Source organism: Vibrio breoganii (genome assembly GCF_024346795.1).
In the GTDB taxonomy this organism is placed as follows: domain Bacteria; phylum Pseudomonadota; class Gammaproteobacteria; order Enterobacterales; family Vibrionaceae; genus Vibrio; species Vibrio breoganii.
This window is the reverse complement of record NZ_AP024864.1, coordinates 1786638-1844308: the sequence shown is the minus strand read 5'-3', so window position 1 is coordinate 1844308 and position 57671 is coordinate 1786638. Positions and strand designations below refer to the sequence as shown.

General features: G+C 45.9%; 51 protein-coding genes (2 of these 51 cut by a window edge). 24 read left to right on the top strand and 27 right to left on the bottom strand.

Annotation, left to right across the window (positions count from 1 at the left end):
- On the top strand, window positions 1-639 hold the 3' portion of the coding sequence (locus OCU35_RS08620; protein ID WP_198590593.1) for an LrgB family protein. Its footprint begins 48 nt before the window's first position; the window shows 639 of its 687 coding nt (coding positions 49-687); the start codon falls outside the window, past its left edge; it ends in the stop codon at window positions 637-639.
- Window positions 640-651: 12 nt separating this feature from the next.
- Here OCU35_RS08620 and OCU35_RS08615 read toward each other — a convergent pair whose 3' ends face one another.
- From OCU35_RS08615 to OCU35_RS08580, 8 genes are all read right to left on the bottom strand, one after another.
- Entirely contained in the window at window positions 652-1302 is a 651-nt protein-coding gene (locus OCU35_RS08615) for a hypothetical protein (RefSeq protein WP_017029655.1), read from the bottom strand.
- An 81-nt stretch (window positions 1303-1383) separates the two neighbouring features.
- The gene (locus tag OCU35_RS08610; protein WP_315972629.1) at window positions 1384-3108 is read right to left on the bottom strand and encodes an aspartate:alanine exchanger family transporter; all 1725 of its coding nucleotides are present in this window, start codon (window positions 3106-3108) and stop codon (window positions 1384-1386) included.
- A 228-nt stretch (window positions 3109-3336) separates the two neighbouring features.
- Complete coding sequence (locus tag OCU35_RS08605; protein WP_261825177.1) at window positions 3337-4710, bottom strand: glutamate decarboxylase; 1374 nt, start codon at window positions 4708-4710, stop codon at window positions 3337-3339.
- Window positions 4711-5115: 405 nt separating this feature from the next.
- Window positions 5116-6129: a LacI family DNA-binding transcriptional regulator gene (locus tag OCU35_RS08600; RefSeq protein WP_261825176.1), complete on the bottom strand. Its 1014-nt coding sequence runs from the start codon at window positions 6127-6129 to the stop codon at window positions 5116-5118.
- 234 nt (window positions 6130-6363) lie between these two features.
- Entirely contained in the window at window positions 6364-7326 is a 963-nt protein-coding gene (locus OCU35_RS08595) for a helix-turn-helix domain-containing protein (RefSeq protein ID WP_261825175.1), read from the bottom strand.
- Between the two features lie 115 nt (window positions 7327-7441).
- A complete protein-coding gene (locus OCU35_RS08590; protein ID WP_102322820.1) occupies window positions 7442-8473 on the bottom strand; it encodes a porin in 1032 nt (343 codons plus the stop codon).
- A 456-nt stretch (window positions 8474-8929) separates the two neighbouring features.
- Window positions 8930-10180: an L-methionine/branched-chain amino acid transporter gene (gene yjeH, locus OCU35_RS08585; RefSeq protein ID WP_261825914.1), complete on the bottom strand. Its 1251-nt coding sequence runs from the start codon at window positions 10178-10180 to the stop codon at window positions 8930-8932.
- A gap of 47 nt (window positions 10181-10227) precedes the next feature.
- Window positions 10228-10479: a hypothetical protein gene (locus tag OCU35_RS08580; protein WP_261825174.1), complete on the bottom strand. Its 252-nt coding sequence runs from the start codon at window positions 10477-10479 to the stop codon at window positions 10228-10230.
- Between the two features lie 222 nt (window positions 10480-10701).
- On the opposite strand from OCU35_RS08580, the gene OCU35_RS08575 reads away from it, so the two are divergent.
- The gene (locus OCU35_RS08575; protein WP_261825173.1) at window positions 10702-11088 is read left to right on the top strand and encodes a hypothetical protein; all 387 of its coding nucleotides are present in this window, start codon (window positions 10702-10704) and stop codon (window positions 11086-11088) included.
- Between the two features lie 87 nt (window positions 11089-11175).
- Window positions 11176-11343, top strand: a complete 168-nt coding sequence (locus OCU35_RS08570) for a hypothetical protein (RefSeq protein ID WP_261825172.1) — start codon at window positions 11176-11178, stop codon at window positions 11341-11343.
- A 322-nt stretch (window positions 11344-11665) separates the two neighbouring features.
- On the opposite strand, the gene OCU35_RS08565 is transcribed toward OCU35_RS08570, so the two are convergent.
- Genes OCU35_RS08565 through ugpB form a run of 5 tightly spaced genes read right to left on the bottom strand, consistent with a single transcriptional unit; the run spans window position 11666 to window position 16695 of the window.
- Window positions 11666-12505: an HAD-IIB family hydrolase gene (locus tag OCU35_RS08565; protein ID WP_261825171.1), complete on the bottom strand. Its 840-nt coding sequence runs from the start codon at window positions 12503-12505 to the stop codon at window positions 11666-11668.
- Window positions 12498-13604 (bottom strand): sn-glycerol-3-phosphate import ATP-binding protein UgpC, encoded by a 1107-nt coding sequence (locus OCU35_RS08560; RefSeq protein WP_261825170.1) that lies wholly within the window; start codon window positions 13602-13604, stop codon window positions 12498-12500. The genes OCU35_RS08565 and OCU35_RS08560 overlap by 8 nt, the downstream gene beginning before the upstream one ends.
- Before the next feature lie 3 nt (window positions 13605-13607).
- Window positions 13608-14456, bottom strand: coding sequence for a sn-glycerol-3-phosphate ABC transporter permease UgpE (gene ugpE / locus OCU35_RS08555; RefSeq protein ID WP_102448925.1), 849 nt, complete (start codon window positions 14454-14456; stop codon window positions 13608-13610).
- Window positions 14456-15337 (bottom strand): sn-glycerol-3-phosphate ABC transporter permease UgpA, encoded by an 882-nt coding sequence (gene ugpA, locus OCU35_RS08550; RefSeq protein WP_017030934.1) that lies wholly within the window; start codon window positions 15335-15337, stop codon window positions 14456-14458. The genes ugpE and ugpA overlap by 1 nt, the downstream gene beginning before the upstream one ends.
- 50 nt (window positions 15338-15387) lie before the next feature.
- The gene (ugpB, locus tag OCU35_RS08545) at window positions 15388-16695 is read right to left on the bottom strand and encodes a sn-glycerol-3-phosphate ABC transporter substrate-binding protein UgpB (RefSeq protein WP_017030933.1); all 1308 of its coding nucleotides are present in this window, start codon (window positions 16693-16695) and stop codon (window positions 15388-15390) included.
- Between the two features lie 218 nt (window positions 16696-16913).
- Between ugpB and OCU35_RS08540 the strand changes: the two genes are divergently transcribed.
- Together OCU35_RS08540 and OCU35_RS08535 are read left to right on the top strand one after the other, a co-directional pair.
- Window positions 16914-17651, top strand: coding sequence for a glycerophosphoryl diester phosphodiesterase (locus OCU35_RS08540; RefSeq protein ID WP_261825169.1), 738 nt, complete (start codon window positions 16914-16916; stop codon window positions 17649-17651).
- Between the two features lie 10 nt (window positions 17652-17661).
- Window positions 17662-18426, top strand: coding sequence for a DeoR/GlpR family DNA-binding transcription regulator (locus OCU35_RS08535; RefSeq protein ID WP_261825168.1), 765 nt, complete (start codon window positions 17662-17664; stop codon window positions 18424-18426).
- A 6-nt stretch (window positions 18427-18432) separates the two neighbouring features.
- On the opposite strand, the gene OCU35_RS08530 is transcribed toward OCU35_RS08535, so the two are convergent.
- Window positions 18433-19545, bottom strand: a complete 1113-nt coding sequence (locus tag OCU35_RS08530; protein ID WP_261825167.1) for an OmpP1/FadL family transporter — start codon at window positions 19543-19545, stop codon at window positions 18433-18435.
- Between the two features lie 494 nt (window positions 19546-20039).
- Here OCU35_RS08530 and OCU35_RS08525 point away from each other — a divergent pair, with 494 nt between their 5' ends.
- From OCU35_RS08525 to OCU35_RS08505, 5 genes are read left to right on the top strand one after another with little or no spacing between them, the layout of a single operon-like run.
- A complete protein-coding gene (locus OCU35_RS08525) occupies window positions 20040-21347 on the top strand; it encodes an MATE family efflux transporter (RefSeq protein WP_261825166.1) in 1308 nt (435 codons plus the stop codon).
- A gap of 56 nt (window positions 21348-21403) precedes the next feature.
- Window positions 21404-22168: an ATP-binding cassette domain-containing protein gene (locus tag OCU35_RS08520; RefSeq protein ID WP_261825165.1), complete on the top strand. Its 765-nt coding sequence runs from the start codon at window positions 21404-21406 to the stop codon at window positions 22166-22168.
- 3 nt (window positions 22169-22171) lie between these two features.
- Window positions 22172-22978: an ABC transporter ATP-binding protein gene (locus OCU35_RS08515; RefSeq protein ID WP_261825164.1), complete on the top strand. Its 807-nt coding sequence runs from the start codon at window positions 22172-22174 to the stop codon at window positions 22976-22978.
- Between the two features lie 12 nt (window positions 22979-22990).
- Complete coding sequence (locus OCU35_RS08510; RefSeq protein ID WP_261825163.1) at window positions 22991-24496, top strand: ABC transporter substrate-binding protein; 1506 nt, start codon at window positions 22991-22993, stop codon at window positions 24494-24496.
- Between the two features lie 5 nt (window positions 24497-24501).
- Window positions 24502-26238, top strand: a complete 1737-nt coding sequence (locus OCU35_RS08505) for an ABC transporter permease subunit (protein WP_261825162.1) — start codon at window positions 24502-24504, stop codon at window positions 26236-26238.
- A gap of 406 nt (window positions 26239-26644) precedes the next feature.
- Here OCU35_RS08505 and OCU35_RS08500 read toward each other — a convergent pair whose 3' ends face one another.
- Window positions 26645-27652 carry a LacI family DNA-binding transcriptional regulator gene (locus tag OCU35_RS08500; protein WP_261825161.1) on the bottom strand — a complete coding sequence of 336 codons (1008 nt, stop codon included), beginning with the start codon at window positions 27650-27652 and terminating at the stop codon, window positions 26645-26647.
- Between the two features lie 163 nt (window positions 27653-27815).
- Between OCU35_RS08500 and manD the strand changes: the two genes are divergently transcribed.
- From manD to fdhF, 4 genes are all read left to right on the top strand, one after another.
- Complete coding sequence (gene manD / locus OCU35_RS08495; protein WP_102328683.1) at window positions 27816-29033, top strand: D-mannonate dehydratase ManD; 1218 nt, start codon at window positions 27816-27818, stop codon at window positions 29031-29033.
- A 46-nt stretch (window positions 29034-29079) separates the two neighbouring features.
- The gene (locus OCU35_RS08490; RefSeq protein ID WP_102328682.1) at window positions 29080-30213 is read left to right on the top strand and encodes a Gfo/Idh/MocA family protein; all 1134 of its coding nucleotides are present in this window, start codon (window positions 29080-29082) and stop codon (window positions 30211-30213) included.
- A 190-nt stretch (window positions 30214-30403) separates the two neighbouring features.
- Window positions 30404-32686 (top strand): 5-methyltetrahydropteroyltriglutamate--homocysteine S-methyltransferase, encoded by a 2283-nt coding sequence (metE, locus tag OCU35_RS08485; protein WP_261825913.1) that lies wholly within the window; start codon window positions 30404-30406, stop codon window positions 32684-32686.
- Between the two features lie 221 nt (window positions 32687-32907).
- A complete protein-coding gene (fdhF, locus tag OCU35_RS08480) occupies window positions 32908-37107 on the top strand; it encodes a formate dehydrogenase subunit alpha (protein WP_261825160.1) in 4200 nt (1399 codons plus the stop codon).
- A gap of 76 nt (window positions 37108-37183) precedes the next feature.
- Here the strand turns inward: fdhF and OCU35_RS08475 are convergent, their stop codons facing one another.
- Window positions 37184-38467 carry a serine hydrolase domain-containing protein gene (locus tag OCU35_RS08475; RefSeq protein WP_261825159.1) on the bottom strand — a complete coding sequence of 428 codons (1284 nt, stop codon included), beginning with the start codon at window positions 38465-38467 and terminating at the stop codon, window positions 37184-37186.
- Window positions 38468-38495: 28 nt separating this feature from the next.
- Window positions 38496-38888 (bottom strand): glycine zipper family protein, encoded by a 393-nt coding sequence (locus OCU35_RS08470; RefSeq protein ID WP_065598781.1) that lies wholly within the window; start codon window positions 38886-38888, stop codon window positions 38496-38498.
- A gap of 190 nt (window positions 38889-39078) precedes the next feature.
- Between OCU35_RS08470 and OCU35_RS08465 the strand changes: the two genes are divergently transcribed.
- Complete coding sequence (locus OCU35_RS08465) at window positions 39079-40626, top strand: cryptochrome/photolyase family protein (protein WP_261825158.1); 1548 nt, start codon at window positions 39079-39081, stop codon at window positions 40624-40626.
- Between the two features lie 5 nt (window positions 40627-40631).
- Window positions 40632-40766 carry a hypothetical protein gene (locus OCU35_RS08460; protein ID WP_261825157.1) on the top strand — a complete coding sequence of 45 codons (135 nt, stop codon included), beginning with the start codon at window positions 40632-40634 and terminating at the stop codon, window positions 40764-40766.
- A gap of 213 nt (window positions 40767-40979) precedes the next feature.
- Here the strand turns inward: OCU35_RS08460 and kdgR are convergent, their stop codons facing one another.
- Entirely contained in the window at window positions 40980-41765 is a 786-nt protein-coding gene (kdgR, locus tag OCU35_RS08455) for a DNA-binding transcriptional regulator KdgR (protein WP_017029692.1), read from the bottom strand.
- A 217-nt stretch (window positions 41766-41982) separates the two neighbouring features.
- Here kdgR and OCU35_RS08450 point away from each other — a divergent pair, with 217 nt between their 5' ends.
- The gene (locus OCU35_RS08450) at window positions 41983-42510 is read left to right on the top strand and encodes a YgjV family protein (RefSeq protein ID WP_017029693.1); all 528 of its coding nucleotides are present in this window, start codon (window positions 41983-41985) and stop codon (window positions 42508-42510) included.
- A gap of 119 nt (window positions 42511-42629) precedes the next feature.
- A complete protein-coding gene (locus OCU35_RS08445) occupies window positions 42630-43307 on the top strand; it encodes a DUF3047 domain-containing protein (protein ID WP_261825156.1) in 678 nt (225 codons plus the stop codon).
- Here OCU35_RS08445 and OCU35_RS08440 read toward each other — a convergent pair.
- Window positions 43299-44123: an FTR1 family iron permease gene (locus OCU35_RS08440; protein ID WP_261825155.1), complete on the bottom strand. Its 825-nt coding sequence runs from the start codon at window positions 44121-44123 to the stop codon at window positions 43299-43301. The two genes, OCU35_RS08445 and OCU35_RS08440, sit on opposite strands and share 9 nt — an antisense overlap.
- 318 nt (window positions 44124-44441) lie before the next feature.
- Between OCU35_RS08440 and OCU35_RS08435 the strand changes: the two genes are divergently transcribed.
- The 4 genes from OCU35_RS08435 to OCU35_RS08420 all read left to right on the top strand — a co-directional run bounded on the left by OCU35_RS08435 (window position 44442) and on the right by OCU35_RS08420 (window position 47470).
- Window positions 44442-44597, top strand: coding sequence for a hypothetical protein (locus OCU35_RS08435; protein ID WP_017029696.1), 156 nt, complete (start codon window positions 44442-44444; stop codon window positions 44595-44597).
- 235 nt (window positions 44598-44832) lie between these two features.
- The gene (locus OCU35_RS08430; RefSeq protein ID WP_261825912.1) at window positions 44833-45714 is read left to right on the top strand and encodes a LysR substrate-binding domain-containing protein; all 882 of its coding nucleotides are present in this window, start codon (window positions 44833-44835) and stop codon (window positions 45712-45714) included.
- A gap of 137 nt (window positions 45715-45851) precedes the next feature.
- Window positions 45852-46745, top strand: a complete 894-nt coding sequence (locus tag OCU35_RS08425; protein WP_017029698.1) for an acyltransferase — start codon at window positions 45852-45854, stop codon at window positions 46743-46745.
- A gap of 167 nt (window positions 46746-46912) precedes the next feature.
- Window positions 46913-47470: a sugar O-acetyltransferase gene (locus OCU35_RS08420; RefSeq protein WP_102429578.1), complete on the top strand. Its 558-nt coding sequence runs from the start codon at window positions 46913-46915 to the stop codon at window positions 47468-47470.
- Window positions 47471-47530: 60 nt separating this feature from the next.
- On the opposite strand, the gene OCU35_RS08415 is transcribed toward OCU35_RS08420, so the two are convergent.
- From OCU35_RS08415 to OCU35_RS08395, 5 genes are all read right to left on the bottom strand, one after another.
- A complete protein-coding gene (locus OCU35_RS08415) occupies window positions 47531-48712 on the bottom strand; it encodes a multidrug effflux MFS transporter (RefSeq protein ID WP_261825154.1) in 1182 nt (393 codons plus the stop codon).
- A gap of 111 nt (window positions 48713-48823) precedes the next feature.
- Window positions 48824-50212, bottom strand: coding sequence for a HAMP domain-containing sensor histidine kinase (locus OCU35_RS08410; protein ID WP_261825153.1), 1389 nt, complete (start codon window positions 50210-50212; stop codon window positions 48824-48826).
- Window positions 50209-50895, bottom strand: coding sequence for a response regulator transcription factor (locus OCU35_RS08405; protein ID WP_017029702.1), 687 nt, complete (start codon window positions 50893-50895; stop codon window positions 50209-50211). The genes OCU35_RS08410 and OCU35_RS08405 overlap by 4 nt, the downstream gene beginning before the upstream one ends.
- An 11-nt stretch (window positions 50896-50906) precedes the next feature.
- Window positions 50907-51482 carry a PepSY domain-containing protein gene (locus OCU35_RS08400; RefSeq protein ID WP_102538864.1) on the bottom strand — a complete coding sequence of 192 codons (576 nt, stop codon included), beginning with the start codon at window positions 51480-51482 and terminating at the stop codon, window positions 50907-50909.
- A 238-nt stretch (window positions 51483-51720) separates the two neighbouring features.
- Entirely contained in the window at window positions 51721-52623 is a 903-nt protein-coding gene (locus OCU35_RS08395) for a 1,4-dihydroxy-2-naphthoyl-CoA synthase (protein ID WP_017029704.1), read from the bottom strand.
- Window positions 52624-52844: 221 nt separating this feature from the next.
- On the opposite strand from OCU35_RS08395, the gene OCU35_RS08390 reads away from it, so the two are divergent.
- Window positions 52845-54281: a M48 family metalloprotease gene (locus tag OCU35_RS08390; RefSeq protein WP_261825152.1), complete on the top strand. Its 1437-nt coding sequence runs from the start codon at window positions 52845-52847 to the stop codon at window positions 54279-54281.
- A gap of 334 nt (window positions 54282-54615) precedes the next feature.
- Here the strand turns inward: OCU35_RS08390 and OCU35_RS08385 are convergent, their stop codons facing one another.
- Window positions 54616-55548: a CorA family divalent cation transporter gene (locus OCU35_RS08385; RefSeq protein ID WP_017029706.1), complete on the bottom strand. Its 933-nt coding sequence runs from the start codon at window positions 55546-55548 to the stop codon at window positions 54616-54618.
- A gap of 116 nt (window positions 55549-55664) precedes the next feature.
- Between OCU35_RS08385 and OCU35_RS08380 the strand changes: the two genes are divergently transcribed.
- Complete coding sequence (locus tag OCU35_RS08380; RefSeq protein ID WP_017029707.1) at window positions 55665-56060, top strand: DUF2391 family protein; 396 nt, start codon at window positions 55665-55667, stop codon at window positions 56058-56060.
- Between the two features lie 22 nt (window positions 56061-56082).
- Here OCU35_RS08380 and OCU35_RS08375 read toward each other — a convergent pair whose 3' ends face one another.
- Window positions 56083-56841: an iron ABC transporter ATP-binding protein gene (locus tag OCU35_RS08375; protein ID WP_017030906.1), complete on the bottom strand. Its 759-nt coding sequence runs from the start codon at window positions 56839-56841 to the stop codon at window positions 56083-56085.
- 2 nt (window positions 56842-56843) lie between these two features.
- Window positions 56844-57671: the 3' portion of an iron chelate uptake ABC transporter family permease subunit gene (locus OCU35_RS08370; protein WP_065599191.1), read on the bottom strand. Its footprint extends 123 nt past the window's final position; only the last 828 of its 951 coding nucleotides appear in the window; its start codon lies off the right edge, out of view; it ends in the stop codon at window positions 56844-56846.

Genomic DNA, 57671 nt, shown 5'->3' with positions numbered 1-57671 from the left:
GGTTATTACTTCACTAAGTCACTGCATGGTCGATTTAACAAGACTTGGTTGATACCACTGGTTTCGGTGCCGGTGTTGATTGTGGCTGCACTACTACTGCTGGGCATTAGCTATGACGACTATATTCAAGAATCCCACTGGTTGGTGTGGATGCTAGGGCCAGCCACTGTCGCATTTGCTATCCCTGTGTATGAAAACAGACGATTGATTAAAAACCATTGGCTGTCGATCTCGCTAGGGGTAGTGGTTGCCGTGATTACCGCCCTAGTGAGTACGATATTATTGAGTAAAGGTATGCATCTTTCTGAGTTGCTGCAAAAAAGCTTGGCGGTTCGCTCTATTACCACCCCTTTTGCCGTAGTGGCTTCCAAAGCCATTGGTGGTCAGCCCGATCTCACCGCAATATTTGTCGTTATGACGGGTATCGTCGGCATTGTCGTTGGTGAGACTATGCTGAGCTTATTCAGAATCCGCTCTCGTCACGGCAAAGGCGCAGGCCTTGGTGCATGTGCTCATGGATCAGGCACGGCAATCGCCTATGGCATTCATTCCAAAGCGGGAACTATCGCAAGTTTAATCATGCTGTTTTCAGGGGTCGCGACGGTTTTGCTCTCACCAGTAATTGCTTTGATGGTGTAATTTGTATCGCTGTTACCACAGTAAAGGCTGAAAGATTTCATAGAAGTAACCTTTGACGAAAAAAGGTTGTTGCTGGGTTTCTACGGTTTCAATGATCAAGGTTTGATGATTTAACCAGAATACAAGCAGTAACAATTTGATGTAGGCGAGAGTGAGCAGCGAGTTACTCAGTTTGGAAAATGGTGAACGAATAAGAGTCACCAATGGACCAATGTAGATTGCGGAAAACCATGCAATAGCACCTAGACCTGTGATGGCAAGGTGCAGGCTAAGAAATTGTTGGTCATGCATGTGGATTTTCTCAGCAGCAAGCACAAAGGTTTGATTGAGTGGAGAGAAAAAGCCCGTCACCGCATTAGCAACGCCTAGATACATTAAGATATCACCAGCGATAAACGACCAGTGGTCGCAAAAACCGACCTCATCCAAAGTGGAAGAACTGATATACGCGACAAGAGCTAGTAAAGAAAAAGCTAATGACATTAGTAAAGATAAATCGGCTCGGAAGTGCACAGCATGGGAAAACCCAGGGATAGATACCCCCCCGCTCATGCTGAATAACTCCGATACCTGTAAAGCCACTATAGCAATATTGAAGCCAACGACAGTTAACCTGGCTCGCATAACATTGATTGCAATATGGACTTTGTTCGAGGTTGGCATGACCTATTTCCTACCAATTTTTCACAGGTTAAAAAAGCCCTAGCAGGTTTCACTAGGGCTGAATGTAGTTGTGTCAGACGACTATGAGAACACCATGGCGATGTAGCCAAGTATTAGAACAATGGCAGACGTTAGGGCGTACGGCACGGGGTAAGCAATTGCCGAAATACCACTTTGAGATAACTCTTGAATACCATTGAGAGCTGGGGTGCTGTTTCTACCGCCAGCGCATGCTCCGGCAAGAATGACGGGGTTCATCTTCCTGATGTAGTACCCGTATAGCCATGCCAAAAATGGTGGTACAAGAGCGCCGAGCACTCCTAGTACTGATATCCAAATAACGACAGTACCTTGGAATGAAGATAAGATCTTTGGACCAACACTTGCGGCCAATACCGCAACAAATAGGCTTAGGCCAATATCATTCAGGAATGCACGCGCACCTTCACTTGTTGGGCCGCCGAAGTCTGGATTTCTAGTACGAAGCCAAGAGACTAGGATGCCTGTCAACATACAGCCTGCTGACGTGCCTAAGGCAAATGGAATGCCACTAATTTCGACACTTGCATGACCAATGACAAAGCCAATGAATAGAGCAAACGACATAAAGGATACTTCGGTATAAGCACTTTCTACCACAGGAACCGCTTTTAATGATTTAGCTGCTTGGTTCACACACCAAGTTGGGCCAGCTAATCGAAGAACATCGCCTTTTTCGACAACCGTTTTAGGTAGATGAGGAATGGCTAAACCCGAGCGGAACATTGCCTTTAAATGAACACCGTAACCAATCTCAAGCCCGAGTTCCTGCAGCGTTTTTCCTGCATATTCCGTTTTACCGACATGTATATCTGCAACCTCAATATCCACCATGCGAGCACGAGGATCTGCAACTTCTCGCCCTAAGGCATCAGAGCCTTTTAGAAGTAGGTTGTAATCACCCATGATTCCGACAACATCACCCATTTTGAGTTTTGGATTGCTGTCTGCGTCAATCACTTCGTCACCGCGTACGATCTTTAGAATCGCAGCGTGAGGGTTAAGTCGAAATAGTTCATTCACTGATTTTCCGACGAGTTCTTTATGTTCTACCACGTAAGAGCGAATTTGCTTATCGGTGAATCCAAGGATTGATGCTCCTGCGGTGCCGGGTAGGGCTCCACTTTGGTCGTCACTACCAAACTCTTGTTCCGCTTTCTGGGCTTCAAGTACTGCGTCTCGACCAAACATTTTAGGCAGATATTTGATGAGTAAAATAATGAATATCGAAGACAGAACGTAGCTGATGGCATAACCTGCAGCCATGTTCGCCCCGACCATATCCGCTGTGACGCCCTCTGGTAACGCAAATGCACCACTATTAACTGCCGATTGAGCAACACCCATTACTGCGGTAACCGTGTAGCTACCGGAGATAATGCCTGCTGCATAGCCAGGACCAAGGTCCAATAGTTTTACGCCTAGGAACACGATCAGAAAGTTTGAGAAAACCACTATTAAGCCGATGACTAAGAAATCGACGCCCCCTCTCGCTAACCCAGAGAAAAACTGAGGGCCCACTCGCATGCCGAGAGCATACATAAACAGCATTAAGAAAATGTCTTCAACAAGACCCGGAATATCGTAGGTAATTCCGTATAGGGCGCTGGATGCTAGGGCAATTAATATACCGGTAACAAGTGTGCCTGCTGTTGCGCCTAGGCTTATGCCGCCAATGGTGATACGCCCTATTGGGTAGCCGATAGCAAGAGTCAAAAAGAGATACGCGAATGGATTTTGAGCTAAGTAACTCAGTGCCCATGCAATACCGCTGTAGGTTTCAGGCTCCACAGAGGCAGCATAAGCACTCCCAAAGAAAAGTGAAGCGAGAATAAATAGGCCTAAAATTAGGCTAATAATGTGCCTCGGGGGATTGGTCATATATCCCGATAATTTAGTGTGTGTGTTCATAATATTTGTTTTCTAGAATAGTTATATGAAGAAGAAGTAATAAATTACTTCTTCTCGATGATATAAATTATTGCTTATTTATGATTAGCATTTACCCGAAGATACTTTGTGTAGGTCATGTAACTTAGGTGGAGTTGCATTTCCTCCATGCTCTTCTAAGAATTCACATGCTCTTTCAATATCACCAACTAATATCTCTGCAGCATCTCTATTTAAATGAGGTCTTACAACAATGCGAAGACTATTTACTTGCTGTGCATTGGCAGGCATTGAATAAGCCGATAGTATCCAACCATGTTCGCGAACTTTGTTAGAAATATCAAACTCATTGTAGTTAGTTACTGACTCATTCAACGTTAAAGCAACAACTGGAATACGTTGAGTTTCGTTCATGATCTTAAAGTTTCCGGTAGCAACTAAGCGATCACGAATATATTCTGCATTTTCTACAGTTTGCTTCATTATTCGAGTGTAGCCTTCACGTCCAAGACGGATGAAGTTGTAGTATTGTGCTAGAACCGTAGCTGAACTCTTACTGAAATTAAGAGTGGCAGTAGCGGCTTCGCCACCTAGATAGTTAACGTAAAACACTAGGTCTTCATTAAATACTTCCCTTTCACGGAAGATTATCCAGCCTAGACCAGGGGGAACAAGCCCAAACTTATGTCCTGAGGCATTGATGGATTTTACGCGAGGTAAACGGAAGTCCCACTCGTATTCAGGGTACAAAAACGGGTTCACAAATCCACCTGAAGCTGCATCAATGTGCATTGGAATTGAAATACCGGTTTGCTCTTCGTAAGCATCTAGCCAATCATGGATTGCTTGAAAGTCATCATCCTCGCCAGTGAATGTTTGCCCTGCAATTCCTACAACACAAATGGTATTTTCATCAACGTATTCATCGAGTTGCTCAGCAGTTAGTGTGTACTGACCAGGTTTAAGAGGAACAATTCTTGGCTCAACGTCAAAGTATTTTAGGAACTTTTTCCAAACGATTTGTACGTTACCGCCTGTTACCATGTTTGGTTTTGAGGCATCTTTTCCAGCTTTTTCACGTGCCTGACGCCAGTTCCATTTGTGTGCGAGACCTGCAAGCATGCATGCTTCAGATGAGCCAATGGTTGCTGCGCCGTAGGGTTCTACATCCTTAGGACCATTCCAAAGTTCGTGCAACCATCTTACGCACTTTTCTTCTGTTGCCTTGGTATGTGGGTACATATCAGGATCGGCAAAGTTTCTGAATGAACCATCTTTAAAGATCTCGGCGGCTTCTGGTTCCATAAATGTAGTTACAAAAGAGGATAGGTTTAGATTAGGATTGGCATCAGTCCAACATTCACTTCTTACCAAGGCTTCAGCCGCTCTTGCTGCCATTCCTTCTTCTGGGAAAGCATCAGGTAATTGAATATTAAATTGCTCGTATGGATTTAAATCAGAGTGTTTTTCGTGGGACATAATGTAATCCTATTAATGATAAATAATACTTATTAACTACAACAACATTTATCGCCTATGTTGTTTTGAATATAAGGAGAAAATACTTCGCCTAACCATTAAGTAGTAGATTAACCCTCTTTTCGGGGGTTAATTAATCACATATGAATGACCCAACCCATCAAACTCTCATTGCGATACCTTTTTCACATGGTGCGGTTGATTTTTGTGCGGTTTTTGTGTGCTTTTTGCTCTTTAGTGTGGATCTTTTTACAGATTAGAACAAGATGCGGAAGATAATATCGAAATATTTATTGGGGAATATTAATTTTAAATGAGAAAGGCTACAAAATATGAAGTGTAAACAATCGAAAGAGGTGTATTGAACATTGGGTTTATTATGAAGGTGTTAATATAGATAGACTATCAAACTACTACTCTAGATTTTATTGAACAAGTAGATCTGCGTTCAATTAGTATTCCTGACAAAATGATAGATTTATCAGAGTGCAGTTTATTGCACTTATTGATTATTAGCTTTGTGGCTTCTTTGGCCATAGTTTTTATTGGCTCATCGATAGAAGTGAGCTCTGGTACAGCATGTGCGCCAATATCGGTGTTTCCAATACCTACTACTGAGACTTGTTTAGGAACAACTATGCCATATTCGGTCAATGCTTTTTGTGCACCAATCGCCATTAGATCGTTAAAACAAATAATGGCAGTGAATTTGACTCTTAGCTCGAGCAATTGCATACATGCTTGATAGCCACCATTGAGTTGATAGTCGCTGGTGGCGATGAGTAATGGATTGAAGCCTAGGTCAGCCTTATAAAGTGCTTCGATGTAGCCCTTCATTCGAGCTTGACCACTGGGGTTATCAGTAGGGCCGGTAATGCAGGCGATGTGGCGGTGTCCCTTGGCAACGAGGTGTTCCATTGCCATCTTGGTCAATTGTGACTGATCTATCGACACTGTTGGATACGTTAATGTGTCAGAGGCGCGGTTCATCACTACCAAAGGAATGGTGAGTTCTTTGTGCAGTTTTTGAATGTGCTTGTCTGATAGAACTCGGCTATACAGTAGTACCGCATCGCACTGGCCTTGAAGTTGCACAATGGTTTCATACTCACTGGTTGCATCACTTGAGGTGCACACCAGATTAAGGCTCATTTGATGTTGTTGCAGCTCTTTTGCGATGACGGGTAACAGTACTCCCCATTTTGACCTATTGGACTCAGGAAATACAACAGCTACAGTGTTGGTTTTATTGGTCGCTAGGGCTTGGGCAGTCTTACTTGGCCGAAAGTTAAGTGTGGCTATTGCATCGAGAACCCTTTCTCGGTTTTGTTCCCCAACATTGCCATTGCCATTAATAACACGAGATACCGTCGCTTTAGATACTCCAGCGAGCTTGCTGACTTCAAGAATGTTACTCATAGCGCTTCCCTAGAAGATGTAATGTCATAAGTTGCGAGGAAACAGCGCCACCCGACTGGGAGTAACTCGGGAGCGCTATTTGTCGAAAAGGCAGTTTGTTGACAAGACTGACCTAGGAGGCGTTATCTCCTAGTGACCATATTAAAGTTAAGTGTATTGACGATATAGGTCATTTGGGGACTTTTAGGTGATCGGCTTAATCGGCGGTGAAACCTTATACAAGTTTCGTTTTTGCTAGCGTTCTTTTCTGATCTGAGCAGGTGTTTTATTGGATAGGCGTTTGATTGCGCGATTAAAATTGGACACATCGCTGTATCCCATTCGAAAGGCAATGTCGCTGATACTTTCATTAGATTCCGCTAAAAGCTGCTCGGCTTTGCTTAAGATCGCTTGTTTCTTTATTTCTTTGAAGGTGGTGTGGTTGTCTTTAAGGTAGCGATAAAGGGTCTTTCTTGTTACTCCAAACAGCGACGCCAACCAGTCTATCGTGAAGCTAGGAAGGTGGCAGTATGTTTCAGTCAACAGTCTGATTTCTTGGATATCGCGAGCGTGTAATGAGCGACTAGCTAACGCCTCAAAGCTTTGCAGCGGAGGCAATTCGATAGTCAAATGCGGTTGATTGTATGCGACTGCAGTATCAGTGAATAAATAACCTTCATACAGGTAGCCTTGGTGCAAGGCTGTCATCATATTTACCTTTGACGGAGACCACTCGTTACCTAACCAATGACGACATAAATTGATTAGTAGTGAAACACGAAACCACTCAACTGCGGCGTATCCTGGATAGGAAGGAGCAAGGTTTCCTCTATTACACAAACACCACTGTTCATTTAACTTTTGTAGCCAGTAGGTATTTTGTCGGGTTAACGTATGAGAGTGCGTTATTAGTGCCGTGAGTGCCTGTTGGAAGGTATCGTTAGGTCGGAAAAAACGTCGCCTGTCTTGTAATAGACTCTTTGCAGCCTCTTTTCCCACAATAATAGGCATGTCTGGAGCGCACAATGGGGTGATGGCTTCTATAAATAATGAATAGTTCTTTACGGGAATCCACTTCTCATTGTTTGAGTATTTGGTCGGAAGATCGACACTCTTTGCTATGGATTTCCAATCAATCTTGTGTCGCTCTAGGTAGGGAATAAAAAATAGCATAGAGTCAGAAGCGGTAAGTAGCAGCGAACGAGAGCCTTTACGCATAGGAGCTCTTTTGAGGATACTTTTTTGGGGCTGATTTCAATAGAGAGATACTTTTTAAACTGAGAACGAATAGAGCTCAGTACACTAACGCGACTGAGCTCTTTGTTTTAGTAGTTTAGAAGCTGTAACGCATACCCAGCATTACTTCATCTTGGTCGTTGTCACCGATACCACCTTGACCTTCGTCAAGCAGGTTGATCTTGTAGCTGCCGAAGAAGGCTACATCACCCATGTAGCGAGCGTATTCGATACCAACGAAGTTGATATCAAGATCTCGGGTATCTTCGGCATGGAAGTAGCTGTAAGTTAGGTTCACGTTGTTTTGGCCAAACGCGTAACCTAAGTAGGCATCCGCGGCGTTGTAGTTTGAACCCTTAACATATTGACCGCCTTCAAGAGCAGTAGAGATAGTACCGCCTTGGTATAACGCGGCTAGCCATAGGCCGTTTTCATGGGTGTATTTTGCTGCTGCCATAAATGCGTCAGTGGTATCAGTCTCATTGCCGTTACCGTAAGTCTCATCACTCGCGGCATAACCCACACCAATGTCTAGACCGAAAGGCAGAGCGTATGCCACAACGGCGCCGTAGCCGTTACTTTGTGCAGATTCGCTGTCTGAATTAAAGTTGCCGTCAACTTGTACCGTCAAGCCTGAGTTAGTCGTCCACTCATAGCGCAACACGTTTTTAGCTCTATCTGCGGTAGCAACTGTGTATTCGTTGATGTAACCACTGTAGGTTTCTGCAGCATCGGTCCAGTCGGTCAAGTATGTCACAGCGTTGTTTTGGTGACCGTAGTAGAAGTTACCAATGTTTGTTTCTACACCTGCGTACAAGAAACGAGTGTTAACGGCAACGTCATCCTTTGCACCGTCTTCGTTCTCGGTTAATTCAAACTCGTACTTACCAAAGAATGCGACTTCATCATTAAGTTTTTGAGTGCCATCTACGCTCAATCGAACGCGAGAAGCGTCAGAGTAGGTGTGATCGTTGCTGTCTGTTTTGTTTGCATCCGAGAAGTTGCCGCGTACTTCCGCGCGACCGCCAAAGTTTAGGATGGTATCTTCATTTTGATAAACGGTTGCTGCTGAAGCTAAAGTGGAGGCGAAGATACTAGATACTGCAATAACTGATAGTTTCAATTTCATTGTAAAACCTAAATTTCCTTTTAGTAAAAAATTCCCAATAAATATTTGCGGGAATAATTGATTATTATTATTTAATTAATCGCTGGCTAATGGTGCTTTTAAAATGCATAGATAATAAAAGAACGAAGTGGATTTTTTAATAATATGAAAGAGTTGTACAATCGTGTTTGATGGATCAGGTCCTCACAAGGAAAGCTGAGAAGGTATTGAGGTGATGGGACTGGCGCTGTTGGCAATGATTGTGGCTATTTATCTGAATATGTTAAGGAAACTCGATGACGCCTTTCTAGGGATTGAGGGTGTTTGATTCTAGTATGGAGGTGAATTGCTACATTGTTTACGATCTATTATGTTCAAATCAAAGCGGTAGCGCTCTCTTCTTATTATAAATGAAGGTGATTAACAATAATAAGTGATGCTTATATGTACAGTTTTTATTGAGATAAACAAATGTGGTCATATTGGTTTGGTATTATTAAATCTAGGAATTAAAACCCAGATTACGGCCAATAATATAACGGCATAAGTCATAGCTAACCCAATTGAGAATAGTACTAGAACACATAAGATTGTCGAAAATATCGCAAGAGCCTTTCCTTTACCACTGAGTAGCTTAACGGCACTTAACATTGCAAACAGGTAGATCACCACGAAGATCCCGTTGGCTAGGGTCAGAAACACTTCGATATCGATATTTGAAAGCTCTCCAAATACACAGGATAACGCCAAAGTAATGCCAACAATCACTGTGGCTACAGATGGCACTCCCTTGATTGATATTCGTGCTACCGAGCTTGAGGGTTTGTACTCTCTTGCCAGTGACCAAATCATTCGCGCTAAGCTTTGTGTGTATAGGTTGATAGTGGCAAAGCATGCCAAGAATCCGGTTAAGCTGATGAGCCATGTTAGCCCAGAGCCAAACAGAAGATTGGAAAGATAAGGCACTGAGGTGGTATTTAACTCCTGCGTTCCAAAGGCGTGATGCTTTAGTACAACTAAAGAAAAGAGATAGTAAACAGTGCCAGCGATAAGGCAGCCCACCAAGATAGCGATAGGGTAATCTCGCTCAGGTCGCTTAAACTCTTCACCCATATGCGCAAACGCCTCAATGCCAACAAAGCACCAAAACATCACAGCTACAGCACTGCCAATGGCAGGAAGGTTATTGGCAGGTAAAGTAGCGGGAATACTGTCGGAAACCGAAATGTCACCAAACCACACAAAAAGCCCAACGAGTACCAATATTCCAATGGCAATGCCGGTTTGGAACTGACTGGATATTTTGCTACCTGAAAAGTTTACGACCATTAAAAGAACAACCACAAGCAACTGGGCAGTCAATGGCTGTGCCAGAAAGCTAGGTAAAAACTGCTGAGCAAATCCACCGGCGATAGCAATGGCCGCCGGAACACCTACAGGGATAACACTGATAAATAAAAGAGCGATGGCTTTTTCAAGGCGAGATCCAAAGGCCTGCTTTACAAAGTAAGAGGCTCCCCCTGCATTGGGGTAACGTTTACCAAGGGCTGCAAAGGTGGAGGCAATGGGGCACACGGCAAAGATAAGCAACCACCATGCCCACAGCATATCTTGTCCGGCAATGCTGGCTGCGATAGCAGGCACCATGAAAAGCCCAGTTCCAAGCAGGGTGGTGGACATCTGGCCTATGCCACCAATCAATGTGATCTCTCGCTTTAACCCTGACATCATCTTCCTTGAATATGCGTTTTTAGATTTGGATTTAATACTGAACGTTAGATTATGGCGTCAGCACGCTCTATGAGGTCGCTTTGCGTATAGTCTTCTGCCACTTTACCTTCAGCAATCAAATCAAGCACTTGATAATCAGCCAGATTCGAGAACTCTTTATTCAAATAGTCTCGAAAAGCCTGCTCGTTCGGCCACTTACCACGAACGATATAGCCATCATCCTTATCAAAATCTTCGGTCTCAAAAAACGAAAAATCCGTCATACCAATGTTGTGGCAATACAGTACTAGATACACGATGAACCCTTGAGAAAAGCTTGTTAGGGCATGTATTTAAAGGGAATAGATTGTGATTTGCAAGGCCTTATAATTTTATCTGGTTCTGTATTGTCCGCCTTATGTCCCCACTCGAATAAATCCTAAACAGAACTGTAAGATTACCGTAAATTCTCTTTCTCATTAACAACTTACACATTTTACCGTTTTACTATCCGTGCAAATTGTTGCAGTGGAAGTAATATGAAAAAGTTAGTCAGCCTTTTGGCGGCAGTGGGCCTGTGTGTATCCTTGAGTGCCAAGGCGGAAACGGGAATTGGTATTTCGGTAGGTAAGCCGTTTTGGGGGCTGGATGTGGCCCACAATGGCTTTCGAATGAATGTGAGTTTGGATGACCAATTTGGCATTGGAGCGAACAAAACCTTTGCGGTGTCGGGTACGCCCATGTATTTCTTTATTGGTGGTCAATATGTGGATAGAAACCATCACTACATCGCGCTGACTCCGGGCATTGGCGCGGAGTTTCGGGTTAAGCCTGTGGGGTTTTATATCGACCTTACACCTGCGATTTATCTTGATGAACTGGATGTTGAACTGGAAGCAAGAGCCGGGATTAAGGTGTATTTCTAGCTAAGTGTGATTTCATTCATGAACTAATTTGAACTTAAGTATCGGGCTAACGTAGGAATGGTCATTGTCGCTGTGAGGGAAATGACCATGAGAACGCTTCTTTTATCCGCTTTGATCTGCCTTTCTTTTGTTTCAACATCGTTTGCTGGCACAACACCTTGGCTGCCTTGCTACGTCAATGGTGAATATGTTGGCAACATTATGATTACTGAGTGTCGTAAACAAAACGGCAAGATCTATAAAAACGAAAAGTAGTCGGCTGTTACGAACTGGTAGTTGAGAACCGACAATTAAGCACCTAGAAATAAAAGCCTAGAGCATCCGTCGTTCTAGGCTTTTTTGCTTATTACACCGATGTATATCAGATGTCAGTGCAAGTCATTGGTCTTAAGTGGATTCCTACGGCATCCTCTGCTCTCACTCATTATTTAGGAAAGCGTGTCCTTGAGCTTACTCGTTGTCGCAGTACTACTATTGCTTTGGTCGCCAACTCGAAACTTTCTTATTGGTTTCTTTTCGCCCTTCATCTTTTTCATCGTGCTGTGTCTAGCGGGCATCGCTTTTGGCTAACAGGCTTTTAAGCGGAGCGGCACAGTTGACCAGTAAGACAATCCTGTTTTGCTTCAATAATATGGCGAGCCAGTTGCGCGAAACCAAACCCTCCGTCTTCATTTAAAAGCACGCTTGGCTTGTGCGTCAACTGAGGCAACACATTTTGAATGTTACGCACACCAAACGTGGTGGGTAACCATGCGAACATGGCCTCATCATTTTGCGAGTCACCGATATAAATCACTTTGTCTAAGTCGATGTCACTAAAAGGAGAGTGTGCCTTAAGATAGGCTTCACTTGTTACGCGCTTACTGTGTTCGCCAATCCAAACATTAAGATGAATCGAGCTAAGAGACGCGTTGACAGTATTGCCATCGATAACCAAAGCCCTCGCTTTCGTCAGCAACTCCTTCGCTACTTGTTCACAGACGGGTTCTCTGTCTTGACTAAGATTAATGGCGACATCGCAAAAACGAAATGGCTGATCTGCTGCGAAACGAATGCCCTCGTAATCTTCCAATATTTCAGCAAGCGCGGATTTAAGCGCTGCTTGCTCAAGATGCATCTGAGATAGAGGGATTTTAGATTCGGTTGCAAAGCCGGATTCGTTTTGGCTCATCCAAAATGCGCCATTTTCTCCGACAGCCCCATGAACGGGCCAAACCTTAGCGATCTGATCGCACCAACCTGCGCACGCCCCTGTAACGGCCACCACCTTGATGCCCACTTCTTGCAGATCGTAGAGGGCTTTTAGGGTGATATCAGGAAGCTGGCCCTCCCAGGTCAAGGTATCATCTACGTCAGTAAGCAACCATTCGATGTTCGCCAGTTGCTGGCGCTCAATTGAGGGTAGTGACTTAAGCATTCACCACCTCTTTTACACACTCTTGGTGAGAGGAAAACTCGATGCGTTTTTCGCTTGTCGAATCAAATAGGTGCAAGTGTTGGTGGTTAAAAGTCAGGCCTAGCACATCGCCGGACTTAATGTTTTCATGCCCATCCACGCGCACTACCAGCCTTTGTTCACTGCTATCTAAGGTCTGGCAGTAAAGCAAGAGATCTGCGCCCAATGCCTCTATGAGCTCGACTTTGACGGAGAACTTTGGTGCATTTTGCTCAACGAATAGATGCTCAGGACGAAGGCCAACCTTGATTTGGCCTAGGGCTAAGTCTTGAGTCGCGATAGTGGTGAGTGAATCGGCAACGTGCATGCCAAGCTCGCTGATCTGTCCATCTAGGATGTTCATGGCAGGTGAGCCCATAAAGGTCGCCACAAATAAAGAAGCCGGCGCATCGTAGATCTCTAATGGAGAGCCTACCTGTTCAATATCGCCCTTGTTTAACACCACCAGTTTATCAGCCAGCGTCATAGCTTCTACCTGGTCATGGGTAACGTAGACAGAGGTTGTATTAAGACTCTTCTGCAAGCGTTTGATCTCAAGGCGCATTTGAACACGCAGCTTAGCATCTAGGTTGGATAAAGGTTCATCAAACAGGAACACCTTAGGCTTGCGAACAATGGCGCGGCCCATTGCGACGCGTTGTCGCTGGCCGCCAGAGAGCTGCTTAGGTTTACGGTCTAATAGTTGGCTAAGCTCAAGCATTTCTGCCGCTTGCGTGACCAACTCATGAATTTCCTTCTTAGGTGTTTTTCGGTTTCGCAGTCCATAGGCCATGTTGTCGTAGACAGACATATGTGGATACAGGGCGTAGTTTTGAAAAACCATAGCGATATCACGCTCGCCGGGTTCTCTATCATTCACCACCTTGTCATCAATGCTGAGTTCGCCACTTGAGATTTCTTCAAGACCGGCGAGCATGCGAAGCAGGGTTGATTTACCACAGCCACTTGGACCAACGAGTACAACCATTTCGCCGTCATCAATAGAAAGGTTAAGGCTATGGATAGCTTGATATCCGTTCGGGTAGCACTTTGCGATATTTGAAAGAGTTAGGGTAGACATAATTTATTTCTCCGAGTCCACAAGGCCTTTAACAAAGGCTTTTTGCATCGCAATAACAACGATAACAGGGGGTAGCATGGCAATAATGGTGGTGGCCATGATCTTGTTCCATTCAATCACGCCATCGACGACGCCAAGCATCTGCTTGATGCCCATAACAATGGTGTAATAACTGGCGTCAGTAGTGATGAGCAATGGCCATAGGTACTGGTTCCATCCATAGATGAAGGTAATGACAAACAGCGCGGCGATGTTGGTTCGTGATAGTGGCAGCAAGATATCAAAAAAGAATTTGATAGGGCCTGCGCCATCAATGCGAGCGGCTTCGACTAATTCCTTTGGCACGGTCAGGAAAAACTGTCTAAACAAAAACGTCGCGGTGGCACTGGCAATCAATGGAATGGTGAGTCCGTAGTATGAATTCAACATGTTGAGATTGGTCACCACCTCAAAGGTGGGCATGATTCTTACTTCCACAGGCAGCATTAGGGTGAAGAAGATCATCCAGAAGGCGAGCATTCTTCCCGGAAAGCGAAAGAACACCACTGCGTAGGCAGACAAAATAGAGATAGTCAGCTTGCCTATGGTAATGCACATGGCCATCACGAATGAGTTCAGCAGCATTTGAGGGATAGGCAGGGTGCTGTTGTTGTATGCCTCGCTACCTGAAAGTAGGTCTCTGAATACACTGAATCCAAGGTCGCCAAACCACAGTGGCGTGCCAGTGGCAAACTCAGTGTTGTTATGAGTAGTTGCCACCAGAGCAATCCATACCGGCAGGGCGATGGAAACGATGCCTATGATCAAGACCAGGTGACAAAAGAGTTTAAATAGCGGTCGTCTTTCTACCATTAGTAAGCCACCTTCTTTTCTACATATTTAAATTGAATTACAGTCAGTGAGGCAACCAGTGCCATCAATATCACGGATTGCGCTGCTGATGAGCCTAGATCTAGGCCAATAAAGCCATCGTTATAGACCTTGTAAACCAGCGTTGAGGTGCTGTTGCTTGGCCCGCCTTGCGTCATGGCATGAATGACCGCAAAGGTGTCGAAGAAGGCGTATACAAAATTCACCACTAACAAGAAAAAGCTGGTTGGTGAGATAAGAGGAAAGCTGATGCTCATGAAGCGCTTGATTGGCCCACTGCCATCAATAGCGGCCGCTTCGTGCAGAGACTTAGGCACAGATTGCAACGCAGCTAAGAAGAACAGAAAGTTATAGCTGATCTGTTTCCACGTAGACGTAATAACCACCATCCACATGGCATGGTCGCCATTTAAAGTAGGATTCCAGTTCACTCCGAAGGCCTCTAATATTTCAGTGATGACACCAATGGTTGGGTCAAAGAGAAATAGCCATAGGGAACCGGCGACAACGGGAGCGACCGCGTATGGCCAGATAAGAAACGTTCTATAGAAGGTCGCACCACGCAGAATCTGCTCTGCAAATGCTGCCAATACTAGCGCTGAGACTAAGGCCAGCACTGCCACGCACACACTAAACATCATGGTGGTGGAAAAAGAGGCCCAATACAGTGGATCATTGAATAGTCTAATGAAGTTTTCCAACCCCACAAATTCGCGACTGATGCCAAAGGCATCTTCGAGTTGAGTGGATTGGAAAACCGCCTGCCCAGCAGGCCAGATAAAAAACACTAAGGTGATGATCAGTTGGGGCGCTATCAAGGCTACAGGTAGCCACTTGTGCTTAAACACAACTTGAGATGACATAATGGTAAGTCCAAAAGGCGCCACCCAAATATGGGTGGCGCAGTACTAAGTTACTTTTGCGTGCGCTCGAAGCGGCGCAGTTGCTGATCGCCACGCTCAACAGCGGTGTTCAAAGCGGTTTTTGCTGATTTATTGCCAGCCCAAACTGCTTCTAACTCTTCGTTGATGATGTCGCGCGTTTGTAGGAAGTTACCAAAGCGAATGCCCTTAGAGTTTACCGTTGGCTCGCTTGAGGTCATCTGCAATACAGCGGTATCCGTGCCAGGGTTTTTGCTGTAGAACCCTTGCTCTTTCGTTAGCTCGTATGCTTCTTTAGTGATGGGTAGGTAGCCCGTAAACTGGTGCCAGTCAGCCTGAACTTCTGGGCTAGATAGGTAGCTGAAGAACTTAGCGACGCCTTTGTATTCAGCATCGGAGTGACCGCGCATTACCCAAAGAGATGCACCGCCAATGATGGTGTTTTGTGGCTTGGAAACCAGCGTGTCATCGTAAGGAAGTTCAGCTACACCAATATTCGTGTCCTGCATATTCTCTTGGATTCCAGCAAGGCCAGCTGAAGAGCCCATCGTCATGGCACATTCGCCAGTGTAAAACAGTGGCATGCCGTCTGATTGGCGACCGCCATATTTGAAGATCCCTTCTTCAGACCATTTTCCTAGCTGTTCAATGTGCTTAACAAAAGGTTCAGAGTTAAAGCTATAGTCAGTGTCAAAGCCATCGAAGCCGTTGTTATTCGTCGCTACAGGGATGTTGTTGCGTGCACCAAAGTTTTCGATCTGTACCCAAGACTGCCATGAAGTCGTGAAACCACACTTTTCACCGGAAGCGATTAACTTGCGAGAGACGGCTTCCATCTCTTTCCATGTTTTTGGCGCTTCCTTGATGCCTGCTTTTTCAAACATATCTTGGTTGTAATACATCACAGGTGTAGAGCTGTTAAACGGCATTGAGAGCATCTTGCCATCGTTAGAGGTGTAGTAACCTGTTACAGACGGTAGGTAGTCATCAGCGTCAAAAGGTTCTTTTGTGTCTTCCATTAACTGATAAACAGGGTAAATAGCTTGCTGTGCGCCCATCATAGTGGCAGTGCCGACCTCAAAAACCTGCACGATTGCCGGTTGCTCTTTTGCACGAAACGCTGCTATCGCACCCGTCATAGTTTCTGCATAGCTGCCTTTGAAAACAGGCTTAATTTCATACTCTGATTGGCTAGCGTTAAAGTCAGCGGCAATCTCGTTTACCTTTTGACCTAAAGCGCCACCCATGGCATGCCACCATTCAACTTCTGTTTTAGCTTGAGCGTGAGCACTGAATAGTGCAGTTGCGAGTAAAGCGCCGGTTAGGTGCTTGATAGACATAACGTTTCCCTTTTTCGTTGGCTGAAAGAAAGCGAATGTTCAATTTTGTTCATATTCGCTTTTTTGTGTTCAAGTGAAAGTTAAACGAGATAAATGACGCTTGGGTTACAGAAAAATGAACTTATTTGAAACGAAATAACTTAAAAAAACTGACATATTTCAGTCATAAAGCGCTGACACTCTGCAAGTGAATCAATATGAAAATAGAGTGAACTCAGATGAAAAAGGAACGTAAAACGACAGCTCATCGCGGTGTCTCAAGCCTAGCGCCTGAGAATACAATGGCGGCTTTTAAACTGGTTAAGGAGCATGGCAGTCAGTGGATTGAGATCGATGTGCAATTGTCGGCAGATGGGGTACCTATGGTTATCCATGATCGCACGGTCAACCGCTGCACCAACGGGCGTGGTAGCGTGAGAGAGATGAGCGTGTCGCAACTAAAGATGTTGGATGCAGGAGGGTGGTTTGACGATAGGTATGTGGGTGAACGTATCCCAACCCTAGAAGAGACGCTTTTGTATGTGAAGGAGGCTGGGCTGCATCTCAACATCGAGCTTAAGATGTACCCTGAAGATAACGTCATCGCTTTGTGCGATAAAGTGAAAGAAGTTGTTGAAAAGTCAGAAATACCCCTGCCACAGGTATTGTTTTCGAGCTTTGATAATGAGGCGCTCTATCAGATGATGCTAACATTGCCTTTGATAAGAAGAGGCCAGCTATGGCAACAAATCCCGGATGAGGCTCTTTCTTTACTGCGTGAAATTCAGGCATATAGCGTTCATTGTGATTACCGTTTTTTGCTAAAGCAAGAGGCCGAATTAATAAAAGAAGCAGGTTATCAGCTGTATTGTTACACCGCTAATTTCCCTGAACTGGTTGAAAAACACTGGCAATGGGGCGTAGATATGATGATAACGGACGACCCTAAAGCCTATGCTTTAACTCTGGAAACTTGATATTACCAATATGCAAAACCTGAGCTTACGACAACAGCAAATGCTAGAGATGATCTCCTCCCAAGAGTACTGCAGTGTGGAGGCGCTCTCGGAGCATTTTTCTGTCACTACTCAAACCATCCGCCGAGATATCAATGAGCTATGCACCTTAGGATATGCGCAGCGCCACCATGGTGGGGTAGGTTTACCTGTGACGCTTGCAAATCGCAGCTACATTTCTAGGGTCAGCACCAACCAAGATGAAAAACGTGCGATAGCCCGTGAGGTAGTCCAGAGGATCCCTGATGGCAGTACTGTTTTCCTTGGAATAGGCACAACCATTGCAGCTATTGCTGAGCAGCTCTTTAATCATACCCAGTTGCGCGTAGTGACCAACAATTTCCAGGCTGCTCATATCCTCTCTCAGTACGATCATATTGAAACCTGGATGCCCGGAGGACGGTTACGCAGTACCGATGGCGATATTGTTGGTGAGGAAGTCAGCCGATTCTTTGTACAGTTCGTCGCCGATATTGGCATAGTAAGCTGTGCATCAGTATCTCAAGTGAGAGCGGTATCCTCTCACTTGTCTGATTCAAATCCGATGAATGAAATGGAGATCGCTATGGAGCATGAGCTTCGTGAGGCTCAGGTCAGCCAAGCGATTCTGGCTAATTCTCAGCAGAAGTGGCTGGTAGCGAACAGCAGTAAATGGCACAGAAAGGCCAATGCTCGCGTAGCCGAACTTGATTATTTTGACCGTGTGTTTGGCGATAGAACCAAGAGTCTACCTTAGCCATGCTTAAAAGGTATAGGTCACACCCAAACCAGCTGCAAATCCTTCATTTTGCACTGCAACAAGAGAGTCACCGGAATTCGTGTTGTATTCTTTTCGGGCGTAATCTTCGAAGACAAAGGCGATGTCTGTACGCCAGTTTGTATTGAATCGGTAGCCTGCTCCCACTCTATATCGGATATCATTGCCACCAAAGGCGTCAATAGCTTCATCTAGGCTTAGCCCGACTCTTAAATCCCAACTCGCTATGTGATAGTTCAAAGATGTTGCAAATCTTTGACTGTCCGATGCACCCACTAAGAGGCCAATCACATCACTGTAGTCAGTATATCGAATGCCTTTGTTTTTCCATTGGGTATAGCTGTAAGTGGTATGCCAGTCGAGGTTTTTAAGAGGGGACCATGTTGCATAGAGTGATGTAATATCTGGCAAGTCAAACTCGATATTTGCATCAGAGTATTGGCTCGCAAGTCTATGCGTCGCGGCAAATGAAAGGGCCTGGGAAACTTGCCAAGTCGCGCTTATAGCACCACTCCAACCAGATGTTGTTCCTTCAATTTTGCTGTCCTGACAGAGTACTAAGCAAACTTCTTGTTCCAAAAGATATTGAGATTGTAGTGATTCAACCGTTAATCCAATGCTCACATCATTCCAGAGGTACGCAACAGTCGGTGCAATAGATACCGTAATCGGCCTTACTCTTGTTTCGGGCACCAGCGTTATCTGGGGAACACTAATATCAGCTGCAGTCCGACTGTATATGGCGAGTCCCAGATACCAGTTGTCACTAACGGGCATGGAAAAGAAACCTGCAGGTATTGGGTCTGCTTGTTCATAGTCTGTTTCCGCACCAAATAGATAGTAGTCTGTAGAGACCCGGTAATAGGTCACATTAGCCGTAACAGTAGGACTATCTAGTTGAGTAATGCTTGATGGTGCGAGTGCCAGTACTGATGCATCTGATGCTTTAGCGCCATTTGCTGAAGCAAGTGCGGAATTAATTGATGAAGATTCCCAAAAGTTCAAGCCGGTAGCTTGGACCGACAAAGATATTGCTAATAGCAAAGGGGGTAAAGCAAATGGAATGACTTTGTTTGAGAACGGCTTAAATTTGTGCATCTGCAAATTCGTTGTTTAGCAAAAGTTAGAACACCGATTCTAATGAGAGCAATAACTGATTGATAGAGAAAGGTGTAACGGCAAGATAGTACAATGTAACAAATTACTAATATTCAGTAGTTTGCTGAACTATAACGCTGCTTTTATCCTTTTTTTGACAATGAAGGTTACACATCTTTTTGCCACAAATATTAAGACACATTTGCCAGATCTTCTGCTTAGATTCACTGTTCAAGCATTTGACCTGTGATGCACACAAATGGCCGTCCAATATCAATCTTTCAATATGCTCAGCACTTATCTCTACTTGCACTGTGTTTTGATTCCAGTCCATAATACGCGCTCAATTTTCATTAATGATAATCATTCTCAAATACTATCATGGTAATCGAGAACAAAAAACCATCGATTTATTAATGATAAGAGAATGCGCATGCATAGCGCTTATTACTATTTACTGCCTAAGGCAGTCATGTTTCGCGGATTTTAGCTAGATGAACCTGTCCCACAAAGATTATTTAAAGATTGCTTTTCCTTTCATTGTTTCAACGGTTACCCAACCTCTGCTAGGCGCTGTAGATACAGCGGTAGTTGGGCAGATAGGCGTTACAGAACTCATTGGTGGTGTCGCCATCGGCGCCGTGATTATGAATACCTTGTATTGGCTATTTGGGTTCTTCAGGGTCAGTACCACAGGTCAGAGTGCGATTGCGCTAGGCAAGAACGATGACCGAGAGTTGGCGAGCAGTTTGCTTCGCCCATTTACCCTTGCATTGCTCGTTGGTTTGACCTTTATTTTGCTCCAACCCTTGATATGGAGCGGAGCAATGTGGGTGATCTCGCCTGATGCAGAAGTCGCGATGCACGCCAAAACCTATTTTAGCATCATGATCTTTGGCGCCCCTTTTGTACTGCTTAACTATGTAATTATTGGCTGGTTGATGGGACAAGCGAAGGCTAAGGCAACCTTGTTTACGCAGGTATTTGGTAACGTATTGAACATTATTTTGGACATAGTGTTCGTCTACTACTGTGACCTTGGTGTCGCTGGAGTGGCGTACGCCAGTTTAATTGCACAAGTTACCACCTTCGCTATTGGCGCCTATCTAGTGCTGGCCACCTCAAAGGTGTCTCTATTAAGTCACCTATCTTTAGTCAAAATGTCACGCGCTGATCTTAGGGTGATAGTGAGCGCTAACATGGACCTGCTGCTGCGTACCGTGTGCATTTTGATTTTCTTCAACATGATGGCACGTGTAGGCTCACAGTTGGGTACAGATGAGTTGGCTGCCAATGCAATTATGATGCAGGTGACTTTCCTTGTGAGCTACATGTTCGATGGCGTAGCCAATGCCTCTAGTGTATTTGCTGGCAAAGCGGTGGGGCGAAAGGACACCCGATTGCTAGACGATGTCTTGAAACTGAATATGCAATGGACCACAGGCTTCATTGTTGTACTGACCCTGCTGACCTTAGTATTCAAGTATAACCTTGTGATGCTATTTACTGACATCCCTAATGTGGTGAGCATCTATCAAGATATGTCGGTTTGGTTGATTATTTTCCCTCTAGTGGCTGGCTATGGTTTAACCCTCTACGGGATCTTCACTGGCACAGGTACAACAAGGCCTGTCCGAAATTCTAGCTTTATTACTCTGCTGGTGTTCTTAGTGGTTCAGTTCATTGCGGTGAAGCTGTGGGGCAATCACGGGCTGTGGCTGGCATTCACCTTATTCTATGTTGGCCGATTTGTATTTTTGTACCCTTACATCGGGCAAATTAGAGTTAGATGTTTCAAATGATATGTTATATCATCCGCGCATATTTCGAGACCTGATTACGCGCTAGCTAAAATATAATGAACAACAACTTGCCTCTACTTGAGGTTTCTAATCTCACGATCAGTGACTCAAGAAGAACCATCTTTAAAGATTTGAGCTTTGCCATTAACCCTGGACAGACCTTAGCGGTAATGGGGCCATCTGGTATAGGCAAGTCTATGTTGTCCAAGGCCATAGCGGGCTTTACCCCTGCTGATATTGTGGTGGCGGGTAGCATAAAAATTGCGGGTGTAGAGGTGGCTCAATTGCCACTTCTGGCACGAAAGGCGAGCCAAAGGCCTGCGGTTATTTTTCAAGACGCACTGCAGGCGCTTAACCCATTGGCCAAAGTCGGTACTCAACTGAGCCTAGCGCTGAGTTCAACGAGCACGAAAGCGAGCACGCAACAGCTTCAACACATCACTGAGCTTTTGCAGAGCCTAGGTTTTGATTATCCCAAAGAAACATTGGCCAGTTATCCGAGCCAGCTTTCTGGTGGCCAAAGGCAAAGGATCTGTATTGCTATCGCGCTATTAGGTGATGCCAGCGTTCTCATCGCAGATGAACCGACCAGTGCCCTTGACCCTGTCTCTGAAAATGAAATTCTACGCTTATATCGTCAGGCTATTAAGCAAGACCAATTGGCTGGTTTCTTGATTACCCATGATCTTCAAGCGGCGCTTGCTTGCGACAAGCTCTTAGTCATTGATGATGGCAAGATGATTGATTACGGCCAGCCCTATCAAGCATTACATGAAAGTGAGCACAGGTTCTGTTCTCAAGTACGAGAGTTGATGGCATAACCTATGACACACCAACATGATCTATCGGCACAAATCCAGTTTGATGGGGTTTGCGTTCATTACACCGCTTTCAAATGGTTTAAGAAAGCGCCTTTTCGTGCGCTTCACCGCTTAGATTTGACGATCGGCACAGAAAATCTGGCGGTAGTAGGGCCTTCCGGGGCAGGGAAGTCCACCCTGATTGAGCTGTTGTTTGGGCTTAGATTGCCAACCTATGGCGAGGTGACTATTTGTGGCTTGCCACTTTCAACGTCGTCTAAAAAACAGAGAATGGAGTTGTGTAAGCACATTCAGCTCATATCTCAAGAGCCTCACACTAGCCTGAATCCTTATTATTCCGTTCGCAAGATCTTACTCGAGCCTATGAAAAATGTAGGGATCATTGATAAGCACGAACAGCGAATGGCAGAAGCATTGACGGCCGTGGGCTTAGAAATTAAACACCTGGACTATTTGCCAAAACAGCTGTCGACAGGGCAAGCCCAGCGAGTGGCAATTGCTCGCGCATTGGTGGTTGAACCCTGTGTGCTGGTGGCGGATGAGCCGACAAGCAGCCTAGACCCTATTAGCCGAAAGCAGGTGCTTGATTTGTTAAAGCATCTACAGAAGACCCGCCATATGCGACTTATTCTAGTGACCCATGACTTACAGGCAGCCAAGGCACTGTGCAGTCATGTATTGGTATTAAGCAAGGGTAGGGTGGCTGAATATGGTGATCTTGATAGGGTGCTTAGCGCCCCTCAACACACCACGACACAAGCCCTTATTCAGGCACAATACGTTTCTACTTTTACACCATCATTTAAATAAAAGAGTATTTCCATGCGCTTATCTATGAGTAAAATTGCGGCATCAATCGCTTTGATTCTTCCCCTTTCAGGATGCTTTGATTCAGGTTCAGAACAAGCAGTAGCCACTGAGTCTAACGCTGAAGCTACTGAACTCCATGTGGCGATGATGCAGCCCCCAAGAACGGGTCTTTCTCCACTATCGGATGACGCATTTAAGCTTTCTCGTTGGAGCACAGCTGAAACCTTGATCAACCTCAGCGATCAATCTATTGCAGAGCCAATGCTTGCAACAAGTTGGGAGCAAGTAGACCCAATGACGTGGCACTTTACTCTGCGTAAGGGCGTGAAGTTTCATGATGGCTCGGAACTGAATGCGGATATGGTGGTGAACTCTCTAGAGCGTGCCCTTCAGGCTGCCCCTAAACCTCGCATCCTAGATAGCATTGATTGGCAAGTGAGTAAACTGGCCGAGGATAAGATTGAGATAAAAACAAACTTCAACGATCCACTACTGCCAAGCCGTCTTTCGAGCCCTCAGTTGTCAATCCTTTCCACTGCCGCTTACTTGGATAATGGCCGTGTAGACCCAACTCGCGCGGGCTCTGGGCCTTTCGTGCTGACCAATATCAATGGCACAACCAGCGCAGATCTAGAACGCTTCGATAATTATTGGGGTGAGAAGGCGAAGGTAGAGAAGGTATACGCTGAATACGTTCCAGACGGTTTTGCACGAGCTGCAGCGCTGCGTACGGGCAAAGCAGACATTGTTGAAGCAGTGCCTGTTTCTCAAATCGCAATGATCGACTCAGAGCTTCTTCATGAAGTGGCAATGCCACGCACCAACACCCTTTACTTAAACAGTAAGTCTGCGGTATTCAAAGACATTGAGATGCGTAAGATTGCCTCGGGTGCCGTTGATCGCGACCAAATCATCAACATGGTTTATGAGAACCATGCCGATAAGGCGCAGGGTCTGCTTGGGCCTGCACTCGCGTGGGCTGCGCCAATTCGAGGTGAGGCTGTGCCAATCGACAGCACGACGAAGGCCAATGGCGAGACCATCACTATCGGTACCTTTACCGATCGCGCAGAGCTTCCTGAGGTTGCAGCATTATTAAAGCAACAACTTGAAGCCGCTGGATTTAAGGTTGAACTTGATATCCGCGAGTACGCGCAAATTGAGAATGATGCCTTAGCGGGTAAATTTGATGCCTTCTTGCTATCGCGCGCAACAGTGCTGGACTCTGGTGACCCAGTTGCTTATATGCAAAGCGACTTTAGCTGTGACGGTTCGTTTAACCTTGGCCTGTTCTGCTCAGAAGCGGTTGACCAAGCGATTGAACATGCCGATCTTCAGCAACTTGGAGAGCCTCGTCAGCAAGCGATTATTGAAGCAGAGAAGCAGATCCTAGCGGAATATGCGGCGATTCCTCTGCTGCACGAGCGCGTCATTCAAGGTGAGAGCACTCGAGTAAAACACGCACAGCGTGACCCTCGCGAGCGTCGTCTAGTAGACCAACAAACAGAGGTTAAGTAATTACCATGCTGTCGGCTGTAGCGAGGCGAATAAGCCTAGATCAAGCGATGCCTTGGGTATCTCGTCTCTTCTTTTTGGCTTTTGTGGTGGTATTGGTGGGGTTGATGCCAGAGTTTGCTGGCATCGATCCAAGTCAATCTATCCTTCGCGCTCGTTCGGGTCATCAGCAGTTACTGACTGCTGAGGCCTTGCAATCGATTCGTGATGAATTGCAGTTAGATCGTTCTACTGGCGAGCGTCTGTGGGACTGGTTATCCAGTGCAATGCAAGGGGATCTCGGAACCTCGTGGGTTGATGGTTCGCCAGTTATCGATGGAATACAGCACACAGCGTCCACCTCGTTTACATTAATGGCAAGCGCCTTAGCGCTTACTGTCATTTTTTGTTCAATTGCATTTATATACACCATGGTAAGTTGGCATCGCGGTCGATTGGCATCCTCACATAATAGCCTGAGCTCTGTATTGGTCGCTCTACCTGAGTATGTGATTGCTGCAATGCTGATACTGGTGTTTGCCATTTGGCTTCAGTGGTTACCCCCTTATGGTTGGGTTGAGTGGAAGAACCTTTGGCTACCAAGCCTTGCTCTTGCCTTACCGGCCAGTGGCCTTCTTAGTCGTCTGCTTAGTGACAGCCTTAAGCGTGTCCTTAGTGAACCTTGGGTGATCACTTGGCTGAGTGCGAATATCTCTATTTATCAGATCACCTTGTTTGCTCTGAAGAGAGCGATGAGCAATCTGATCCCGCAGTTCTCCATGGTCATTATTGGCCTGACGGGTGGGGCGGTTGCCGTTGAGGTGATCTTTTCCATTCCGGGCATTGGTCGAATGCTGCTAGGGGCGGCGAAATCCCAAGACCTTCCTATTCTGCAGGGAGGGCTACTCGTGTTATTGGTCTTCTCAATTACGATTAGCTGTATAGGAATATTGCTGCAGAAAATCATACTCGGTAAGGCTCTGTCTAGCGGCAAGCTTATTGGCTCGCAATCATCGTTTAGTTTTACTAAAAATAAGTGGAAGCGACTGAGTAGTTTTTCTATTTTTGTGGTTCTTTTTGTCTTTGTGGGAATCGCAACCCTCAATGACCCATATACCAGTCAGTTTGGGCGTTTGGTCTCGCCAAGCCTTGATATTCCTCTTGGTTCAGACGCAATCGGTCGAGATCTCTTTGCTCGCGTCGGAACGGGGATGTTATCAACACTGCAGGGTGGCATTCTAGCGACAGTGCTAAGTCTGTTTGTTGGTATCGCGCTGGGTTTGTGTACTCGATATAGCCAGGGTCTCATAGAGATCACCAAGGGCTTGCCTTATATTATTGTGGGTCTTCTGGTGGCAGGTTTAACGGGCATGAGCCCTTATAGTGCTTTGATTGCGATCGTGGTGACCTCATGGGCACCGCTGGCCGCGCACTGTTCAAGCTTGTTGCTAGAGGCAAAGGCTCAGCCTTATGTGCATCTCGCCCCAACGTGGGGAGTCAGGTCTTGGGACATGTATAGGCATTACTTGCTTCCCTATGTATTACCGCCTTTACTTCGACACGCGTTACTTCGACTGCCGGTAATCACGCTTAGCCTAACGTCACTGAGCTTTATTGGCTTAGGTGTGAAACCACCAGAGCCGGAGTGGGGGATATTGATAGCTGAAAACCTTCCCTATATTGAGCGGTCGCCCTTTGGCGTTGTTGCGCCTATTCTTGGGTTGGTGTTGTTGGGGATTGCGGTAAATTTGATGTTTGATGTTTGATGTTTGATGTTTGATGATTGATTTCAGCTGTCAGCTGCAAGCTATCAGCTGTCAGATTGATATGACACAACCAATCCCATATAGGTCATTGCCGAGGTCTCTTATCGGCAATCTAGAGTGTGCGTAGTTAGATCCCCGATAGGAGCATTCGGGGATGACGAGTTTAGAGGTAATTGGGGGGAGGGATCTCTATCTTAATCTAGCGTACGGCCATCTTAGCCAAACGCACAACCATCTTAGCCAAACGAACAATCATCCGAGTTAAACGAATAACCATCCGAGTCAAAGCACCTTCATCCCTGCCAAAGCATAGTCATCCCAATTAGAGTGCCGTCATCCCAGTTGAACCCTCGTCATCCCTGACTTGATCTGGGATCTTAGGGAGCACGATGCCGACTAGAACGCACTAAACTCGACGTACAGAGTCTCTTTTAACCTGGGTTGAAGGGACAATCACCCGCTGAAACTCCTTATGTTTGCCCATAATGGACTCAATAGAAAGCTTGGCAGACTCGACGCCAATCTGGTAGGCGTCCTGACGAACCACAGAGACTGGAACTTTAAACAGTTCCACCATAGGGATTTCATCAAAGCCTAGCACAGAGGCTTGCTCTGGCACTTGAATGTTGGCGGTATTAAATGCTTGCAAAAGCTCTGCGGTAATCGCTAAGTGTTGGGTGAAGAAAGCGCTGGGTGTCGCGCTCTTTTTTAGCAATTCAATTGGGTCTTTCTCGAACCCTTGCTCTCTATCCCAATAGAGAATGGCATCAGGATCCTTCTCAATCCCGTGCTTTTCAAGGGCCTCGACATATCCTTGATAGCGAGCTTGACGTGATTGGCTTTGTGAAAACTCTTGGGCGACAAAACAGATGTTGCGATGACCCATTTCAATCAAGTGCTCGGTGGCTTCAAAGGCGGCTTGTTGATAATCGGAAAGCACCAAGTGGCTGTGACAATCGGGATACTCCAGTTGGAATTGCACTATAGGCATGCCACCGGTAATAAACTGATTGATGAGCTCAGAGTTTTGCCCCGATGAGGTGATGATGATGCCATCGACGCACATCTGCTGCAGTGATAACAGTGCGCGCTTCTCGGCCTCTACATCAAAGTCACTGTTATAGATCATCACATTGTAATTGTGTTTTTTGCAGTAATCGTCGATACCGCGCATAACGCGACTGGTGTTGAAGCCTGCGATATCACGCACCACTACGCCAATGGTTTTGGTTTTCTCTACCTTGAGGCTGCGTGCGATAGGGTTTGGGACGTAATTAAGCTCTTTGATCGCCGATTCAATCTTTAGCTTAGTTTGTGGCGACATATGACCAAAGCGACCATTAAGATACTGGGAGACCGTACTCTTAGACACACCGGCCTGTGTCGCTACATCGACAATTCTTACTTTCTTCATATTCGCTTTTAAACTGTTAACCACATCAAACTAGAGAGTTGACATTCTATTCGGAGATCTAGATGATAGCAAGTAAATCGGTTTACCAAACCGTTTTAGTAAACCGATTTACTTAAATTTAAAACCAAATCAAAATCAAATTAAAATTGAATGAGAGATTAAGATGATAATCCAAGATGTAAAAGTATTTGTCACCAACCCAGGAAGAAACTTCGTCACCGTTAAGGTGGTTACCGATGAGGGGGTGTTTGGCCTAGGTGATGCAACGGTCAATGGTCGCGAGATGGCTGTTGCCGCTTACCTAGAAGAGCATGTGAAGCCATGCCTAATCGGTCGCGACCCGCACATGATTGAAGATATTTGGCAATACCTCTACATGGGGGTGTACTGGCGACGTGGTCCAATTACGATGGCTGCAATTGCTGCTATTGATATGGCGCTTTGGGACATTAAGGGCAAAGTCGCAGGCTTGCCTGTCTATCAATTGCTCGGTGGCAAATGCCGTAACGGCGTAAGGCTGTACGCTCATGCCAATGGTGAGACCATCGAAGATACCTTGGACAAGGCTGAGGAATGTATAGAGCAGGGCTTCAAGGCTGTACGTCTGCAGTCGGCTATCCCTGGATTGTCGGAAACTTATGGGGTTCTTGGCGACAAGAAAGATTACTTTGAATTGCAAGGCAACCGCCCATTACCGCCAGAGCAGGATTGGTCTACTAGTAAGTACTTTAAATTGGTACCTGAGCTATTTGAAAAAGCCAAGGAGCGCTTTGGTGATCAAGCTGAATTTCTGCATGATACACACAGCCGCTTAACGCCCATTGAATCGGCAAAACTGGGCAAGATGCTAGAACCGTACAACCTGTTGTTTTTAGAAGACGCATCCATTGCTGAAAACCAAGAAAACTATAAGTTGATTCGTCATCACACCACAACGCCTCTTGCCTTGGGTGAAACCTACAACACCATTTGGGACTGTAAAGACCTGATTCAAAACCAATGGATTGACTACATCCGCACGGCAGCAACGCATGCGGGTGGGATTACCGGGATGAAGAAGATCTCAGATTTTGCCGCTGTGTACAACGTAAGAACCGCTCCCCATGGCGCGCCAGATCTATCGCCAATCTGTTTTGCCGCGCACATGCACCTCAATATCTCTACTCATAACTTTGGTATTCAAGAATTTGTTGGCTTTGGCAACGAGGCGTGTCAGTCCATCTTTAAGCACGAGATGAAGCTAGATAACGGCATGATCTTAGTCAGCGATGCGCCAGGACTGGGCGTGGAATTTGATGAAGAAGAAGCCGCGAAATACGAATATAAGCGCTCATACCTGCCAGTAAGCCGACTAGAAGATGGCACGCTTTGGCACTGGTAAGTCTCATACAAGCTAGCGTTAACTAAACAGAAATTTTGGAGAAGAAATGAATCAGAAAGTATTAGTGTTCGGTACAGGGTTTGCGGGCCAAGGGCATGCCAAGGCATTTAGAGATGCGGGCGCGGAGGTTGTCGGTATTGTTGGGCGCACCGAGCATGTTGTGACTCAGGTAGCCAAGGATCTTGATATTCCATATTCAGGAACCAACTGGGCATTGGCATTAGAGATGTGCAAGCCGGATATTGTGTCTATTGCGACGCCAGGTGGAGCGCACGTAGAGGCGATCAAAGAAGCGATTTCGTTTGGTTGTCATATTTTCTGCGACAAACCGCTCACTGAAAGTGGCGAAACAGCGCTAGAAATCTATCGTCTGGCTAAAGAAAAAGGCGTTAAGACGGCATTTGCATCAAGCTTTCGCTACATGCCTGAGATCATGCATGCGAAGCAACTGGTGGCCGCAGGGGCGATTGGTGAGCCCACTGAAGTTGAGTGTATTTCTCACTTCAATCTAGATAGAAATATCCCATTTGGTTGGTCGCACCGCACTGAGGCGGGTGGCGGTCGCTTGAACAACAACTTTACGCACTTGCTGTCGATTGTAACCTCAGTGGTGGGTGAAAAGCTCCTTTCCATCAGCGGTGAGGTGCGTAACGATATGCCAAAAGCGCCAGTGGTTGAGGGCGTGCATAACTTTACTGAGCGTCGAAACTTTATCCCTAAAGACATCAATGATCCGAACCTTGAATGGCGCGCTTGCGATGTAGAGTGGTCTTACACAGTCATGGCCCAAATAGAGAGCCGTATTCCAGCGGCTAATCCTGTATCGGTATTGTTTAAGCATGGCGGATTAACTCCACGCTTTAACGAAGACCATATCGTGTTCCATGGCAGTCAGGGCTCTATTTATATCAAAGGGCACTATGGCGATGGACCTCTGTATTTGTGGAAAGAAGGACAGTGGCAAGAGGTTGCGCTGCCTAGCGAAATCACCGAGCAGCTTCCGGCGATAGAGTGCGAAACACAGCGCAGCTGGACCCATCTTGCTACGCAGTTGGTAAAGGATGTGAGTGGCATTGAAGTGGAGCCTTACCAGACGTTTGAAGACGGCTGCAGATATCAGCTGATCATCGACTTGATTCGTAAGAACGATCGCTGGGTGGATGTTACCGATCTACTGTAATTGATTGTTTAATCGAAACTATTGAAAACGCAGAGCAGGCTATCGCTCTGCGTTTTTTCATTCCACGTTACGTCAAATTGCACGATTCCTATACTGAAATTCCTTCATAATCCATATGAATCATTCGATGTTGTTTCCTGTCGTCACCTAAGAGATATTTTAGACGTCCAGACATCTTACAAGGAACGGCATCATGACAACGACACACATTCTTGGTTATCCACGAGTTGGCGAAAAACGCGAGCTTAAATTTGCACTAGAACAATACTGGAATGGAGAATCCGACGTTAAAGCACTGCAAGACGTCGCCTCGGATATTCGCAAAAACAACTGGGCCCTTCAGCAAGACAACCAACTGTCATTTGCTACTGCGGGTGATTTTGCATGGTACGACCATGTATTGGGTACCAGCCTGTTGCTAGGGCATGTGCCAAAGCGTCATAAAAATGGCTTTCCAGATCTTGATACCCTATTTCGCATTGGCCGAGGTCAATCTCAAGCAAGTTGTGGCTGCTCTGGGGAAGCGGCGTCAGACATGACCAAATGGTTCAACACTAACTATCACTATATTGTTCCTGAGTTCTCAGCTGACGATAAGTTTGAGCTAAGCTGGACTCAGCTGTTTGATGAAATCAATGAGGCGCAAAAGCAGGGTCATAAGGTTAAACCCGTTTTATTGGGACCGCTTAGCTACCTTTACCTCGGCAAGGAGGTAGAAGAGGGGTTCGATCGCCTTACGCTTCTGCCAAGACTGCTCGCTGCCTATCAGGGGATCTTCGCCAAGCTAGAAAAACTGAATGTTGAATGGGTTCAAATAGACGAGCCAATCCTATCTCTAGAGCTGGATGCAAAATGGCTGAGTAGCTTTAAGTTGGCATACCAAGTAATAAGAAGTGACGTTAAAGTGCTTCTGACCACCTATTTTGATTCAGTGGTAGACGCCCTGCCGACGATTACTGAGCTTGCCGTTGACGGCCTGCATGTGGATTTGGCCAGCGCTCCTGAGCAACTGTCAGAGGTAGTGAAAGCTCTGCCTGAAAACTGGGTGCTATCGGCGGGGGCAATCAATGGTCGAAACGTATGGCGCGCCAATCTTGTAGAAAAACTACAAAGCCTAACAGCAGCAAAAGAAAAGTTAGGTGAGCGCTTGTGGGTTGCTACCTCTTGCTCACTACTGCACAGCCCTGTTGATCTAGAGCTAGAAACGGGATTGTCCGAAGAAACTCAATCATGGTTCGCGTTTGCTAAGCAAAAGGTAGCAGAGGTGAACTGGCTTGCTAAGGCGTTAGAGGGCGACAAGCAAGCTATTGAGTATTGCGAGCAATACAGTCAGCCTATCATCAAGCGTCAGCAATCAACCTTAGTTAACAAGGCAAGTGTTCAAACAAGACTGGCTAATCTAACATCGGCAGATGCCGAGCGCAGCGCCAAATATGCTGAGCGCTCTCATCACCAAAAAGAAGTGATTAAGCTTCCATTACTGCCAACGACCACCATCGGATCGTTTCCACAGACAAGTGAAGTGAGAAAAACCCGAGCCGCCTTTAAGCGAGGAGAACTGACACAAGGGCAATACCGCGAAATCATTCAGGGCTTTATCAAAGATACGGTTGAGCGTCAGCAGGCCATTGGTTTGGACGTACTGGTGCATGGTGAAGCCGAGCGCAACGACATGGTCGAGTACTTTGCTGAAAACCTTGCAGGCTTTCAAACCACACAATTTGGCTGGGTACAAAGCTATGGCTCTCGCTGCGTGAAGCCTGCCATCGTGGTGGCGGATATTGAGCGAGAACAAGCGATCACCGTCGATTGGACTCAATACGCGCAATCCCTTACAGACAAACCGATGAAGGGCATGCTTACAGGGCCTGTGACCATTCTTTGTTGGACCTTTCCTCGTGAGGATATTACCCGAGAGGCGATCACTAATCAGCTGGCCTTTGCACTGCAAGATGAGGTTGCTGATCTCCAATCTGCAGGCATCAATATTATACAGATTGATGAGCCTGCAATACGCGAAGGCTTGCCACTGAAGAGTAGGGATCATCAAGAGTATCTCAATTGGGCTGTGAATGCGTTTAAGGTCTCTGCAGCAAGCGCCAAACCTGAGACTCAGATCCATACCCACATGTGTTATAGCGAATTTAACGAGATCATTGACTCGGTCGCAGCCCTAGATGCGGATGTGATTACCATAGAGACCTCACGCTCAAACATGGAACTGCTGAACGCATTTGAAGAGTTCAATTACCCTAATGAGATTGGTCCAGGTGTTTATGATATCCACTCACCCAACGTACCAAGCGTTGAATGGATAGAGCAGTTAATTGAAAAGGCGGCTACACGTATCCCTGTCGAGCGCTTATGGGTAAATCCAGACTGCGGCCTTAAGACCCGCAACTGGCAAGAAACAGAACAATCCCTTAAAAACTTGGTTGAAGCAACTCAGCGTCTGAGGGTAAAACTCGCATAGGCAATCTTTGCAAATGTTGTACACCTAGGGTTAGCTTCGGTTAACCCTTTTGTTGTTACACGTTAAATCCTCCTACCAGTCACATTATTTGTATGACAAATAGCCAAGAGGCTTATTTCCATAGTAGTATTGTGGAATTAAATAACCTTGCCTAACGCGCGGTTATTCTTATTCAAATAATAAAATTCCCGCACGACGGGGTGAGTGATTAGGAGTTGGCTATGGTTCAGATTGTCATTGATGGAAAGTATCGTGTAGTAGAGCAGGGCATGACTCTGCTTGAGGCTGCCAATGTGTGTGGTGTGGAGATACCCTCACTGTGTGGTGCTAACAAAAGTGGCGAGAAGGTGCCGTGCGACTTATGTGTGGTAGAGGTTGAAAGTGGCGGAGTGCAGCGCTCTTGTGAACTTGAGGTGCACAATGGGCTGAACGTTGTCACTCAATCTGAACACCTGAGTGAACATCGTCGTCAAGCCCTGAACCGCATCATGACCGACCACTACGCCGACTGCGAAGCGCCGTGCAAAACGGCTTGCCCTGCGGGTGTTGATATCCAATCTTATCTGTATCACATCGCTCAAAATGATCATCAAAAAGCCATCGAAGTGATCAAGCGTACCTTGCCTATGCCCCTCTCTATTGGGCGCGTTTGTCCTGCTTTTTGTGAAACTGAGTGCCGCCGTGGATTAGTGGATGACTCCATTGCGATCCGCCAATTGAAGCGTCATGCGGCCGATGCTGATCTAGAGGCTCAAGAAGCCTACATTCCACCAAAGAAAGACGATAAGAATAAGCGTATTGCCGTTGTGGGCAGTGGGCCTGGCGGTTTGACGGCGGGATATTATCTGTCCAATGAAGGCTATGAAGTGACGGTATTTGAGTCTATGCCTCATGCGGGCGGATGGCTTCGTTACGGTATCCCTGAGTATCGACTGCCTAAAGATATCCTAGACAAAGAAATTGAATTGATGTGCCGTAATGGCATGTCAGTGGAGTGTGGCAAGAAGCTTGGTGAAGACTTTACGCTTTCCTCATTAAGCGAGGAATACGATGCGGTCTGCCTTGCGGTGGGCGCGTCTAAAGCGGTTGAGATGCATTATGCAGGCAGTGAGTTGGCTGGCTGTTATCTAGGTGTCGACTACCTAAAAGACTATGTTACTGAGCAAAACTACACCACAGGCAAAAAGGTTGCCGTCATTGGTGGTGGTAACACGGCGATTGATTGTGCCAGAACCGCTGTACGTGATGGTGCAGACACCACCTTGATCTATCGCCGTACTCGAGCGGAAATGCCAGCGGAAGACTACGAGATAGAAGAAGCAGAACACGAAGGGGTGAAGTTTCACTTCTTGACTAACCCAGCAGAAAACATTGCGGATGAAAATGGTCGAGTAACCGCCATTCGCCTTGAAAAAATGGAGTTGGGTCCCGCCGATGCATCGGGCCGTCGCAGTCCAAAAGCGACGGGTGAATTCTTTACTGAAGAATTTGATACCGTGATTGCAGCTGTTTCGCAAAAGCCAGACTTAAGCTTTATGGACGATGAGCAACTAGAGATCCCTCTGACTCGCTGGAACACCGCCGATGTGAACCCTGAGACCCTGCATACGGGTACGGGAAACATCTTCAGTATTGGTGACTTTCGCCGTGGCCCTGCTACAGCAGTAGAAGCTGTGGCCGATGGTCGCATTGTTGCTCAAGCCATAGATCGCTTCTTTGAAGGGGATATGGATAACGTTCCTGCGATGCCATTTAATTCTCGTAAGGGGAAAACCGTCAAACAGGTTGATCCTCTGCACTTCCAAAACATTCAGAAAGTTGCACGCAGCATTATGCCTGAGCTGACTAGCGCTCAACGTGAACAGAGTTTCTCTGAGGTAGAGTTAGGCTTTGATAATGCCGAGGCGATGGCAGAAGCCGCTCGCTGTCTTGAATGTGGCTGTCAGGCAAATACCGACTGTGACCTTCGTGATTACTCCACTGAATATGGAGCAAAACAGTCATTCAAGGGCATCGTAGAGATTAAGTCTGATGCTGACTGGCAGGCAATGCGCAGCAGTGATAGTCGCAGTAAGTTCTGTGTTGATAATAGCTCTGAGTTTATCGTGTTTGATGCCAACCGCTGTATCAGTTGTGGTCAGTGTGTACAGGCGTGTCGCGAGCAGTCTGTGCACGGTGTGCTTAGCTTTATGACCAATCAAGATGGTCGCCCTGCGGCGCGCCCTGAGTGCCGCCCAAACTTCGGGCCAAATCAAACCCTGATGGGCGATTCTGCCTGCGTTCAATGTGGCGCGTGCATTCAGGTGTGCCCAACGGGCGCAATGATGGATGGTCGTGACCGAGCGCAAGGTCGTATTGAAAACCTTAAGGTGGTGGATACTATCTGTACCTATTGCGGCGTGGGTTGTAAGGTCAGCATGCATGTGGATGAAGAGGCCAATACCATTCGTTATGTGAAGGGCGGGGATTCACCCGTAAACGAAGGCATGCTTTGTGTGAAAGGCCGCTTTGGCTTTGACTTTGTTGGCAGTGATGCACGCTTAACAACGCCACTGATACGCAAAGATGGTTGGTTGCAGCCTGCATCATGGGAAGAGGCCATTGAACTGGTTGCCAGCAAGTTTGGCTCTATTAAGCAGACCTTTGGTGGCAATGCATTAGCGGGCTTTTCTTCGGCAAAAACCACCAACGAAGACAACTATGCCTTCCAAAAACTAATTCGTCGCGAGTTTGGCACTAACAACGTTGATCACTGTGCTCGTCTATGTCACGCCTCAACAGTAACAGGCCTAGAGGCCTCGTTGGGCAGTGGCGCCATGACCAATGACATCCCAAGTATTAAGCACTCCGATGTTATCTTTGTTATTGGCTCAGATACGACAGCCGCGCACCCAATCATTGCCTCGCATATTAAGCAGGCGATTCGACATAATGGTGCCCGCTTGATTGTCGCTGACCCTAAACGCATTGGACTCGCTGACCATGCAGAGCTCTACTTAGCGCAAAGACCAGGTACCGATGTGATGCTTCTTAATGGTGTGATGCAACAGATCATCAAGAACGGTTGGTACGATATGGATTATATCGAAGACCGCGTTGATGGCTTTGATACACTGCTACAAGAGGTGATGTCTCCAAACTACGCCTTAGACAAGGTGGAGTTGGTGACCGGCATTAAGGCCGAAGATGTGTATGCTATGGCTCGCACTATTGGTACGGCAAAACGTACCGCTGTTTATTACGCTATGGGCATTACCCAGCACACCACAGGCCACGAAAACGTACGCTCTATTGCTAACCTGCAGCTACTATGCGGCAACATTGGCATAGAGGGTGGCGGTATTAACCCGTTACGCGGACAGTCAAATGTTCAGGGGGCTTGTGATATGGGGGCTTTACCCAACAACTATCCGGGCTACCAGAAGGTATACAACCCGCTTGTACATCAGAAATTCGCCATTGAGTGGAATGCGCCGAATCTGCCTACTGAAGCAGGCTTGACCCTAACGGAGATCATTGATGCGGCGTGTAAGCGTGAGGTTCGAGGCTTGTATGTTATGGGTGAAAACCCAGTACTTAGCGATCCCGATCAGGCGCATGTGCTTGAAGGATTAGAGGCGCTGGATTTTTTGGTGGTACAAGATATCTTTCTCACTGAGACTGCAGAATATGCTGATGTAGTGTTGCCATCGTGCTCGTTTGCTGAAAAATCGGGTCACTTTACCAACACTGAGCGCCGAGTTCAGCGCTTGAATCCTGTGGTGAATCCACCGGGTGAAGCGCTTGAAGACTGGGTGATCATCCAAGATATTGCCAATGCTATGGGTGGCGCTTGGGACTATAAGCATGTGAGTGATATCACCTATGAGATCACCCGCGTGACGCCGCAATACGCAGGGCTAGGTTGGGACTCCATTCCTGCTGTGGGTAAGCACTGGCCAAGTAACAAGAACAACCCTCAGGGCACGCGTATCATGCATAAGGAGCAGTTTACGCGTGGCAGAGGGCAGATGGAGGCGATTCCATTTAGGTATGCCGCTGAGCTTCCCGATGAGAAGTATCCACTTATTCTGACAACGGGTCGTATTCTAGAGCAGTTCCACACCGGAACCATGACGCGCAAGACGAAGGGATTGGATAATCTCGCGGGCCCAAGAGCGATGATCAGCGTGGCAGATGCCGAAGAGATGGGGATTGGCAACGGTGAGATGCTGAGCGTTTCTACTCGTCGTGGCACCATTGATATTGCAGCCTTTGTGACCAAGCGTATTCAAAAGGGCGTGGTATTTATCCCATTCCACTTTGTCGAGTCACCGGTAAATCGCTTAACTAATACGGCGAAAGACCCACACTCAAAGATCCCAGAGTTCAAGGTGGCTGCGGTTAAAGTGACTAAGAAGTGTGAAGAAGCGGTAAGCTAATCATAGGCTCCAGAAAGGCCAGAGTACTGGCTTTTCTGGAGAGTTGTCAGCAATTAGCGTTAAGCTGACAGCTATTTTAGTTAAAAGACTTCGCTATCTGACGAGCATAGCTCTCTTCTTGGTTATTCCCGTCACCGCTTGAGAAGAAGGCGATAACGAGATCTTTACTTGGTGAGATATACAAACCTTGACCGCCGACACCAGATTTAAAAAGGTCTCCGTCTTCAAATATGGCATCGAATTGGAATGCGTTTCGTAGTCCCGTATCATCATAGAACGAGTGCGCAAATTTTTGTCCCGCAAAGCCCTTGTGATAGCCGCTTGGGTTTCCTGAAGTTTGGATGAGTTCTATCACGTCACTTCCAACACCTTTATGGCCTGCCAGTTTTGGTGCTGATGGGGTTAGCATCATGCCGTATTTGGCCATATCTTCTAAAGTAGAGTTCATAGAGAAGAACTGTAGCGGGTAGCCACCGTGAGGAGAAACCGCTACAAAGGCATCATTGTTTGCGCCCATGTATTGCCACATATGTTGCGATACAATTTCATTCATTGGCTTATTGATGACGTTCTCTACAATACGGCTTATAACGAAGGTATTGATAGAATTGTATTCAAACTTTTCCCCGCCAGGTCCTCTGCGATGCATTTCAGCTACGGTTTCCAATGGCATTTGCTGGCCTTCACCTTCAAATAGACCTATTGATACGGCCCACTTAAACCATGGCTGTTCGGGATTAGTTCGTGAGTCATGATTTGGCTCATCGTGCTCGGTAGCGTTTAAGCCGGTTGCCATATTTGCAGTATCGTAGACCGTAACGCTATCCCAGTCGCTACCTTTTAGCTCTGAAATGTATTGAGAAACAGGAGCTTGCGGATTGACCTTTCCTTCAATTACAAGCTTGGCTAGCTCGATACCAGAGGTGATCTTAGCGTTAGAGAACCAGTTATGCTTGTCCGTTTTGCGCATAGTGTTATAGCGCTCAAATACAATCTCTCCTTTCTTCACAACCAAAAAACCATCTACAGGGAAGCTATCCAGATGCTCGTTTAGCGTTTTGGCTTCGCCATGCACTTTGGCTGTTATCATACCAATGTCTTTATTTAAAGCGTACGGGAGTTCATACACCTGACCGTCACGAGTGATCTGTGCTGTCGGAAAAAATCGGCTCATGTTCTGCCATGCGTATTGTGACTGCGGTTCAGGAAACTGAATCTTCACCTTATTGCCTTTCTCCAGAAAAAAATCATGGATCTGCTGGATTTCTTGAGGAGTTGCGGTCTCATTGATACTCGGCTGCGCCATTACGGCTCCTGTACTTAGCGTTGCTGCAAGAGATAGTGCTATATTTTTTTGCATGGGATTACGACCTGTATGATCAATTGAACTAGTTAAGAACCGTATACCCACGACCCACCATGCAATTTCGCATGATGTCGCGCTCGGCAATTTCGTGTTGTTCTTCGTTATATTTCTTTTCTGCGCCATGAGACAAGGCGCCACCTATGATGCCAATGCCTGCACCAACCTTCGCACCCTTAGATCCACTCCCACCAGAGATCGCACCACCGGCAGCTCCTAGTGCCGCACCCTTGGCAGTGGAACCCACCAGGTCATGGCCCAGGGAATCAGTTTGTTTCTGCTCTGCTTGCTCGCTATAGGCTTGGCACTCGTAGAGATCGGCATGGTATTTTTCTTGGTCGACCCCTTTTGTATCGACGATGATGTTTGCGTAGCTTGCTAGTGGCAGGAGCGCTAGGAGCGTCGCTGCTTTTGTCATTCGTTTCACGTTACTGTCTCGATTGAAGATGATGTGGACAGGTTAAGTGCTGACCAAAACATATATAAATCGTCGTTGATGGACTTAATCATGCAAATCTAGGCTTTGAGGTGCTAGGTTTACAGTGATCATTTAGAGACGCTGGTGAGTATCTAAATGGATAGGGACATAATTAGATAAGGGAAAATGAATGAAATACGCCTGCGTGCGCCTGGTTCTTGGTGATCAATTGAATATCCAGCACTCCTGGTATGAACAAGTTAGCGACGACATTTTGTATGTGATTGCCGAGCATCATCAAGAGGCGACGTACGTGAACCACCATATTCAAAAGGTCTGTGCCTTTTTTGCAGCAATGTCTGGCTTTGCTAAGGAATTGCGCGACGAGGGCCATCATGTTTTGCACCTGACTCTGGATGACACTCAGGCGTTCTCAACATTCAGTGAGCTGCTTACTCATCACGTCAACGAGGTGCAGGCGTCGCGTTTTGAATTTCAAAGGCCGGATGAATACCGACTCCTTACACAACTACTCGCACTAAAGTTCCCCAACTGCGTTAGCAAGATGGTGGAAAGCGAGCACTTCCTATTGCCGTTTGACGACATTGCTCAGCAGTTTCCCGAAGGTAAGCATGTGCTGATGGAGCACTTCTACCGCCGTATGCGCAAGCGCTTTGATATCTTGATAGAAGAGGAAAAACCGCTAGGGGGGCAGTGGAACTTTGATAAAGAGAATCGTAAAAAGCTGACAGTAAAAGACGTCGCTTTGGTGCCTGAGCCCTTGATGTTTGCAACCGATGTTCAAGATATCGTACTGCGATTAGAAAGGCATAAGGTCGCAACTATTGGTAGTTTACAAGGTGAGTTGCTGTGGCCTGTTTCTCGGGAGCAGAGCCTGCAGTTACTGGCTTATTTTTGCCAATGTTGTTTACCTAACTTTGGCCGCTTTCAAGACGCAATGACTGAAAAAACACAGTATTCATGGAGCCTCTATCATTCTCGCCTCTCTTTTTCTCTCAATAGTAAATTGCTTTCACCCTCTGAGGTAGTTAGTGCATCGGTAGACGCGTTTTTACATTCTGAGGGAGAGATAGATATCGCTCAGGTAGAAGGCTTTGTGCGCCAAATACTAGGATGGCGAGAGTATATTCGCGGAGTGTACTGGGGCAATATGCCTAGCTATGCTAAGAAGAACGCCTTGAGCGCAAACAACACACTGCCAGATTATTTTTGGACTGGGAAAACCCAGATGTCTTGTCTTCGAGCCAGCATATCGCAATCGCTGGATTACGCTTACGCACACCATATTCAGCGCTTAATGGTGACAGGGAACTTTTGCCTGATCACCGAGATAGACCCAGACCAAGTAGACCAGTGGTACTTGGGTATATACGTCGATGCCATTGAGTGGGTAGAAATGCCGAATACCCGAGGAATGGCACTATTCGCCGATGGTGGGGTAGTGGCCACCAAACCGTACGCTGCCAGTGGCGCTTACATTAATAAGATGAGCGACCACTGTAAGGGTTGCCATTATGACGTAAAGAACAAAGTGGGAGAGCGAGCCTGTCCGCTGAACAGTTTGTACTGGCGCTTCATGAATAAACACAGAGAAAAATTGTCGAAAAACCCGCGTACGCGCATGATTTTTAGTGCTTGGGAGCGGATGGATGATGAGCTAAAACAGCAAACCCTGCAGCAGGCTGAAATCTACCTTAATCAACTTGAGGACCTGTAAATTTGATGAGCGCTCCTATGCCAATCTCGCAGGTATTCTCTCAACTTGAGGCGCATTATGGACGCTTTATATGGTGGCCAGAACCCGATCCCTTTAGAATCATGGTGGGTGCCATCTTGGTGCAAAATACCAATTGGTGAAATGCGCAAAAGGCGTTAGATAACCTTGGTGATGACCTAGCGCCGGCAACGATTCCAACGCGTCATTGCCGAGGTCTTTTATCGGCAATCTCTTCGTTGTGAAGATCCCCGATAAGAGCACTCGGGGATGTCGGGATTAGAAGCGCTCGCGTATGACCTAAGACAGAAGACAGAGGTACTTGACTCGACTTGTGCTCAAATGTCAGCTATCGACTAGGCGACAGGGTAGTCGTGGTAACCGAGCTGTTCTGAGATTCGCTTACCTGCGTGTTGTAGCATTTTTACGTACTCAGGCTTACGGTCAATATCAAAACGAATAGTCGGGAAAGAAACCGATACTGAGGCAATAATGTTGCCAAAACGATCATAGATAGGTGAGGCTATACAGCGTAGCCCTGGTTCTTGCTCTTCGTTGTCTTCACCAAAGTGTTGTTTAGCAACGAGCTCAACTTCACCCATCAACTGGTCTGCATTTTCGTGGGTTTTGTCGGTATGCTTGATGAACTCTACAGGCTCTAAGATACTTAGGGCTTCGTCATGACTTTTGCCTGCCAACAACACCTTGCCTATTGCAGTGCTGTAAAGAGGATTACGTCGACCTACACGAGAGTGCATACGTAGGTTGTAGCTAGAGTCTATTTTATGAAGGTAGATGATTGCGCCTTCATCCAGAGCACCAAGGTGAACTGTCTCGTTGGTTTGATTGGATATCTCACGCATCTCTTTGTCAGCAATATCGATCAGATCAACGTACTCTAAGGCTTTAGCGCCCAGCTCAAATAACTTAAGCGTGAGTGCGTATTTATCGGCTTCTCCTTCCTGGGAGACAAAACCAAGCATCTTCATGGTTTGCAAGAATCGATAGGTGGTTGCCTTTGACATCATTAAGCGCTGTGAAAGCTCAGATACACCAATCTCTTTTTGCTCAGCGAGAGCTTGTAAAATATTGAACACCTTTAGTACCGATGAAACGGCTTCAGGCTGTGTGGATTTTTCCATCCTAGTCCTTGTTTTTTATTACTGCATTTTTTCGGAAAGTATACAGACAAAAAGCCATTGAGTCAGTTATTTCAAAAATGCTTTTCATTATTTTGAAACCGAACAGATTTGTTGAGGATATATTCAGTACTTCTAATAATAAATAGATGAAACGACGTTTTAAAATGTATACTGTGTAAATCATTAGAAATTAGTAATCGTGCCGGTGAGAGAGTAGATGTCAGATCTTCATTTTTGGGGACAAGTATTAGGGTTTGTGGGTTACGCCATTGGTGTGTCTACGTTTTATCAAAAAGATGATAGGCGTTTAAAGATCATGATGATGGTATTCAACATTAATCATGTGTTCCACTACCTGTTGCTGGGATCAATGATGTCTGCGTTGAGCGCTCTACTTTCCGCGATGAGAACGACGACATCAATTTTCACGTCTTCTAAGTTAGTTGCATATATCTTTATTCTCGCATCTGGTTTGCTGGGATATACCCTTGCGGAAAGCTGGGCGGATATCTGGCCAATTTTAGGAACCGCCATTGGTACCTATTCGGTATTTGTCTTAAAGGGGATCCCTATGCGTATAGGTTTCTTATTAGGTGCATGCTGTTGGTTGGTCAACAATATTATCGTCGGTTCAATCGGTGGAACGTTATTAGAAATGACCCTGATTGGCGCTAATCTGTTTACTATGTTTCGCCTGCACAAAGAGGCACAGGTAACGAGTGTCACAGCGGAAGAAATACAATAGAGTTCTGAGTATCCTTGAATACAAAGCGTCATTCTGACGCAGGTCAGGGTCTTCGAGTGCACATAGTTGTAAGATCCTAGTTACTTATAGACATGAAACTTAGTGGCTTAGGAATCGCAATGAAAGATAATAGCCTGCTCGCAATGATGCTCTTGGGTTGCATGTTAATGAGTCCCGCTGCATTCGCACAGGTAAACATTACCGATATTGCTCATGGCGGAATGGAGGCATGGAAAACCAAGGATATTACCACCCCAACTCGTTACAATGTCACCGACTATAAAAACCGGCCTGCGATACAGGCACGTAGCGATAATGCCGCTTCGGGTCTTGTCCTCAACAAGCGCATCGACCTCCTCGATACTCCTTACATGAATTGGTCATGGCTGGTAAAACAGTCTCTCCCTGCGCTTCAAGAAACCACCAAGCAAGGGGATGATTTTGCCGCGCGGGTATACGTGGTCATTGATGGAGGGATGAAGTTCTGGAACACAAAATCCATAAGCTATGTTTGGTCAAGTGCTCCGGCAGATGGTGAGGTTTGGGATAACCCCTTTGCAGGGGCTAATGTAAAAATGCTCGCCACCCGAGGTAGCGAGTCAAATTCTAAGCAGTGGTACGACGAAAAACGCAATATCTATCAAGACCTAATCCACTACTTTGGTGACAAGGGCAGTGATAAAGCCAATCAACAAAGCTATCGCTATATCGATATGGTGGCGATTATGACCGATACCGATAATAGCGGAAGCCATGCAGAGTCTTATTATGGCGATATTATCTTTTCTTCACGATGAGTGTGCAGCCGCATTCAGCTTACTGTTGACCCTTTTACTCAGAGCAAAAATCACAACTAAGGTTGAGGTATAGACGATCAGCTGCATTAGGCTTGGCTTCTCTGTGTAGCCGAACACAACATGCATTACTAGCGCTAGCCAGTTTGTATGGTGGTCAAAATAAGGGGTGGTATTCCAAACCTGTGGAATGAGTGATGGAACAAGCCCTATCGAAGAGAGTTTTGCCACCGCGTTGGCTGCCATGCCTGCAGACAAGAAGGTCATGATCACAGCAAAAACATCAAACACCTTGCCAATATTGACGCGAATAAGACCAAAGTACATGAGCACGCCTATCACTATGGCTTCAAGCGCCCCAAATACACTGCCTAGTATTATAGAGTGAACCGATACGCCAGATTGGCTCATCAGCCCCAGCAAAAATAGTACGACCTCGCTGCCTTCTCGCACCACAGTTAGGAATGCCACAATAGAGAGTGAAAGCAGAGGTGAAGCAGCATCGGAGACATCAATATTAGAGATCTTTTGACCTATCTTTTTGCCCTCTGATTTCATCCAAATGACAGTCCAAGCAATAAGTAGGCTAGCAAGGATGAGGATGATAGCCCCGGTTAGTTTCGCTTTAAGTAGCGAAGCTATATAGGCGTTAGACAATGCCAAGCTAGCCAGTAAAATTGATACACAAAGACCAGCGATACCGCCTAAAAGTATCCATTTATTTGCCCCCTTAACCTGATGTGTTGCCGCCAGTAGCAGGGTGATGATCAGCACCATCTCAAACCCTTCCCTAGAGACAATGGCCATACTTGCAAACATAACAACTCCGTTTATAAATGAAATGAGTTCTCATTATCAATAGAATGAGCGCCATGTTACAGATGGAAAAAGTGGAACTAAGATGCCGAATTTGGGATTACTGGTATAAAGGAAGTTCAGCCTCTCTTGGACTGGACTGATAGTAAAAAAGTATGATTCTGCGTGCTATTCGATAGCTGCTATCAATGGGTTTTCTGCCTTGATTGAAAATAACATAAGTCGGTTCCTTAAAGGTGATTTGTGTCGCTGTGATTGAGCTATTGTTAATGTATTGTGATTCGTAATGTTCAGGACTATTACGGATAAAGAGGATGTACCATGGTAGTGACAAAAGAGAACTTCAAGAAGGAAGTGGATAAGCGACACCAATCAGTATCAGACATGAAAGACAAAACGTTGCCAAAGTTTTTGGTGTTTTTTGCCTTGTTAGCGGGTTGGTGTTCCTTAGTGGTTTATTCGACGCTGACGAGTTAGTAGCAAATTGTTAACAAAAAAGGAGCAAAGGCTCCTTTTTTTGATCTCGTGCATAGCACTCATTATCTAGTTAATTATTTGTCTTTCAATACCTTAGTCTCTTTGTCTATCCTTCAGCCCGTTTTTGATATTCACGGTGTGACTGATTCGTGAGAATTAAGCTTTAGCCATCTAGACGTTTACACTTCACTGTAAGGTGGGTATGTTAATAGGGTAGGGATCACTAGGATGGATGATGTTAGAACTAAAACACTTACGGACAATGCAAGGACTGGCCAAATTTGGTTCTATCGCTAGCTGTGCCGAGAACTTGCATATTACGCAATCGGCGATCTCTCATCAGCTCAAAGAACTTGAGGTAAGAGTTGGTGGGCAATTGTTCTATCGCAAGACCAAGCCGATACGTTTTACCTCTCAAGGGCAGATTATCATTGAGCTTGCGAATCGGGTTTTGCCGCAGGTCTTGGCCACCGAACAGCAACTAAGCCAACCACAAGAAAATACCCGCTTTACCTTAGCCATTGATTGCCATTCTTGTTTTCAGTGGCTGCTACCAACAATCAAGCGCTTCCAAAGCCAATACGCAGAACTGGATGTAGACCTTGAGTCGGGTTTTCATCAGCACCCTCAAGAGCGCCTGCTAGCGGGTGAGATAGATCTAATGATTACCTCTGATATCGAAACTCGCGGAGATATCCATTTTCTGCCATTGTTCGGCTATGACCTGCAACTGGTGATGAGTAGCGATCACCCTTTGAATGGTAAACCTTTCATTGAACCCACTGACCTTGCCGCAGAGATATTGCTCACATACCCAGTAGATAAGCGCCGTATGGACGTTTATAACCTATTCCTTAAGCCAGAGCAGTGTGAGCCTCTTAAATGGAAGAAGGTAGACAATACATCAACGCTATTGCAGATGGTTTCAGGTGGCTTTGGGGTTGCGGCTTTGCCCGATTGGGCTGTGCGCACGTTTGAAAGCCAAGACCTTATCTCTACAAAGCCATTGGGCGGCGGAATACGACGCCATTTATATGCAGGTGTACGCGTGGCAGACAGCAAGTTGGAGCATATACAGGCATTTACCGAATTAACACAGACTCATCACGCCAACTAGAGCTCATCGGACGTGTTTCTGTTTTTCCTGCGTTTATGTGCGATGTTTGGTATTGATTAAAGAAAATGTGTTTTTGAGATTAATATGCGGTTAATTCTGATATATGATGACGCCTTCACATGCTACGGACTCAGCAAATGCTTAAAAATCTTCAGATGATCATGAATGTTTTCTTGGTCATGTTTAATACTGCTTACACCTCGTTTGTCGTCAGTATTCTGGCAATTATCAAAATAGTCTTGCCATTCGCCGGCGTCAAAGTCTCAATGAGCAAACTGGCCAACAAGCAGATGTGGCTTTGGGCAACGATTAATCTGTGGCTACTCAATGTCAATAACAAGATTGATTGGCAGATTGAGGGGGGAGAAAACCTTTCCACTGAGCAGTGGTATTTACTGATCTCCAATCACCTTAGCTGGGCTGATATCGTCATCTTATCTTCGGTGATGAAAGATAAGATCCCTATGGGTAAGTTCTTGCTTAAGCATAGCCTTTTATACGTTCCTTTTGTTGGCTTAGCATGCTGGGGTCTCGACATGCCGTTTATGCGTCGCCACTCCCATGAGTTTTTGGTGCGTAACCCTGAGCGTCGTAATGATGACTTTGATGCGATTAACAAGGCATGTGAGAAGTTTCGACGTGTACCTACGACCATGATCAGTTTTGCTGAAGGCACTCGTGCCAATCCAGAGAAAATGGCGACGGCGAAGACCCCTTATCAACACCTGTTGAAGCCAAAAACTGGTGGCGTTGCATTTACCCTTAACGCTATGAACGAGTTATTGGACGGGGTAGTGGATGTCACTCTTGCTTACCCTGAGAACCGCGAAGACCCATTTAACGACTTATTGAAGGGACGTCTAACTAAGGTTGTGGTGAATATTCGAGTGTTTGATATTGATGAGAATCTGCGTGGCGATTACTTTAATGACAAAGTGTTTAAGCGCGGTTTCCACCGATGGCTCAATACTGTGTGGCAAGAAAAAGATGAATATTTAAAGGGTGTTTACTCACCAAATAAAGACCAGTAAGAAAGAGGCAGCAGTAGCTGCCTTTTTTACGTCCCCTCCCCATAACTCTAGCCTCACATTTCATAACTACAGAGCGTGACCATGTTCGATATTCTGAAATTCAAGTCTCGCCTTTAGAACCCTCTTTTTGCATATTGCTGATTCGATCTATTTCATCGGTAGTAGTAATGAAAACTGAAAAAGAAAAGATGCTGGCTGGAGAGGCGTATGAAGCATGGGATGAGGAACTTCTCGCAGAAAGAACACACTGTCGTAAGGCGGTAAAAAAATTTAATGAGACCTTACCTGGAACACCGAACTGGCGTTCTACTTTAGAAAATCTGATCCCAGGAAGTGGTGATGCTTATATTGAGCCACCGTTTCGCTGTGACTACGGCTCTAACATCAAGCTGGGCAAAAATTTCTATGCCAATTTCAATTGCGTCATCTTAGATGTGAATACGGTAGAGATTGGCGACAATGTGATGTTTGCTCCCAACGTGCAAATATACACAGCTGGCCACCCGATTGATCCTGTACAGCGTATTGAAGTAGGCATTGAATTTGGTTTGCCTATTAAGATTGGCAACAATGTTTGGCTTGGTGGTGGCGTGATTGTCTGCCCTGGGGTGACCATTGGTGAAAACGCGGTTATTGGCGCGGGCAGTGTGGTTGTGAAAGATATTCCGGCTAACGTCGTAGCTGCAGGCAATCCCTGTAAAGTGATTCGTACTATTGACGTTTAGATTTAGGATGAGTCATAGCTGAATTTAAAAGGCGCTTCTTTAAGCGCCTTTTTTGATCCATTATCCGTTTGGCACTTCACTCTTGAAGCCTCGGTAGATATTGCCGTAGGTAATAATTGAAAACAGTGCAATGACACAACCAAGTTGCCATGCTTGGGTGAGCCCAAGGGCCATCAATCCCATACTAACAATCGAAGATATAATCATTTGTCCGCCGCCCGACATTGCCGCAGCAACGCCAGCTTTACGCCCGTATGGCTGCATTATCATGGCCTGTGCACAGGGCAGAGCTAAACCATTACCCAGCACCATAAACAGTTGCCCGATCATCAACCATAGAGGCTCTAACGGGCAGAATATCAGCCAAATAGCGCCAATCATTTGCAGAAACGGGGTGATTCGTAGCGTTTTATGGATGCCAATGGCTGGCCTGAGTCGGTTACTCAAAGAGGTACCAATCAGCATTCCTGCCGTTGGGATCAATGCCCACAAAGCGTATTGATCTGAGGTCATGCCAATTTGGTCTTGCATGATGAAGGGCATCAAGGAAACCGTGGTCACCACTAGGCTAAAGTTGAGCCATGAGATACTAGAAAAGCTAATGAAGTAGCGCGAACCCAGCAATTCTTTATATTGGCCTATCATGGAACCCACAGAAGGAATCTTGCGCTGGTCTAACATCGTCTCCTTAAAGTTCATCATGAGCACTAGCCAAGCGACTGCCACATAACAAAGCAAAGAGATAAACACCATGCCCCAGCCAAAGTAGTGGTTAATAAAACCACCGATGACGGGAGCGACTAATGGAGTGAGCGAGGCGACCATGGCGATGTAAGAGAGTGCCGTAGGCAATTGTGAACCTGTGTAGCTATCGCGGGTTGATGCTCTTGCCAGAACGGCGCAACACCCTGTACCTAATCCTTGTAGGAAGCGACCCAATACCATGGCGTGGAATGAGTCGGAATACAGGATAATGGCGCCCAACCCTAGCATGGCAATCAACAATCCACTCAAAAGCACTTTTTTACGGCCAAGGGCATCAGAAATGGGGCCATAGATGAATTGCGAAGGTCCAAATCCAAGTAAGTAAATACCTACTAGCAATTGAGCCTGATCCAATGTGATAGAGAAATCTTTGGCAATCCAAGGAAGAGAGGGGAAAACAAGACCCATACTCAACTGACCAATACTGATGATCAAACAGGCGAGAAAAATAGGCTTTTTACGAAATAGCTGAGTCATGGGTGTCCGGCTTGGTATACGCGATGAGCATTAGAAGGAGAATCATCGTGCTAAATTAGAAATTGAACCGAGGGTTCATCTAGCAGTATACCAAGCTTGTATGACTTTTTCTTAGCCTTTTGTGTTAGGAATGTGAAAGACGATCTTAAGGCCAGTTTCTTGTATTGAATCGCTAAAACCAACATCGATATCCATCTCATGCAGTTTTGCTACTACCGCCACTAATGCGAGTCCAAGTCCATGCCCTGGGGTGTTTCGAGATTTGTCCGCACGGTATAAGCGCTGCATGATTTTCTGCTGTTGATCCTTAGGCACGCCAGGGCCATTGTCTTGGATAATGAGAGCGTCTTGGGATAGCTGTATACTGACATGTGCCTGATTGGGACAATACTTATAGGCATTATCGAGCAGGTTGTAGATCAAGCGAAACAGCAAGGATGGCTCACCTTTCATGGCCACAGGAGAGAGGTCTATAGAGAGTGTTTGCTGTTTTTCTTCTAGTTGCGCCTCGGCAAGTTCAGCTGCATCTTGAATGATGCGAGACAGGTCTAACTCCACAAACTGGCTTTTATCGCCGATATTCTCCAGCTTACTGAGTTCAAGCATGGCATTGAAGGTTTGCAGTAGGTCATCAAACTCTTGTTGGATCTGGGTCATTTGTTCATCAGTTTGTTGTCTGTGTTCAGCACCGCTTTCTAAGATGGATAGGCGGTTTTTGATACGAGTAAGGGGCGTTCTCAGATCGTGAGCAATAGCGTCTGTCACCCCTTGGATCTGCGTAATTGATGACTCGATTTCATCCAACATAGCATTGATGTAGTGCGCGATGTTATCCCACTCATCATGAGAGTTATTGGTTTGAATTCTGCCCCCAAAACGCCCTTTCTCTATCTGAGAAACCACAGAGTGTATGCCGGATAATTGTGACTTCATCTTGCGGCGTATTATCCAGCTTGGGATTAGTGCGATGAAAAAGGCACAAATGAGCACCACGATAGCGGCATTTTCAAAGTTTTCACGTACCTGCCATAGGTATTCGCTATCGGTGGCAACCAGAACAGAATAACCGTCCATTTCAAACTGGCAGCCTTCCAATAAAGAGAGGTTGCCACTGTTGCCACGGACAACAGGAAAGGGCTTTAGTGTTGGACATGAGGGCAGCGTGCTTGGAAAATGATTGAGGGACCCATAGATCTCGCCTGTGTCACTTCGCAATACTGTAATAATGCCTTGTGGGTCGTAAAGGGTGTCATCAAGAAGGTCGGGCAGGGCGCTAGGCGCATTAGTTTCGCTGGCGCTTAGCAACTGCTGTGCGTGTTGTAGCAGGATTTGCTGACGTGACTGTATCAGTGGCTGTATGCTTAGTTGGTAGATGGTGAATAGTGCGACTGCTACGGCAAGCCAAAGCATGATTGCTATAGACAAAGAGAGTCGCCACAGAGAGTGACGACGCCAGGTGTTGTTCACCAATGCCTTGCCTTGAGCGAGCAGGTTATTCATGTCGCTTTTACCATCCGATAACCAGCGCCGCGTACCGTTTCAATAAGGTTAGGTTGCCCTTCAATTTCTAGCTTCTTTCTCAGGCGCGCAATGTGTACGTCTATGACATTGGTTTGAGGGTCAAAATTGTAATCCCATACCGCTTCAAACAATAGCGAGCGCGTCACTACTTGCCCGGCGTGTTCTACCAAGTAGCGCAGTAGCTTAAACTCTTTGGCTTGCAGGTTAACCTTTTGCGAAGCAACAAAGACCTCTTGTGACAACAGGTCTAACTGAATATGACCATTGCGAAGCTGGCTCTGAATCGATGGGGCGGATGACGACACTGCTCTGCTTGCTAGGATCTCTACACGGGCTATTAGTTCTGCTAACGCGAAGGGCTTGGTTAAGTAGTCATCTCCCCCCTGTTTCAGCCCTTTTACTCGTTCATCTACACTATCTAGTGCGCTAAGGATAAGTACTCGAGCAGTGGTATTTGCTGCTCGTAAAGTGGAAAGTACGGTGAGGCCGTCAATAGAGGGCAACATGCGATCGAGCACGATCACTTGATACTCTCCTTCAAGGGCAAGGAATAAACCATCCTGCCCATTATCTGCACTATCTACTTCATAGCCTTGTTGCTTGAGTGATTGACAAAGATACTCTCGAGTATCCTTATCATCTTCGATCACCAATACCTTCACTTAGACTGTCCTTATTTATGCTTCTTGTTCTTCATTACTGGGATTTCTTCACCAGTGGCAACATTAATCAGAAGCTTTTGTTTGCCTTGTTCAGTGCTTGCTAGCTCGACCTCATAAAAGACGATGCCTTTTTTACTTTCAAGCTCCACTTCTAAAGCCTTAGCAGAGTATTTCTCTTCGAGCTCGGTCAGCTTTTTCAGAATATCAAATTCGGCCTTTTGCACTTGTTCAATAGCGTAGCGCTCATCGTCATCTAAGTCACTGAAACCAAACGTGGTTAGGCTTTCAGACTTGTGTCTAAGTAGTGCGCCATCTTGCACTGAGTAGCTCATCTTATGTTTAAAGCCTTCGTTCAGGTCAATAACCTTAAATTCGTATGCGAACATAGTATCTTTGTAGTCGTCCAGCTCTACCTCAGTAACCACTCCCGTTGAGATAGAGCGAACCTCTGGCGCTAGATTCACTAGGGTGGCAGAGCCAGAGTTGATCGCCATTAGGCTTAGTGCGGCTTCTTGTTGGTCGTCTGCATGAACGAATGGCACAACAGAAAGAAGGCTGGCAAATAGTCCGGTTTTAAGTAGTTTCATGTTTGTTTTCCTCGGCTAGGTAGTCACTGAAAAATAATGAGCAAGAGCATGGGTGACTGAAAATAGAAACGCATAAGCTGTTGCACATACCAGTAGTCCGCGCTTGTTTGTGTGTCTCACTTTCGTCTCGCTCCATGTCTCTCGATATGCAGTTACTATAAAGGGCCGAGATAAACCCAAGATGGAGAGAAGATTAAATAAAATTAATCTTCTCAAATGTTGTTAGTAGAAGCAGTTATTAATAGTGCCAAGGGAACTTGGTGAAATCCTTTGCGCGCTTCTCAAGGAAAGCATCTCGGCCTTCTTGTGCTTCATCGGTGCCATAGGCTAGGCGAGTGGCTTCACCAGCAAACAGTTGCTGACCAACCAAGCCATCATCAGGCAGGTTGAAACCATATTTCAGCATACGCATTGCAGTAGGAGATTTACTGTTGATCTCGGCGGCCCAACGAAGTGCTTCTGTTTCAAGGTCGATGTGGTCGATGACTTTGTTAACCATGCCCATGTCATAGGCTTCTTGAGCGGTGTAATCAAAGCCGCAGAAAAAAATCTCTCGAGCACGCTTTTGACCAATCATTTTAGCCAGATAAGCGGAACCGTAACCAGAATCAAAGGACGCAACATCAGGGTCGGTTTGTTTGAAGACCGCGTGCTCTTTTGAGGCAAGTGTCAGGTCACACACTACATGCAGGCTATGCCCGCCACCCACGGCCCAGCCAGGAACCACGGCAATGACGACTTTTGGCATAAAGCGAATTAAGCGCTGAACCTCTAGGATATGTAGGCGACCCATGCGTGCGACATCTGCTACGTTCTCGCCATCACCCTCATATTTATAGCCATCTTTGCCACGAATACGTTGATCACCACCAGAAGAGAAAGACCATTGGCCTTTTTTAGAAGGACCATTGCCGGTCAATAATACACAGCCTACGTCTGACCACTGTCTTGCATGATCAAGTGCGGTATACAGCTCGTCTACCGTTCTAGGACGAAAGGCATTCAGGCAATCGGGGCGGTCAAAGGCAATACGAACTGTCCCTTGGGTCTTACTTCTGTGATAGGTAATATCTTCGAAGTCAAAACCGGGTACAGCTTCCCAAAGTTCGGGATTAAAAATAGATGAATTGGTGTCAGTCATGATAATTCTCACTGGATGTTTCTATTAGGCTAGGAATTTGCTCGGTGTCAGTCAACATGAGTCTATGATTTGTTTGGTTTTTTCGTTACTTGTGTCGTTAATTTCAGCAATGTCATGAGATTTCTGCCAAGGATTTCGAAATAGTGGATTGAACAACTATCTTGATGATGAACTTTTGTTATTATCGAGAGATATGAAACAAAATGTTAAGCAAGGACGATATGAATTTTTTTGTAGAGAAGAATGTAGCGAGAACATTCATAGTTTCAGCGGTAGCACTTGGCTTGGCAGCATGTAGTGTCAGCACGGATTATGACAGAGAAGTTGGCGCGCAAAATGCGACAGCGGTTGAAATGCAAATGGGTGTGTACGATAAAAATGAGATGGAAGCGTACGTACAGCAAATTGGTGCTCGTTTAGTCAGCCACATTGAAAACCCTGAATTTGAATTCCAGTTCAAGATCGTTGATGACGCCATCCCAAATGCCTTTGCACTTCCTGGTGGCTACATCTTTGTATCACGTGGACTGCTTAGCCTAGTGAATAATGAAGATGAACTCGCCTGTGTGATGGCGCACGAGATTATCCACGTGACCGAGCGTCACTCAGTGAAACAGATGCAATCGAGCGTGCTTCCAGGTCTTGTTGAGCTGCCGGGTAATATTGTGGGTGGTGTTATCAACGAAGATCTTGGCGACCTTATTAATGCGCCAATCACGACCAGCAATAGCTTGTTGATGGCAGGCTACAGTCGCGGCCATGAAAGTGACGCGGATAGACTCGGTATTCAACTGGCAGCCAAAGCGGGCTACAACCCTCTTGCGATGAACAGCATCTTGTTCCGCCTTAATAGAGCGGTAGAGATCCAAACTAAGCAAGAGTCAGAAAAAAGCTATTTTGATTCTCACCCCTATACGCCAGATCGTGTATCTGATGTAAAAAAGGTAGCCAAAGATCTCAAGGTGGCTGAATTGGCACCAATCCACAAAGATTTCGTTTCTCAAATTGATGGCTTACTGGTAGGAGAAAATCCAGGTAAGGGGTTGTTTAGAGAGCAAACCTTCTTACAGCCTGATATGAAATTTGTTATCGACTTCCCTGAAGAGTGGCAAACCGTTAATCAAGCTGCCGCTGTAGCTGCGGTGGATAAAGAACAAGATGCAGCGGTTGTATTGAGTCTTGCGTCTAACGAGTTTAGTGCCAAAGAACATGCGCTTCGCTTCCAAAACGAGCTTAAGCGTCGCTATAACATGGAGCTCGATGTTGATGAGAAGAAACTGGATTGGGGAAATTCAATCTACAGTATCACCCTTACCAACCAGCAAAAGCAGGGCACCAGTTACATGACTCGCGGTTGGGTTAATCTAGGTATTGATACCTATCAGATCGTGACTATCTCTACCGAGGAAAAGCAGAAAGTTGCCAATGAAAGCGCTAGCACTTTTCGCCCAATGACAGAGGAAGAGTTGGCCTCTATTACTCAATTAGAGCTTAAGGTGGTTGACGCTAAGCAAGGCGAAACAATCGATGCTATCTATAAAGCAACGAACAGTAAGACCTCAGCCGAACTCTTGGCGGTAATGAACGCCGTTGATGAGACTGAAGCGCTTAAATCTGGAGATAAAGTGAAGGTCGTTGTTGAAGCGCCTTACAAGTAACTAGCGCATCAAAAGAATAAAAGAGAGGCAGATTGCCTCTCTTTTGTGTTTGTAGCGAGGGTCTGTTGACCTTTTGCGATTAAATTTTGCTCGACCAGAAGTTATTTAATCAAGGCGAGGGACTTGCCGCCTAGTCATCTAAGCAAAAGTCGCTCAACGCAGAGTAAATGGGTTCTGGACGAGCCCTTCTTGCCGAGCCCTTCGGGTAGAGCTTTGTTGGGCATTTCTACCGCGTTAGTCACTTTTCACGTGGAACCACCACACCTAAAAGCGACTGCCTTGTATTAATACCCAACAAATCGCTACAAAAATAACCTCAAAAGGTCAACAGACCCTAGATAAACTTCAGCTTTTTCAACACCAAAACCTCGACGGCAACGATTCCAAATAAAGCAATGCAGAACAGAGTAAAAGCCCAAGGATTATCTACCCCAGGGATCCCACCTATATTCACGCCCAGTAAACCAGTAAAAAAGCCAGCAGGAAGAAACAGCCCAGCCACCACCGAGAATAAGTAAGTATTGCGATTCATGCGCTCGGCTTGTAATTGGCTGATACTGCTTAGGAATACACTGATTTGCTCGAGATAGAACTCAATGGATTCATTAAGTCGAATAACCGTATCTAGGCTGTTCTTAAAATGGTTGTGATTATAGCTGAGTGGAGTAACGTTGGCGGCAATCAGGTCTTCAAATACATACCGCTGGGGTTTTAGGTATCGACGAAGCCGTAGCAGCCTAGAATGTAGGGTATTGATGTAGGCTAAATCAACTTTACTTGAGCTTTCTAGGTGGTCAATGTGCTCCTCGACAGGGGTAAGAAACTCGGCAATGATGGTATTCACTCCGTTGGTCATCTCAAGTAAAAGAGACGATAGATTATTTGGGCCTTGACCGTTTTCTAGTTTTCCAATGAGAGTGTTGACCGCCCTAGATGGGATCTTTCGAGTAGAAATAAGAGTTCCTCTAAACCATAAGATGCGAAGGCTAAGCATGTCATCTGGGTCGGCATTATGGTTGAGGTTTATGCCTCTTAGAATAATCAAGAAACAATCTTCAGCAAACTGCTCAAATCTAGGGCGGGTGTCATTGGCCAATAAGGATTCAATCATGGCTGCTGGTATCATTTGTTGTGCAAGCCACGGTTTGAGTTCGTCATGATCCCTTTGGCAGTGATACCAACATTCAGCTTTAAGTTTGTCGAATGACTTGACGATAGAAGCCTCGCCTTGTGAAAAATCCCAACTAGAGATAACGAATTGATTCATAAGTAACCTTTGTGTGTTTGCCCAGCAACAACTAGCATTAATCTTAGTCAATCTAATTAATCCGGCAGCGAGAAAAGCTGTATTTATTTAAGCCATAGAGGTTATGGAGAGAGTCGATGAAGTTCAGCTTCAATATGGAGGATGCCAGTCAGGTATTTGTTGGGGCGTTTGCTCTTGCAGTGCCTATTTCATTTTCTGAAGAAGCTTGGCGGCTAGGGGAAACCTTACCACTGGGAAACTTGATGATGTTGTTTGCGTTATCGGTGATTTTTCTAGGGGTGTTTACCTATCAGAGCGTGTTTCAAAAGAACGTTCGTCATCGGCTGTTTGTGTTTCTGTTTCGTATCTTTATCGCTTACGTTATAACGGCGCTGGTGGTGAGTTTAGTACTGTTTTGTCTAGATAAGCTACCGCTACTCACTGACCCTATGACATCACTCAAGCGTGTGATTGTCATTACCATGCCTGCATCAATGGGGGCGATTGTTGTGGATAGCTTTGATAAAGAGTAGCTATCCACAATGCATTATTTTGCTAGCTGTAATACAGGCAAATTTTCTGCCCGTTGGCTTCACTGATAGTAAAGTCTATTTCGTATATCCCGCTTAGGGTTTCGGCATCAATCACTTGCTCAGTCTTACCTTGTACTATCACCTCTCCAAGCTTCATGGCGATGATGTTATCGGAATAAACCGATGCAAAGTTGATGTCGTGAATAACAATAACCACTGCTTTGCCAGACTCGTGAGCAAGCTTTTGCAGCGACTTCATAATGGCCACTGAATGCTTGATATCAAGGTTGTTTAGCGGCTCATCAAGGAAGATATAGTCCGTATCTTGCGCCACTACCATGGCAATAAAGGCCATTTGTCTTTGGCCACCAGAGAGCTGGTCAAGAAAGCGGTCTTGAATATCGATGATATCGAGTTGTTTTAGAGCGCGGTCAATGATCTCTTCGTCGCTAGGGGTGAGTCGACCATTGCTGTGAGGAAATCGCCCAAAGGCAACCAATTCACGCACGGTGAAGCGCATATTGATGTTATTGCTTTGACGCAGCACCGCTAGGCGTTTTGCCAATGCTTGAGTGTCCCATTGAGATAGGGGCTTTTCAGCGATTAATACTTGCCCAGCATCACTATCGGTTAGGCGACTTGCCATCGACAGTAATGTACTTTTTCCTGCGCCATTAGGGCCAATGATGCTGGTGACCTCACCAACGGGGAAGAGGGCGTCTGCATTATTAACAACGTATTTGTCGTTGTATTTCTTACTTAGTCCAGTAATTTTAATCATGGTTAGCTGATCTTGTTTCGTACGAGTAGGCTCAGGAAGTAACTTCCGCCGACAAAGTTGATAATAACGCTGATGGTGGTTTGAAAATCGAGCAAGTGCTCAACCAACCACTGTCCACTGATCAGTAGTGCAATAGAGACTACACAACTGCTAGCGATGAGAAATCGGTGCTGGAAACCGGTAAATATTTGCCGAGTCAGGCTCACTACAATTAGGCCCAGAAACAGCACCGGACCCACTAGCGCCGTCGATATCGAGACTAGTAAGGTGGTAACGAACATGACCTTTTTAGTGAGCTTTACGGTGTCTACCCCTAGGCTTTTGGCGTTGTCCATACCCAGCCAAAGCACGTCCAGTTGCGAGGCATATCGATAGAGGTAAGCAATGCAACCCAATAAGGGCAGGGTGCACCAATACACTAATTCTGTGCTGACATTGTTGAAGCTGGCAAACATCGAATTTTGGATAGCGATAAACTCGTCAGGGTCTATCACCATAGTGAAAAAACCGGTAACGCTGTTAAATAAGCTGCCACACACCACGCCGATCAGCAGTAGGGTAAAGATATTGGTTCTTTGCTTCTTGAAGTACAGTCCAAATAAGAATGTCGCCAATACCGCCATAATCGAAGTTGAAAGCACAAAATTGATCTTGGCGTCGGTGATCCAGATGCTCAGTCCGCCAAAGCTTGCCACCAAGATCACTTGGATCATGATGTAAAGTGCATCGAAGCCGAGGATTGACGGGGTCAAAATTCGGTTATTAGTGACCGTCTGGAACACTAAGGACGAGGCCGCAATTGCCATGCCAGCTAATACGATGGCCAGCAC

Excerpts from the sequence above, each read along its gene's own strand:
- OCU35_RS08615 (WP_017029655.1), bottom strand. The coding sequence starts at position 1,302 with ATGCCAACCTCGAACAAAGTCCATATTGCAATCAATGTTATGCGAGCC.
- OCU35_RS08605 (WP_261825177.1), bottom strand. The coding sequence starts at position 4,710 with ATGTCCCACGAAAAACACTCTGATTTAAATCCATACGAGCAATTTAAT.
- OCU35_RS08600 (WP_261825176.1), bottom strand. The coding sequence starts at position 6,129 with ATGAGTAACATTCTTGAAGTCAGCAAGCTCGCTGGAGTATCTAAAGCG.
- OCU35_RS08595 (WP_261825175.1), bottom strand. The coding sequence starts at position 7,326 with ATGCGTAAAGGCTCTCGTTCGCTGCTACTTACCGCTTCTGACTCTATG.
- OCU35_RS08590 (WP_102322820.1), bottom strand. The coding sequence starts at position 8,473 with ATGAAATTGAAACTATCAGTTATTGCAGTATCTAGTATCTTCGCCTCC.
- yjeH (WP_261825914.1), bottom strand. The coding sequence starts at position 10,180 with ATGTCAGGGTTAAAGCGAGAGATCACATTGATTGGTGGCATAGGCCAG.
- OCU35_RS08575 (WP_261825173.1), top strand. The coding sequence starts at position 10,702 with ATGAAAAAGTTAGTCAGCCTTTTGGCGGCAGTGGGCCTGTGTGTATCC.
- OCU35_RS08570 (WP_261825172.1), top strand. The coding sequence starts at position 11,176 with ATGAGAACGCTTCTTTTATCCGCTTTGATCTGCCTTTCTTTTGTTTCA.
- OCU35_RS08565 (WP_261825171.1), bottom strand. The coding sequence starts at position 12,505 with ATGCTTAAGTCACTACCCTCAATTGAGCGCCAGCAACTGGCGAACATC.
- OCU35_RS08560 (WP_261825170.1), bottom strand. The coding sequence starts at position 13,604 with ATGTCTACCCTAACTCTTTCAAATATCGCAAAGTGCTACCCGAACGGA.
- ugpE (WP_102448925.1), bottom strand. The coding sequence starts at position 14,456 with ATGGTAGAAAGACGACCGCTATTTAAACTCTTTTGTCACCTGGTCTTG.
- ugpA (WP_017030934.1), bottom strand. The coding sequence starts at position 15,337 with ATGTCATCTCAAGTTGTGTTTAAGCACAAGTGGCTACCTGTAGCCTTG.
- ugpB (WP_017030933.1), bottom strand. The coding sequence starts at position 16,695 with ATGTCTATCAAGCACCTAACCGGCGCTTTACTCGCAACTGCACTATTC.
- OCU35_RS08540 (WP_261825169.1), top strand. The coding sequence starts at position 16,914 with ATGAAAAAGGAACGTAAAACGACAGCTCATCGCGGTGTCTCAAGCCTA.
- OCU35_RS08535 (WP_261825168.1), top strand. The coding sequence starts at position 17,662 with ATGCAAAACCTGAGCTTACGACAACAGCAAATGCTAGAGATGATCTCC.
- OCU35_RS08530 (WP_261825167.1), bottom strand. The coding sequence starts at position 19,545 with ATGCACAAATTTAAGCCGTTCTCAAACAAAGTCATTCCATTTGCTTTA.
- OCU35_RS08525 (WP_261825166.1), top strand. The coding sequence starts at position 20,040 with ATGAACCTGTCCCACAAAGATTATTTAAAGATTGCTTTTCCTTTCATT.
- OCU35_RS08520 (WP_261825165.1), top strand. The coding sequence starts at position 21,404 with ATGAACAACAACTTGCCTCTACTTGAGGTTTCTAATCTCACGATCAGT.
- OCU35_RS08515 (WP_261825164.1), top strand. The coding sequence starts at position 22,172 with ATGACACACCAACATGATCTATCGGCACAAATCCAGTTTGATGGGGTT.
- OCU35_RS08510 (WP_261825163.1), top strand. The coding sequence starts at position 22,991 with ATGCGCTTATCTATGAGTAAAATTGCGGCATCAATCGCTTTGATTCTT.
- OCU35_RS08505 (WP_261825162.1), top strand. The coding sequence starts at position 24,502 with ATGCTGTCGGCTGTAGCGAGGCGAATAAGCCTAGATCAAGCGATGCCT.
- OCU35_RS08500 (WP_261825161.1), bottom strand. The coding sequence starts at position 27,652 with ATGAAGAAAGTAAGAATTGTCGATGTAGCGACACAGGCCGGTGTGTCT.
- manD (WP_102328683.1), top strand. The coding sequence starts at position 27,816 with ATGATAATCCAAGATGTAAAAGTATTTGTCACCAACCCAGGAAGAAAC.
- OCU35_RS08490 (WP_102328682.1), top strand. The coding sequence starts at position 29,080 with ATGAATCAGAAAGTATTAGTGTTCGGTACAGGGTTTGCGGGCCAAGGG.
- fdhF (WP_261825160.1), top strand. The coding sequence starts at position 32,908 with ATGGTTCAGATTGTCATTGATGGAAAGTATCGTGTAGTAGAGCAGGGC.
- OCU35_RS08475 (WP_261825159.1), bottom strand. The coding sequence starts at position 38,467 with ATGCAAAAAAATATAGCACTATCTCTTGCAGCAACGCTAAGTACAGGA.
- OCU35_RS08470 (WP_065598781.1), bottom strand. The coding sequence starts at position 38,888 with ATGACAAAAGCAGCGACGCTCCTAGCGCTCCTGCCACTAGCAAGCTAC.
- OCU35_RS08465 (WP_261825158.1), top strand. The coding sequence starts at position 39,079 with ATGAAATACGCCTGCGTGCGCCTGGTTCTTGGTGATCAATTGAATATC.
- OCU35_RS08460 (WP_261825157.1), top strand. The coding sequence starts at position 40,632 with ATGAGCGCTCCTATGCCAATCTCGCAGGTATTCTCTCAACTTGAGGCG.
- kdgR (WP_017029692.1), bottom strand. The coding sequence starts at position 41,765 with ATGGAAAAATCCACACAGCCTGAAGCCGTTTCATCGGTACTAAAGGTG.
- OCU35_RS08450 (WP_017029693.1), top strand. The coding sequence starts at position 41,983 with ATGTCAGATCTTCATTTTTGGGGACAAGTATTAGGGTTTGTGGGTTAC.
- OCU35_RS08445 (WP_261825156.1), top strand. The coding sequence starts at position 42,630 with ATGAAAGATAATAGCCTGCTCGCAATGATGCTCTTGGGTTGCATGTTA.
- OCU35_RS08440 (WP_261825155.1), bottom strand. The coding sequence starts at position 44,123 with ATGTTTGCAAGTATGGCCATTGTCTCTAGGGAAGGGTTTGAGATGGTG.
- OCU35_RS08435 (WP_017029696.1), top strand. The coding sequence starts at position 44,442 with ATGGTAGTGACAAAAGAGAACTTCAAGAAGGAAGTGGATAAGCGACAC.
- OCU35_RS08430 (WP_261825912.1), top strand. The coding sequence starts at position 44,833 with ATGTTAGAACTAAAACACTTACGGACAATGCAAGGACTGGCCAAATTT.
- OCU35_RS08425 (WP_017029698.1), top strand. The coding sequence starts at position 45,852 with ATGCTTAAAAATCTTCAGATGATCATGAATGTTTTCTTGGTCATGTTT.
- OCU35_RS08420 (WP_102429578.1), top strand. The coding sequence starts at position 46,913 with ATGAAAACTGAAAAAGAAAAGATGCTGGCTGGAGAGGCGTATGAAGCA.
- OCU35_RS08415 (WP_261825154.1), bottom strand. The coding sequence starts at position 48,712 with ATGACTCAGCTATTTCGTAAAAAGCCTATTTTTCTCGCCTGTTTGATC.
- OCU35_RS08410 (WP_261825153.1), bottom strand. The coding sequence starts at position 50,212 with ATGAATAACCTGCTCGCTCAAGGCAAGGCATTGGTGAACAACACCTGG.
- OCU35_RS08400 (WP_102538864.1), bottom strand. The coding sequence starts at position 51,482 with ATGAAACTACTTAAAACCGGACTATTTGCCAGCCTTCTTTCTGTTGTG.
- OCU35_RS08395 (WP_017029704.1), bottom strand. The coding sequence starts at position 52,623 with ATGACTGACACCAATTCATCTATTTTTAATCCCGAACTTTGGGAAGCT.
- OCU35_RS08390 (WP_261825152.1), top strand. The coding sequence starts at position 52,845 with ATGAATTTTTTTGTAGAGAAGAATGTAGCGAGAACATTCATAGTTTCA.
- OCU35_RS08385 (WP_017029706.1), bottom strand. The coding sequence starts at position 55,548 with ATGAATCAATTCGTTATCTCTAGTTGGGATTTTTCACAAGGCGAGGCT.
- OCU35_RS08380 (WP_017029707.1), top strand. The coding sequence starts at position 55,665 with ATGAAGTTCAGCTTCAATATGGAGGATGCCAGTCAGGTATTTGTTGGG.
- OCU35_RS08375 (WP_017030906.1), bottom strand. The coding sequence starts at position 56,841 with ATGATTAAAATTACTGGACTAAGTAAGAAATACAACGACAAATACGTT.